This window comes from Paenibacillus sp. N3.4 (assembly GCF_008017805.1).
Taxonomy (GTDB): domain Bacteria; phylum Bacillota; class Bacilli; order Paenibacillales; family NBRC-103111; genus Paenibacillus_E.
Map to the genome: position 1 here is coordinate 1 of NZ_VRTT01000004.1, position 57,671 is coordinate 57,671.

The window sequence follows — 57,671 nt, forward strand, 5'->3', positions numbered from 1 at the left end:
GGTGCGGAGGAGAAAATTCCGATGTGCGGCGTTCCTCATCACGCGGCTGACAACTATATGTCTAGGTTAATTGAAAAAGGTTTTAAAGTAGCGATCTGCGAACAAGTGGAAGACCCCGCAGAAGCCAAAGGCGTGGTACGAAGAGAAATTGTTCGGATTGTGACACCGGGAACGGTTATGGACAGCAAGCTTCTAGGCGAAACCAGCAATAATTACATTGTTTCACTCGCGCATCGGGAGCAAGGCTACGCATTTACAGCCTGTGATATCTCTACCGGCGAGCTGTATACGACGCTGCTTCCAAACTCCTGGGAGCTTGTGATGGATGAATTGAATGTCTATGTCCCATCTGAGATTATTGCGGACAACAAGCTCCTTACGACCATTCGGGAAACCAATGCAACCTGGGGACGCAACACCGTCATTACCGAGTGGACGCAAGCGGACGACAAGCTCCTCGAAGAGCATTTTGCCGACGATGCGGCGCTTCACTCCTTATCCGCGCTGAACAGGCAAGGGGTAGCCTTAATGCTTGCTTATCTGAAAGATACGCAAAAAAGAGCCCTTACCCATGTGAAGCACATTCGGGTCTACGAACCGGATCAGTTCATGACGATGGATCCTTTCACGCGTAGAAATCTGGAACTGGTGGAAACAGTCCGAGAGCGCTCCAAAAAAGGTTCATTGCTCTGGCTGTTGGACAAAACCGTTACGGCGATGGGAGCTCGGATGCTCCGCCGTTGGATCGAAAAGCCGCTTATGAGCGTTACCCGCATTGAGGAGCGTCTGGAAGCCGTCAATCTGCTCTACAATCAGCTCATCGTTCGCGAAGATGTGAAGCAAGCCTTAAAGGAAGTTTACGATTTAGAGCGGTTGGTTGCTCGTATCTCCTACGGCAATGCGAATGCCCGCGATATGCTTGCCCTGAAGCATTCCTTGCAGCAGGTTCCCCTTCTTCAAGAGGTTTGCCACGCGTCTGGCTCGGAAACTCTCCGCAATCTGGTTAAGGGTATGGATACATGTGAAGACGTAAGATCGTGGATTGCCAGCGCGATTGAGGATGAGCCTCCGGTTTCGATTCGCGACGGTGGAATGATTCGCGAAGGCTACCAGCCTTATTTGGATCAGCTAAGGGAAGCAAGCAAGAACGGGAAGCAATGGATTGCTGAATTAGAGCGTCAAGAACGCGAAGCGACGGGCATTAAGTCGCTCAAGATCGGCTACAACAAAGTGTTTGGTTACTTTATCGAGGTGACCAAAGCGAATATGTCAGCCCTGCAAGAGGGGCGCTACGAGCGCAAGCAAACTTTGGCGAATGCCGAGCGTTATGTGACACCCGAACTGAAAGAGAAAGAAGCGCTCATTCTGGAAGCCCAGGACAAGATGGTTGATCTGGAGTATGAATTATTTACGGAGCTGCGCGACCGGATTTCTCAGCATATTTCTCGCCTGCAGAAGCTGGCTGAGGTGATAGCTGCTGCGGATGTCTATCAATCTTTGGCTGCAGTCAGCGCCGCACATCACTACCGCAAGCCGGAGATCGGCGAAGGCTTTGATCTCCATATCGAGGAAGGTCGACACCCTGTGGTGGAGGCGGTCATTCAAGATGGCTCTTTCATTGCCAATGAAACGAGTCTTGAACAAGAGCAAGGACGTATCCTGCTGATTACCGGGCCTAACATGGCTGGCAAAAGTACGTACATGCGACAAGTTGCCGTGATCTGCTTAATGGCGCAGATCGGCTGCTTCGTGCCGGCGAGAAGCGCGCGTATCCCTGTTACGGATCGAATTTTCACGCGGATCGGGGCTGCGGATGACTTGATAGGCGGTCAAAGCACGTTCATGGTCGAAATGATGGACATACAAGTCATGACCGAGAAAGCAACAAGCAAAAGCTTGGTCATCATCGATGAACTTGGTCGGGGGACATCAACAGGTGAAGGCATGGCGATTGCGCAAGCGGTCATTGAATTTCTACATGACCGGATTGGCTGCCGGACGCTCGTTTCGACGCATTTCCATGAGCTCGCCCATCTGGAGGACAGTCTTGCGCATCTGCGCAATCACTGCATGGCGGTCAAGGAAAGCGGCGGTCAAGTGACTTTCCTCCGCAAGCTGATCCGCGGGGCAGCGAGTACCAGCTATGGCATCTATTGCGCTGAGATTGCCGGGCTGCCCGAGACGATCATTCAGCGCTCCTATGAGCTGCTGAATGGGTTTGAAGTGCGGGCAGCCGGTCAGGCTCAAGCTGCCGCAGCCCTAGAACCTGCTGCCGATGAGTGGCGGGCGTCGGTGCCTGACGCTATGAAGACGGAAGCTCCGATTCAACAGCTGTCCCTCTTTGCCGATGACAGCTCGTCCAATGCTGCTGTCAAGAAGAAGCCTGACGGCAAATCTCAGCTCGTGCTCGACCAGCTGAAAGGAATTGACCTTATTAATATGACGCCGCTGCAGGCGCTTAATTTAGTCTACGAATGGAAGCAAAAGCTGCAGTAGCAACTGAAAGCGTTTCTGTCTTGCACTTATATCTAAGTTAAAGTTGGAAGTCATTTGATACCCTAAGGAGCGACGCTCATGAAACAGCTGTATACAATGAAAACAATGAAGGTTACGCTTGCGCTAGCGTCTGCACTTATGACGATTTTACCTGTTACTGCGATGGCGCAAGAAGATTTACAGACCCAGCAGGTTAGACAAATTATCGGCAAGCTGCATGTCAGCGGCGTAACCGAAGAGGCACTGGCTAACCAAAGCATTAAACAAATGATCGAAGGCTTGAAGGATCCGTATACCGTATTTTTCAGTAAAGAGGAGTATAGTCAATTTTTTAACTCTTTGGAAAATAATTATGTCGGTATGGGTGCTCGAATTGGCCTCGACGATAAAGGTGTCTATTTAACGGAAGTGTTTGCAGGCTCCCCCGCAGAAGCTGCCGGCCTGCAAAGGGACGACTATGTGCGTGCGATAGATGGCGTGCCAGCTTCAACAACCTCGATTGATGAGGTCAGAAATAAAATTATCGGCATAGAGGGAACGAAGACGAAAGTGACCGTATTGCGCGGAGATAAAGAAATAACCGTAGAGATTACTCGCGGCGCTGTCAATGTTCCCGAAGTGTACAGCAAAAGCTTTGTAAACGGGGTTGGATATATTCAAATCACGGAATTTTCCAGTGATGCCGATGATGAATTCGATGTGCAATTAGCTGCGCTGCAAGCAAAGGGACTAAAATCATTAATTTTGGATGTACGCAACAATCCCGGTGGTCTTTTGGATACCGCGCAAAATATTGCCAAGCATTTTGTCAAAGACGGCGTATTGATTCATACACGAGATCGCAATGGCGAAGATGATCCCGTTCTAATTAAGGGGGGATCTGAGTTATCCATCCCTGTATATATTCTAGCAAATGAAAATAGCGCCAGCGCTTCAGAAGTGTTGTCAGGCGCTTTGCAGGATTATAAAGTCGGGCAAGTGATTGGCGTACAAACGTATGGCAAAGGCAGTGTTCAGCAGGTATATCAATTAGATGGCGGCAGCGCGTTGAAAGTGACCATCGAAGAGTATTTGACTCCGAACAAGCGTAAAGTGAATAAAGTAGGCATTACACCTGATATCAAGGTGGAAGGGGCTGCTGCGCAATTAATTACAGCTCTTCATACAGCCGGTATTATGGATATTGATGTGGAAATCACGAAGCATAAAATTACGTATAACGGCGTTGAGATGGGCACTGTTCTGGGAGCTTTCCATGAAAATGGGAAGTTGTATGCATCTACCCGTGCGCTAGCAGCGCTCGTAGGAGCTAAGATTACTTGGAATGAAACGAACCGGACTGTTGAGCTTACTGACAGCAAAGGCACACATGCTATTCCTGTCGAGGCGGACAAGCTCATCATCGATAATGGGACTAGTTACGTCAATGTCAATCTTTTCGATGGTTATTTCCCTCAGTTGAAAGTGAATGATCAAGGAGAGAATATTTCCATTCGTGCTGTAAAGGGGAGCTGACTATGGGGAAAATTCAACTCTTAAGCGAACATATTGCGAACCAAATCGCTGCGGGAGAAGTGGTGGAACGCCCTTCTTCTGTCGTGAAGGAACTCGTTGAAAATTCGATTGATGCCGATAGCACACGGATCGATGTGACGATTGAAGAAGGAGGTCTTCAGCTTATTCGGGTATCCGATAACGGTTCCGGTATGGCTTTAGAAGACTGTGAATTAGCTTTTCAACGTCATGCTACAAGCAAAATTGCCACAACGAAAGATTTGTTTTCGATTCGGACACTGGGTTTCCGTGGCGAGGCGCTGCCTAGTATTGCGTCCGTATCAAGGCTCACGTGCGTCACCAGTTCTTCGGATGATGGTTTAGGCCGTAAAATATTCATCGAAGGCGGCACCATACGCACCGTGGAGGAAACAGCTGCTTCACGTGGCACGGATGTGTCTGTCAAGGATTTATTTTATAATACGCCGGCCCGACTGAAATACATGAAAACGATCCAAACGGAACTTGGGCATGTTTCTGATTTTATGTATAGACTTGCGCTTGCTCATCCAGGCATCGCATTTTCTTTGAAGCATAACGGCAATGTTCTCCTGCAATCACTCGGAAACGGCGATTTACTGCAAGTCATCGCCGCTATATATGGAACGGCAATAGGCAAGCAAATGATTCCAATCCAGGTGGAGAGCTTGGATTACACGATTTCCGGCTTTATGGCTAAGCCGGAAATGACTCGCGCGAATCGTGGCGGTATCTCGACCATTGTTAATGGTCGTTATGTTCGCAATTTCGCGCTGAATCAAGCTCTTATGCAGGGGTATCATACCCTGCTGCCGATTAATCGGTTTCCCGTTGCGGTGCTGCAAATTGGCATGGACCCAGCCTTGGTGGATGTGAATGTTCATCCTTCCAAGCTGGAGGTTCGATTCAGCAAGGAAGCGGAATTAACTTCCTTGATTGAGTCTGAAGTGAAGCGTATGTTGGGCAGGCAAGTTCTGATTCCACAAGGAGCCAAACCTACTGCGCCGAAAGGCGCTTATGTGCAGGAGCAATTAGAGCTTACGCGAGCTATTGAGCCAGTTGGCAAATCTGCGACGCTTCAACCCATGCCGCCGATAAAATCAATGGACATCGAGCGTGAGCAGCCGTTTAGCTCGAAAGTTAAGCAAGAGTCTGAATCTTTGGATGTGCCTGTTTTACCGCATATTAAAGAAGCAGTCTCACCATACCAACCCGTAACGGCTTATGAGAAAACGCCTGTCTTACGCTCTCCGCTTATAGAGCCGCGGATCAACGTTTCTGGATCCGATTCTTCCATTCGGACCAGAGGGACTTCACCTAATCAAGGGTACTCTTCCGGAGGGGCAAACCCGCGAAGCGTTTCGATCCAACAGCAGCGTCGAACGAATGAGGCTTTTATGGAACTACTGCCTTCCAATGCGGATAGTGAAGCTGGAAAGCTGCCGGTTTTTCCAAGGCTTGACCCCATCGGACAGATGCATGGCACTTATTTGGTCGCGCAAAATGAAGAAGGGCTATACTTAATTGACCAGCATGCTGCGCATGAGCGAATTAATTATGAGTATTTTTATGAGCGTTTTGGCAATCCTGCTGAGGCAAGCCAAGAATTACTCGTTCCCATTACCTTGGAGTTTACACCTTCCGAAGCAGGTGTTATTGAAGAGAAGCTATCTTTGTTTGAACAAGCAGGTGTGTTTATGGAATCCTTCGGCGGTCATACCTTCTTGGTTCGTGCGCATCCTCACTGGTTTCCTGACGGTGAAGAGAAAGAGATTGTTGAAGAAATGTGCGAGTGGGTACTGAGTGAGAAGAAAGCGGTAGATGTTGCTAAATTGCGAGAAAAAGCCGCAATCATGTGCTCCTGTAAAGCTTCCATCAAAGCGAATCACAGCCTGAGTGTGCTCGAAATGGAGACGCTCATTGATAGGCTCTCGGGCTGCCGCAATCCATACACCTGTCCGCATGGCAGACCTATTGTCGTTAGTTTTACAACGTATGAGCTTGAAAAAATGTTTAAGCGAGTGATGTAACCCCGTGTTAGTGACAACTTCTTATAATCCTTCTGGGGAATTGCTGGACAAAGCGGTACGGCTAGCTGGAGCGTATAACGGCCGTGTAGTTCCCCGAAGGAAGTATTCTTTGGAGCATCTTAGGAAAAATTATGAGGATAATCGGCTTCTGCTTGTGACAAGAGATGAGATCAGGTACTATGAAGATGACCATGCCGCGTATTTTTTCCATCCCAGTATGGCCCTTGTCCGTGTCAAACGCATGCAGCGTGGCGAATCTGACTTATTAATTGAGGCTTCCGGTACTGTGCCAGGTGATGTGATTGTTGACTGCACCGCAGGTTTGGCCTCGGATTCGATTGTCTTTTCTTATGCCGTTGGTTCTCTAGGAAGCGTAACTGCACTAGAGAGTGAACCGATACCCGCCATGCTGATTCATGAAGGTCTGGCCTTGTATGAATCCGAAATTGCTGAGCTTAACGATGCTATGAGGCGTATCAAGGTTAGGAAGACTGACCATCTGACTTACTTGCAGCAGCTTGAATCACAAAGTGTGGATGTCGTCTATTTCGATCCGATGTTCCGCAGCCCCATTGAGGAATCTCAAGCGATCTCTCTTCTTAGGCGAAATGCGAATGATGAAGCTGTCAGCTTGGCATCCATCGCTGAAGCGAGACGAATTGCGCGCAAAAGTATCGTTCTAAAAGAGAACAGAGATAGTCATGAATTTGCCAGGCTCGGTTTTGAGCACGTATTACGATCAACGACCAAAACAACGTATGGAGTGATTCGACTGTGTTAGCCCCATCAGCCAAGCCGAAATTACTCGTGCTTCTTGGTCCCACAGCAGTAGGCAAGACCAAGCTAAGCTTGGAGATTGCCCAAAAATATGGCTGCGAAATTATTTCCGGAGATTCTATGCAAGTGTATCGAGGCATGAATATCGGAACAGCCAAAGCGAGCGAAGCTGAGCAGCAGCTTGTTCCGCATCATTTAATTGATATTCATGAACCTTCTTATGCTTTCTCGGCAGCTGAATTCCAAGAGCGCGTAAAAAGCTTGATTATGGACATTCACTCCCGTGGGAAGCTGCCTTTTATCGTTGGTGGAACAGGGCTTTATATTGAGTCCGTATGTTACAACTACCAGTTTACCGATGTCAGTATGGATGAAGCCTTCCGGCTAGAACAAGAGGCGTTCGCCAACCTACAGGGTGAAGAAGCGCTGCATCAGAGGCTGCGAGATATTGATCCTGAAAGCGCTGATCGGCTTCATGCGAACGACCGCAGGCGTGTCATACGCGCCCTTGAGATTTATCATATGTCCGGTGAAACGATGTCTGCCCATTTGGCCGCCCAGAAAAAAGAGTCGCCTTACGAACTATGTATCGTCGGATTGACGATGGACCGTGCCTTACTCTATCAACGGATCGAAGAGCGAATCGATGCGATGATGGAAGAAGGTTTGGTAGAAGAGGTAAGAAATCTTCTTGCCGCCGGTTGTCCGAAGCAGGCTATATCCATGCAAGCGCTCGGATACAAAGAAATCGTCAGCTACTTGGAGGGCGAGTTAAGTTTGGAGGGTGCGGTGACGCTGTTGAAGCGTGATACCCGCCGATATGCCAAGCGACAGTTGTCCTGGTTTCGGCATATGAAAGACATTCATTGGGTGGATGTGACGGAATCAGCAAATTTTTCTGCCCATTTCCAAATTATTAATGATATACTAGCAGGAAAGTTTGTTCATAAAATTGAATATAATTAACAATTATCACCAACACAAAATAGCGCCATACGGCGAGAGTTTCATTCCATTAAGGGGGACCAACTGATGAACAAATCCATTAATATCCAGGACAATTTTCTTAACCAACTGCGCAAAGAAAGCATTCCCGTTACCGTATACTTAACTAATGGGTTTCAAATCAGAGGCCTAATCCGTGCTTTTGATAACTTCACAATCATCATTGACAGTGAAGGGCGTCAACAAATGGTGTACAAACATGCCATTTCTACGTTTACTCCGCAAAGAGCGGTTTCTTTGATGGCTGCTGCCGAAGCTTCGGAATAATCCGATCTCTGGCATCATTTGCAACTTTTTAATGGGATGCACCGTCTAACCGAATAGAAACTTGTAGGAGCAACCTTGTGTTTGAGGTTGTTCTTTTGTTGGTTAAGAGATAGAGAATTGAACAACGAGGGAGTCGGTGGATTTGGCGAAACCAACAAGTACACAATCAACGAAACAAACAACAAAGAAACCGAGTGATGGCAGCAAAGGTTCTAAGAAAAAGGGATTTAATTTTCGCAAAGTGTTTATAGGTACCATCATTGCCGGGATCTTAGCCATTATTTGTGCCATGGCGATTTATATTGTTGTAATTATGAGCGGTTTTAAAATTTTGGACAGTAATATTGATAAAATTAATGCATCTACGGAATCCACGCTTATTTATGCGCAAGAAGAAGGCAAAGATAAGAATGGAAAAGATTTACCAGCTACAGAAATTGCGAAAATTTATAAAGGTGAAAACCGCGAAAGCGTGGATATCAAAGATATTCCTAAACGTTTGCAGCAAGCTTTCGTTGCCACAGAGGATCGTCGGTTCTATGAACACTCCGGTGTGGACTTATGGTCCATCGGACGTGCCCTCGTGAAAGATATTATTCATATGAGCGCAGTCGAGGGCGGCAGTACCATTACGCAGCAGCTTGCTAAGAACGTATTCTTAAGTTCAGAGAAAACGGCGTTCCGCAAAGGAACCGAGATGTCGATCGCGTTTGCTTTGGATGAACGGTACAGTAAAGAGGATATTCTTCAAAGATATTTAAATCGTATTTTCTTTGGCAGCAACGCTTATGGCATTAAAGCAGCAGCAAAGGTGTACTTCGGTAAATCTAATCTGAATGATTTGAAGCTGTGGGAGATGGCTACTTTAGCTGCTTTGCCCAAAGCGCCTTCCAGGTACTCACCAATAGCCAATCCGGACTTGTCCAAGGACCGTCGTGGTGTGGTCTTAAAGCTGATGGCCGATCAAGGCTACATTACAGAAGCAGAACGGGTTGAAGCTGCAGCTGTGGATTATGTAGCGCCAGCTTCTGTTAGTCAAGGCACAAAGGATTATGCGTCTTATGTCGATTATGTTGTTAATGAAGCAGAGGACGTGTACGGTATAGGTGAAGATGAATTGTTGACTAAAGGATATCGGATCTATACGGCGATGAATCGAGATGCTCAAAAAATAATGGAGCAGACGTATGCCACTCCGAGCTTTTCCAAAATGATGCAGCAGATGGACAAAAAATTCAAAGCGCCATGGTCATTATCGATAACAAGACTGGGGGCTTAATGGCCATGATTGGCGGTCGCGATTACCAATCCAAAGGATTTAGTCGTGTATATTCCAAAAGACAGCCCGGTTCTTCGTTCAAGCCTATCGCGGCTTACGGACCTGCACTGGAGAGCGGCAATTATACACCTTATTCCATCATGGACGATTCTCAAACAAGTTTTGGGAATGGTACGTATTCGCCTCGAAACTATGATCGTACAACGCACGGTCAGGTGCCGATGTTTGAAGCGGTCAAGAAATCGTACAATTTAGCTCCCGTTTGGTTGTTGGATCAAATTGGTGTCAGAACCGGTATCAAGTTTGCTAGTAAACTTGGCATTACTTTGAACGAAACCAAAGATGTTAACTTAGCTATCGCTTTGGGAGGACTTACAGACGGTGTTTCACCGCTGCAAATGGCTTCTGCTTATACGGCTTTCGCCAATCAGGGTATTCAAAATAAATCGCACGCCATTCTTCGCATTACGGATGCGCAAAATAAAGAAATCGCTGTATACAAGCCTGAGAAGAAGCAGGTTATACAACCCAAAACGGCCTACTACATGACATTGCTGCTTCAGGGCGTTGTGGAGCCAGGCGGGACAGGTACGAAAGCGAAGTTCAATCGTCCTGTGGCGGGTAAAACAGGAACAACAGGACTGGATATTAAGGGAATTGAAAAATATGACCGTGATGTGTGGTTCGTTGGATATACACCAGAATGGACGGCTGCTGTCTGGGAAGGCTTTGACAAGGTCGATGCCAAACATTATGTGACAATTGGCAGCGGCAGTCCATCTTTAATCTTTAAAGAAGTGATGTCGAAGGCTCTGGATGGCAGACCTGCCGCCAATTTTGCAAAACCGGATGGTGTAGCAGAACCTACTGCACCACCAACAGGGATTAGCGATTTGACAGCGACCTATACACCCGAAACGAAATCTGTCAAACTAAACTGGTCATCGCTTGGAGACAAAGTCAATTATCAGCTGTTCCGCAAAGGAACGAAAGACAGCGAACCAAGAATGCTTGTTCAATCCGTAATAACCGAAGTCAACGATACATCGGTAAGCAGCGGGGAAACTTATCAATATTATGTGGTGCCGATCCAAACGGATTCGAATACACCGGGTGCCAAATCAAATCAGGTTTCGGTTGATATTCCCAAGGATGATGCGCTTCTGGATGGTTCCAAAGTATCTCCTTCACCATCACCTTTGGTTTCTCCGTCTGCATCGCCAGGCAATGGGAAAGATCAACAATCGCCGTCACCATCACCGGGTACGAAACCTACGTCGTCCCCTACGAGCAGCAGCAAGCCTGGCAGCGGTATAGGGGAAAGTCCAAGTCCTAGCTCCAGTCCTAGCCCAAATCCATCCCCTACAACATCAGCAAAACCTGTGGACGGATCGGGAGAGAAACCAAAAGATGGCAGCCAAGATCCGGGCCAAATCATAGCACCAGGAACCATACAGAAACTGCAGTAAGTCAGAATGCTTACAGAGTCTCATGCCTGTCTGTAGATAAGCGAGTACACCAAGACGCTAACCACAGACAGGCCTACATAATTCATCAATCACGTACATGTATCACATCCATTCTCGCTTAAAGCGGAACAACTAACGGAGGAATAAACAATGACTTTGAACTTTAAATCAACGAAAATGCTCCCAGCAGCACTAATTGCACTGACTTTACTTGTTTCTGCTTGCGGCAATAAGCCAACTGAAACCGCAGGCACGGCTACACCCAAAACGGGTGCTGCAGCAAGCTCATCTGCTGTTGTAACACCAACCGCTTCTCCTAATGCTCCGAAACAATGGAGCAAAGCGCCGGATATGATCATCGATCCAGCCAAAACCTATCAAGCGGAGATGGTAACTTCCAAAGGGACGTTCACCATTGATCTTTTTGCCAATGAAGCTCCCAAGACGGTCAACAACTTCGTCTTTTTATCCAAAGAAGGGTTTTATAATAATGTAACGTTCCATCGAATTATTAAATCGTTCATGGTTCAAACGGGAGATCCGCTTGGTACCGGAAGAGGCGGTCCAGGGTATAAGTTTGCGGACGAGTTAAAAACATCACATAAGTATGAGCCCGGTATTGTAGCGATGGCTAACTCCGGACCGAACACCAACGGCAGCCAATTTTTTATCTGCTCCGGAGATGACGCCGCTTCACTCAATAAAAACCCGAACTATACGATATTCGGTAAAGTGACGAAAGAAGGAATGGCCACCATTGCTAAAATTGCGGATACACCAGTTGCCAATGATCCTAATTCGGGTGAAGCCAGTAAACCAAAAGAAACTGTGACGATCACATCTATAACTATTAAAGAAAAGTAAAATGGACAGGATCGGCATCTGATCGGTAAAAGCTGGAACGGATAAAGCCAAATAGGAGAGGATACGGAATGAAACAACCCTGCTTATTGTTTCATGGCTTTACGGGAGGTCCTTATGAAGTGGAGCCTCTTGCCCGTTATTTACGTGACCGTGATCAGCTATGTGATGTACCCAAATTGCCTTGGAACGGTGAAATGCATCATCAATTGAAATCTTCACATTGGGAGGATTGGGTACGGGCAGCTGAGCGGCAAGCGGAACGAATGGCCCTGCAATATGGCACCTTCGATTTAGTCGGATTTTCCATGGGTGGACTGTTAGCCGCTTATCTGGCTGTGCGTTATCCCGTTCGCAAACTCGTTTTGCTGAATACGGCAGTCATTTATGTAAGTCCTGGCAGGCTGATGGAGGTAATCCGGGATGAGTGGAAACAACAAGGAAAGTTAAGTTTATTGAAAGCCAAGTCAACGCCCATAAGCGCAACTTGGCAGTTCACTCGCCTGGTTCGTCATCTGAAGCCAGAACTTAGTCAGGTACGGATACCAACTTTTATCGCTCAATCCGAGAGGGATCAGGTGATTCATCCTCAGAGTGCAAGATATATCTACAGTAAGTTAAAAGGGCAGCGTGAGCTTCATTGGCATCCGAAGTCCAATCATTTGATTTGTCTTGGAGACGAGGCTTCTACTCTGTTTCGTCAAGTCAGCGCATTCTTAGAGAAGGAGTAGTCGGAGGAATGACAGCAAAGCCGAGTATGAACAAAGGGCAGCGATTAACGCTATCTAAATTTCCAAAGAAAGATCGTCGCTCTGCGGGTTCGAAAGCTAATGGATTTAAACGTCTATGTCTAAGAATCTTACGGATTGTCGCATCCCTTCTCCTTCTTGTTCTTGTTTGGATCGTTTACATTCAATGGAAAGTTCAAATTGCGCCCGATCAACCGCTTCCTAAGCAGGTCGATGTCGGGATTGTATTGGGCGCTTCCTTAAGGCAGGATATTCCAAGCCCAGGTCTCCAGGAACGGCTTGATCTTGCCGTAGATTTGTACAAACAAGGAAAATTCAAGCAGGTAATTGTGTCCGGGGGGTTAGATCACAATGGATCAAAGCTTACGGAGGCAGAAGGCATGCGGAATTATTTGGTCCAAAAAGGCGTGCCGCAAACGAGCATCCTACTAGAACCCAAATCGACAAGTACCTATGAGAATTTAGTTTACAGCAAGCAAATTATGGACGAGCATGGCCTTGTCAGCGCAATCATAATGACCCATCAATTTCATGGTTCGCGCTCACTGGATATAGCTGAAACCATCGGGTTGAAAGATCCCATCGTCTCATCGACGAAATCCGAGGTCTTATTTATGCCTTATCACGAAGGTAGAGAGACATTAGCGTATACGAAATGGTACTGGACGAAGCTGCTGCTGAAAGTTGGTATTGAAGCAACTTAAAAAGCATGACCTTAAGGGAGGAATCCTCAAGAGGTCATGCTTTTTTGTTAGCAATCGTTCGTTTATCCGTTCACAATTGTGCCGCCATTTACATGCAAGATTTGTCCAGCCATGTAAGAAGAATCATCACTGGCAAGAAATACGTAGCTGGCTGCGAGCTCAGCAGGCTGCCCAGCGCGCTTCATCGGTGTGGTTGAACCAAATACAGCAACTTCCTCAGCGGTAAAAGTAGAAGGGATGAGAGGCGTCCAGATGGGTCCTGGGGCGACACCGTTGACACGTATGCCGCGGGCATTCAGCTGGAGAGATAAAGAGCGGGTGAAAGTGACGATCGCGCCCTTCGTAGCTGAATAATCCAAGAGCTGCTCATGGCCTTGATAAGCGGTTATGGAGGCGGTATTAATGATAGCACTGCCTGATTTCAGGTGTGGGAGCGCAGCTTTGGTCAAATGGAATAAGGAGAATATATTCGTCCGGAATGTTCGTTCGAGCTGTTCCGTTGTAATGTTCTCGATGCTTGGCTGTGGATGCTGCTCCCCGGCATTATTGACTAGAATATCCAGTTTGCCAAATTGGCTGACGGCTTGCTCAATCACTTGTTTGCAGAAATTTTCATCCCCTATATCTCCGGCGACATGCAAGCATTTGCGTCCCGTTTGCTCGACGTGGCGGTGTGTCTCCTCGGCATCCGTATGCTCGTTTAAATAAACGAGGACGACATCAGCGCCTTCTTTCGCAAAAGCAATGGCAACGGCTCTGCCGATTCCACTGTCACCTCCGGTGATCAAGGCGACTTTATCTTTTAATTTACCGGCGGCTTTGTACGAAGCTTGCTCAAAGAAAGGGGGAGGATTCATTTGCTTTTCAATGCCTGGCTGTTGATTTTGATGCTGTGCGGGGAAAGAAGGTTTCTTTTCTGTAGCTGTTGCCATAAGTGGTGCTCCTTTCATCCTAACGCAATATGGTATTAGGATGATGCAAACAACTACAAATCATACTTAATTCTGTAATGATAGCCATAGCATGTTGTATATCCCAACTTTCCATAAAGCGCAACAGCTGCTGCATTGGATGTAATAACTTGCAAATATTGCTGGGTGGCGCCCTGTTTCATACTCCATGAAGTCATAGCATGCATAAGCATATAGCCGAGTCCTTTGCCCCGATGCTCCTCATGGACAACGACATTGACAAAGCCAGACCATTGTTTCTCTACGATGGCCGTACCAAGAGCAATCATTTTTCCATGTTGGGAAAGCGTAAAGAAACCTTTGGATATGGGCATACGTTCAAATAAATGAAGATAGAAGCTTCTGCGTTCTTCAGGAAACTGTTCCAGCCGAAGAAAAGCATCCAGCCATTCTTCGGCTGCCTCGGGTGTCCATTCGATCTGAATGTCCGTATTCTCTCTTTTCGCTAAGCTGATTGCAGTACGATCCACAACTTCTTGACTATCCGCTGTCATCAATAAGCAAGGTGTCTCTAGCGCATAGCCTGCCGCAGAGAGTTGTTCATCCAGATTTTCGGGAGAGGCTGCACTTACTTGAATAACAGCAGGCAAACCTCTTTTCTGATAGTATAGTTCGATTTGTGCAAGCCAATCAGCATCCTTCGGAAAATCACCAATAGCCAGCACGCTATTCGCTCGTCTGGTAACCCCTTGTGAAGAACGCAAGAGCCAATTGTCGACGTAATCTACAGACTCAGCGGGCCAAGTATGAGCTGCGATGGTATCAAGGGTAATGAATAATGGAGAAGCTTCGCTCATTGAATGCGCTCCTTTAGAAAGTTATCGTAGGTCATAATTGATAAATATACATTTTTATGAATAAAAATACAATATAGTAAAGTGGAAATAAAGGAATAGATATTGTAAGCTAGAAACCAATAGAAGGAATGTATAGCCAAGCGGAAAGTCGGTGCCTTTTCAATGGATATGAAGATACGCAAAGCGCGTGCTGAAGATTATGAGGCAGTGAATGCCATTATCCGTATGGGTCAGGAAGAGCACGCTGATGCTTTGCCTGATCGTTTTGCCCGCTTGGACCATGTTGTGGCTATGGGCTGGTATCGCAGTTTTTCGGATCAAATCAATAAAGTCATTTTGGTAGCCGAAATCCAGGAGTCGGTCGTTGGTGTAGCCATGCTGGAAATGAAGAAAAGTCCTGCGTTTGAGGCATTAGTCAATCGCTCGTATGCTTATTTGAACGAGCTGGCGGTAGCTTCGGATTTCCAAAGGAAGGGAATAGGAACGAAGCTATATGAAGCATCCAAGGAATGGGCTGAAGAGAGGAAGGCATCTTCGCTCGAGTTGAACGTGTGGGAATTTAATGAACGGGCCGTGGCCTTCTATCATTCTTTAGGCATGAACACGATAAATCGAACCATGAATGTGAATTTAAACGAGTAACAAGGAGCGAACAAACCATGCTGTTTATAGATAATGAAGGCATTACGGATCCTCGGATTAATTTGGCGATTGAAGAGTATGCTTTGAGACAATTACCTGATGAGGAAAGCTATCTGCTTTTTTATATGAACGAACCTTCTATCATTATTGGCAAAAATCAAAATACAATCGAAGAAATTAATGCTGAGTATGTCAAAACGCAAAATCATCTGCACGTGGTTCGTCGATTATCAGGCGGCGGAGCCGTGTATCATGACTTAGGCAATTTGAATTTCAGTTTCATTACGAAGGATGACGGGAATTCCTTTCACAATTTTCAAAAGTTTACGGAGCCGGTTGTTGAAGCTCTTCGGCAGCTAGGTGTAGAAGCGGCTCTATCCGGACGCAATGATATTCAGGTCGGAGAACGCAAAATTTCTGGCAATGCTCAGTTCGCTACAAAAGGAAGAATGTTCAGTCATGGAACTCTATTGTTTAACTCCGAAATTGAACATGTGGTCTCTGCCCTGCAAGTGAAAGCGGATAAAATTCAGTCTAAAGGCATTAAATCCATTCGCAGCCGCGTAGCTAATATTGTTGAATTTCTTGATGAATCCCTTACGATTGAGGAATTTCGCCAAAAATTGCTGGTTTCTATTTTTGGTACTGAACTATCCAAAGTTCCACAATACAAGCTTACGAAAGAAGATTGGGATCATATCTATCAACTTTCGAAAGAAAGATATCAAAACTGGGATTGGAATTATGGCAAATCACCTAAAAGTACGATTCAAAATTCCAGACGTTTCGAAGGTGTTGGAACAATTGACGTACGTTTAAATATCGAAGAGGGGCATATCCGTCAACTTAAAATCTATGGTGATTTCTTCGGGGCAAGTGACGTTGCGGAGCTCGAGGACAAGTTGATTGGACTACGTTATGAAGAGAAAACGTTGCGAGAAAGATTGGCAGACATTGAAATGAAACGTTATTTTGGCACCATAGACTTGGAAGATCTGATTAGCCTGCTGATGACTTAATCAAACCTAATGGAGGAATTATCTATGATATTAGAAGTAGCCATCCTTCCCGTTATTGCTGGTAAGAAAGAGGAATTTGAAGCTGCGTTTCGTCAAGCCTCGTCCATCATTTCCTCTATGAAGGGTTATATTTCTCATGAGTTGCAAACGTGCGTCGAGGATAATCATAAATACCTCCTATTGGTTCGATGGGAGACGCTTGAGGATCACACTGTGGGCTTCCGAGGCTCGAAGGAGTATCAAGCATGGAAGCAACTGCTTCATCACTTCTATGATCCATTCCCTGTTGTTGAACATTACGAATTAACACAAGCTTACAGCTCGTAAGGGTGCCGCAATAAGAATTGCTGGTTGGCAACCAAGCAGATTGAGCTATGTCTTTAACGGAATGCGGCTTAACGGTCTAAATCGGTTGGAACGAGCGTAGGATGGATTGATATACTAATCATCCTATGATTGAGGTGATCCTCATGAGTGGCCGAAGCTTGCCCTCCAGACAAATCAACATCGTGTTGCGGCAACCTGAGCCTGGGATGCATAGGCGTGCCGCTGACGGAAACGGCGACCCCCTGCACGCCTCGCCACTGGCTGAAGCAGAGCCGCATGTAACAGGGAAGAGGTCGCCTCAGGATGGCCCCCTTTCCGACATTTTCAAAGAGTTAAATCAAATGATTGGCCTCGATAATGTTAAAGAACTGGTGCATGAAATTTATGCGCTTTTGCAAATTTCGCAATACCGCGCAGAGGCTGGTCTTATGAGTAGTGCGCATGTGTATCATATGATTTTCAAAGGTAGCCCTGGCACCGGGAAAACAACGGTTGCCAGACTCATGGGACGTATGTTTCATGCCATGGGGGTATTGAGTAAAGGACATTTTATCGAGGTAGAGCGAGCTGATCTGGTCGGTGAATACATTGGTCATACCGCGCTTAAAACGCGTGAACTGATGAAGAAAGCGATGGGGGGCATTCTATTTATTGATGAAGCCTACAGTTTAGCCCGCGGGGGAGATAAAGATTTTGGTAAAGAGTCGATAGACGCTCTCGTCAAGGGCATGGAGGACAAGAAAAATGACTTTATCTTAATTCTCGCAGGGTACAGTGAAGAGATGGAACAATTTCTTTCCACGAACCCTGGGTTGCCGTCTAGGTTTCCAATCCAAGTTGATTTTGAAGATTACCCGATTGATCAACTGCTGCAAATAACGGAGTTAATGGCGAAAGAAAGGGAATATTTGCTAATCCCACAAGCAATTGTGAAGCTGAGGCAGCATTTAACGGAAGAGAAGGCAGCGACGTGGAGAGCATTCAGCAATGCGAGATATGTCAGGAATATTCTTGAAAAGGCGATGCGTCATCAAGCGGTACGGCTGCTCAGTCAATACGTAAACACACCATCTAAACTTGAGTTGATGTCAATTAGGCCCGAAGATATGAAATTTAAATGAATATGATTTTCAGTGAACATTAAGATTGGATTTATAGTTTATTCATAAGAGCCTCCTATACTTGGTTTATATAACAAGATAAAGGGAGGCTAGATTTGATGGGATTAGCTACCGGAACCATAAAAAAAGAACAATTAAACATTATTTACATCGTTCGCGCACTTGCCATTCTCGGCGTTATTTTTGTACATGTCACTTCGATTCCGATCGGAGAGATCGTAGATAAAAGCTCTTCGATGTTCTTTTATTTTAATTTTCTCAATGTCTTCAACAAATTCGGAACGCCGACATTTATTTTCTTAAGCGCCCTTGTCCTATTTTACAGCTATTATGATCGACCTTTGAATGGAAAATTGATCGCTCGTTTTTATCAGCGGCGCCTCTTATATATTCTGACACCCTATCTGATATTCTCATTGCTATACTACGTGATCCAGATGTATTATTCATTCGGAGAAACGTGGGAACAGTTTTTTCAGCATGCGTCCTTATCTAATTTTTTCCAAATGGTTCTTTACGGGAAATCATTTTATCATCTTTATTTTGTTTTCATTAGCGCACAGTTTTACATTCTGTTTCCTGCGCTATTATGGTTTTTAAAGAAATATCCTCGGGTAACCAAACATCTGATCTGGATCGGATTTGTGATGCAATGGGCATTTGTCCTGTATAACCATTACAGCTTGCATTACGAGGATAAAGGGCAGTTGGGAATCAGTTATATTTCCTACTACTTTATGGGTGCATTTTGCGGAATTTATTATCATACATTTAAAGATTGGATTACTGTTACGTGGAGCAATCTGTTTTCCAAAAAAGCGTTCTTTTGGATTCCGCTTTGGATCGTATGGATCGCTTCGAGCTTCGGAGATGTCAATCTATGGTATCAAACCCGTGTAAATGATTTCAGCGCCAATTCATTAATTTACGAGGGTTACTGGTTCTTTCATACGTTTACTTCACCGCTGATTTTGCTTCAAATAGCGAGCTTCTTGTACCGGAAGTTAAATACAAAGCTCATCAACACGATCATAAATCTTGGCGTCGCTTCATTCGGAGTCTACATTGTACACGCTGCTGTTCTTTTTTATTATTTTAGATTACCTGTCAGTTACACACCGGCAGCCTACTATCTATACATTGCTGTAGGTTATGCCTTCACCCTGCTTCTCTCATGGGGGATTGTGGGATTAGCTCAGAAATATGTAAAAGGCGCATGGATGCTCTTCGGGTCCAAGCCTAAAAAAGCACCTTACATTTGAAAATAGTGGAAAATAATACCGCGATAATGAAGGGCTGTCCTGTAAGGTCTAAAAAGATCTTATGGGATAGCCTCTTTTTTTCTCGTGAATAAAAGAATTGACAGATTAGCTGAAGTGAGTAAAATAGACATAGTGATTGCTGATAATGATTATCAATATTACTTTGGGAAAACGTGGGTTTTATTATAAATAGGGATTGGTGATGTATGCGTAAAGTAATTCTTATCGGTTGGGTCGTTCTTCTTATGGTTCTTTCAATTCCCTTGGCGGTATCTGCGAAGGCAGAGGATGATCTCAAAAAGGCAGATGATGGCATTGTTCAGGCTATAGGGGCTGCTGAGAGTGGAAAGAGTGACGAGGCCTCTAAATTGTTTGATGCATTCCAAATAAATTGGTTGAATTATGAAGAAGGTGTGAAAACACGTTCTCTCGCCGCATATCAAAAGATCGAACAAGCGATGGGTGAAGTTTCCTTTCAAGCTATCAAACAACCCGTTGATCAACAAAAACTAGTTGCAGGTTTGAAAGAGCTTCATGATTTAAATCAAAAATTTATTGAAGGCAAGCTGGAAGCTTTCGGCCAAGTTGCCAAAAGCAATGAGAATGTGACTGTTGCCTCTTTGGTGACCCTGTTGGAACATGCGAAGGAGCAGCTGAAAAAGAACGATGTTCAAGGTGCAACTGCGAGTATCCAAACGCTGCGCAGTTCCTGGCTGCAAATCGAAGGCATTGTATTAACGCAATCTTCATCTGTATACACCTCTATGGAAAGAGACATGGTTACCGCATATGCCCAGTTGACCGCTTCTCCTGCTCAAACGAGCGAAGCAGCCGTCACGATTGCTCGTATGCATACTTCCTTAGAGCCTTTAGCCGCTAAAACGAGCTATACGATGTTAGATGCTACGACCATTTTGCTGAGAGAAGGACTTGAGGCACTTCTCGTTGTCATTGCCTTGCTAGGTTTTCTAAATAAGTCAGGGCATAGTGACAAGAAACAGTGGATTTGGTTCGGAGTTCTCGCCGGTTTACTTCTCAGCATTGCAATGGGAATCGTTGTGCAGCAATTATTTTCAACAAGTGCGTTTGGTAACAATAATTTCCTGATTGCCGGTTGTACAGGAATTTTCGCAGCAGTCATGCTGCTTTATATGAGCTATTGGCTGCATAGTAAGTCTAGTGTATCCAACTGGCAAAAGTACATACGCGATCAAAGCGTGAAAGCACTAGCTACAGGAAGTTTAGTCTCACTAAGCGTTTTGGCCTTCCTAGCCGTGTTTCGGGAAGGAACCGAAACTGTTCTTTTCATGATTGGTATGGCTTCTTCCATTTCGATCTCATCGTTGGTCGGAGGGATTGTCATTGGTGTCGTCATCCTTGTTATTGTTGCTTTGCTGATTTTAAAAGTTGGATTGCGCATTCCGATGCGTCCATTTTTCCTAGTTTCCAGTTTCTTTGTTTTCTACCTGTGCTTTAAATTTGCTGGAATGGGTGTTCACGGCCTTCAGTTAGCGGGCTATTTGCCTGCAACAACAGCGTCATGGCTGCCTAGTTGGGATTTTATCGCTTTATATCCTACGCTCGAAAGCGCAATACCACAATTTGTGTTATTGATTTGTGCTTTATCTGCGGTCCTGTGGGATCGTCGTAAAACCATACAATTAAGAAATACGGCCCTATCAAAATAAATAGAAAAATAGCGGAGGGGACTAACCCATGAAAAAAGGTCAACAACTTATTATATTAGCAACAGCTGCTACACTCGCACTTGCGGGTTGCGGCAAAGCAGAAACGACTGAAGTCAAGAAGGTGCCTTTTAAAGACGGCGCAGCGGCAATGATCAAAACGGTTGATGATTTGAAGGGGCAATTGGATCAGAAAAAGATCAAAGATCCGAAGAAACAATCTTCTACACTTGAGGATCAATGGGTGAGCTATGAAGATGAAGTGAAACCGAAATTTCCAGAGTTATATTTCAAGGTTGAAAAGTATTTGACTCCACTTGAAGCAGGACTGAAACAAGACAAGTTGGATTATCCAACGCTTGCTACTTTGAACGACGGTTTGAAAGCTGCCCTGGCGGAATTAAACTCGTCCTTCACGGAAAACAAAGGTGCTGTAAATAAGGACGTTATTACAGCTTCAAAAGAGCTTCAAGATGCAGCGAACGCCTACAATAAATACGTACAAGATCAAGGTAAACTACTAGTTACATTGTTAGAGCAACTGAACACGGCAGTGAAAAGCGGTGATTTGAAAAAAGCACAGGAAGCTTATGGTCAAGCTCGGATGCCTTATGAGAGAATTGAGCCTATTATAGAGACATTCAAGGATCTTGATGGCGTTATGGATGCCCGCGTAGATGATTTCAAAAACGAAAAGGATCCTAATTTTACAGGATTCCATCGCATCGAGTATTTACTTTTTGTTAGCAAAAATGTAAAAGATGCTGAACCTTTCGCAGCTCGCCTTCTTGAAGATGGTAAGAAAATGCAGCAAGCGATTGCCGCAACAACGATAGAACCGACTGACTTTATTGCCGGTGTAGGTGAATTGATGGAGGAAGCACAATCCAAAAAAATTACAGGCGAAGAAGAACGTTGGAGTGGAGCGACTGTTCCAGTTATTCGAGCTAATGTTGAGGGTGCAAAAGCTATTTATGATCTTGTTCAAGCAGAAGTGAAAAAGAGGGATGCTGCTTTAGATGAAAAAATCACTAAAAGCTTGGCAGCCGTTACAGAAACAATGAATACATTATCACCGATTGGTGCGTCATGGACTGACTTCAGTAAACTTGAAAAAGCCAAACAAGTCGATTTGAAAAATAAATTGGAAGCACTGGCTGAACCTCTGGTAAAAATGCCAGGAACCTTAAGTAAATAAACGGTAGGAAGGGGCAAACATGCCATGGGAGATAAAATGAACCGTCGCGCGTTCCTGGGGATGACAGCAGCAGGTGCCGCGGGAATCGTACTTGGCGATTTGATGGGGAAGGCACAATCTAGTCCGGCTGATAAGGGGACCCTAGCGGGTTCTGCGGCGGCGGCGACCATGGATGAGACGATTTCATTTTATGGCGCCCATCAAAGCGGTGTTGTAACCCCAGCCCAAAATTTTGCCAATGTCGCTGCTTTTGATGTCACGACATCCGATGTCAAGGAACTGAAGGAATTATTACAGACATGGACGGAAATGGCCGCGTTGCTTATGGCAGGAAAACCACTTGCGGCTGAACCGCAAGACGGTAAATTTCCACCTACCGATACAGGCGAGCAAATAGGATTGGAAACAGGCAAGCTTACGCTGACTTTTGCGGTAGGCGCGACCTTGTTTGAGAAGGACGGAGCGGATCGTTTTGGTCTTCGCTCTCGTAAACCGGCAGGGCTTACGGAGATGCCTATTTTCCATAAAGATTCCCTTCAGGAACAATTAACGCATGGCGATATCATCATTCAAGCCTGTGCAGACGATCCCATGATTTGCTTTCATGCGATTCGCAATTTGGCTAAAGCGGCCCGGGGTGCTGCGCATCTACGTTGGCAGCAAACGGGGCAGCTTGGTGTGAAGTCGGAAGGTACGAAGCGGAACTTATTCGGTTTCAAGGATGGCACGAATAATCCGGCATTGAACGATGAAAAGTTTATGAATAACAACGTTTGGATTAAAGCTGGGGATGGTGCGGACTGGATGGCCGGAGGCAGTTATATGGTCGTACGACGCATTCAAATGCGAATAGAAACATGGGATCAACAACCCTACTCCGATCAAGAAACCATTATGGGGCGACAAAAGGTATCTGGAGCACCGATTGATGGACGAAGTGAATTCGATCAACCTAATTTCGCGAATGATCTCAAGGGTGAATCGACGGCGTTAGATGCCCATATACGACTCTCGAATCCGCGTATGGGAGAGAGCTCAGAAAATGAACGTATTTTGCGCCGCGGCTATAATTTCATGGAAAATTTGGATAGTGTAGGACGGATGAATGCAGGGCTGCTGTTTGTTTGTTTCAATCGCAACATTCAAACACAGTTTGAATCCATTCAAAAAAGATTGACGAATCCCAAGTTTCCTGATCGCCTGCTTTCTTATATGAATACAACAGGTGGAGGCTACTTTGCTGTTCTGCCAGGTGTTACTGCCAAAGGGTCTTACTTAGGTCAAAGTTTATTTGCCTAAAATAGTGAAAAAGACGGAAGACCATCTGTTGGTCTTCTTTTTTTGTTTTTTGAAAGAGGAACATCGTTATAAATGAATTTTCCTGCGCAGCAAATTGACTTTCCTATGTATTTCCTACACAATAATGAAGGACTATACCCCTTAGCTGGGTGTGTTGGATCGTATCCTGTGCGATGTAAAGGAGAAATATATGAAAACAACTTCACATATGGTTGAAAAAGAAATAGATGACCGGGCTGTTCTTGTCAGTCTAATCACACAAAAGCAGAAAAAGAATGAAAAGTTGGCTGAGTACTCACTGGAGGAGCTAGTAAAGCTGGCAGAAACAGCAGGAGTGCTTGTTTTGGAGACGATGGTTCAAAACAAAGAGGCTAAGGACACCAAATGGTTTATTGGTAAGGGGAAAGTGGAAGAGCTGAGATTGCGACTTGAGGAGCTTGGTGGGAATACAGCAATCTTCGATCAAGAGCTATCCGGTGCCCAAGTAAGGAACTTGGAAGCTGCTTTAGATGTGAAAATTATTGACCGTACGCAGCTGATCTTAGATATCTTTGCGCAACGCGCCAAAACACGTGAAGGTATTATTCAAGTCGAGTTAGCACAGCTTAGTTACTTACTTCCGAGATTATCGGGCCAAGGGAAAAACTTGTCTCGTCTCGGTGGAGGTATCGGAACAAGGGGGCCCGGTGAGTCGAAGCTCGAAACAGATCGCCGACATATCCGTGGGCGCATTGACGAATTGAAGGCCCAGCTCGAAGAAGTCGTTCGTCATCGGACATTGCACCGTGAACGCAGGAAGAAGAGCGGTGTTTTCCAAGTCGCCTTAGTCGGATACACGAATGCCGGAAAGTCCACTTTATTGAAACAATTGACGCAAGCAGACGTCTATATTGAGAACCAGTTATTTGCGACATTGGACCCTACATCACGCACAATGGAGTTACCGAGCGGCAAGGAAATTGTCCTGACAGACACGGTAGGTTTTATTCAAAATTTGCCACATGACCTGGTCGCCTCGTTCCGTGCGACGTTGGAGGAAGCCAATGAGGCCGATTTGATTTTACATGTCGTGGACAGCTCCACGGATATGCGTAATGAGCAGATGCGCGTGGTGGCTGAGGTCCTGGAAGAATTGGGCGCACATCAGAAGGAACAATTAACGATATTTAACAAAGTGGATCTTTGTTCGGAACTGGATCGTGAGATGCTTACAACCGAAGGGGAATTTTTGAAAATCAGCGCATTTAATCCTGAAGATTTGGAGCGTTTGCGCATCACAATTCAAGAAAAACTCATGGGTGACAGCAAAACATTCCGTATTCCGGCAGAGAAGGGTGATATTATTTCCCTGATGTATCGAATCGGGGATGTCCTTGAAACGGAAGTTGATGAGGGAGATATGATTTTCAAGGTTCGTGTTAATAAAGATGACTATGTGAAAATGGCGTATCAGTTGGTTGCTTATGATCAAGATCCGGCTCCAGTTCGGGAAGACGTTGATGGTAACGAGGGAGAGACTTATTAATTATGCAATTCGGGGATAAAGTCATGAAGATTATGGAAAGCGCAGAGAATCAAGTGGAAAGCGCGTTCCGCCATATTGAGAAAACGATTGATCTTAATCAATGGAAAGTCATTCAAGCTTTTCAAACGCACCGCGTAAGTGACTATCACTTCGCTTCATCTACAGGCTATGGATACAATGATCGCGGCAGAGAGGTGCTTGACCTTGTTTATGCGGATGCGCTGGGCGCTGAAGCTGCGCTTGTGCGACCTCATTTTGTATCCGGTACGCATACCATCGGCACGGCATTATTCGGTGTCCTGCGACCGGGTGAGCATCTTTTATACATAACCGGCAAGCCTTATGATACGCTGCATAAAGTGATTGGCAAGCCAGGCGATGGGATGGGCTCGCTACAGGACTTTGGTATTGGGTATAGCGAGGTTGCTTTAACCGAAGAGGGGACACCCGATTGGTCAGCTATCACAGCGGCCATCCAGCCTAACACAAAGGTGATAGGCATTCAACGCTCGCGCGGCTATTCGTGGCGGCCATCTTTCACTGTTGAGCAAATCGGCGAAATGGTTCGATTCGTCAAAGAAATAAACCCGTCACTTATTGTCTTCGTCGATAACTGCTATGGCGAGTTCACCGAGACACAAGAGCCGACGGAGGTTGGCGTCGATCTCATGGCTGGCTCACTGATCAAAAACCCCGGCGGCGGCATCGCCCCATCCGGCGGCTATATCGCAGGCCGGCGCAACCTGGTAGAGCTCGCCGCCTATAGATTGACCGCCCCCGGTATTGGAGGCGAGGTCGGAGCCATGCTCGGCGCGACGCGAGCCATGTTTCAAGGGCTTTTCCTTGCCCCTCATTTGGTGGGACAAGCTGTTAAGGGCTCGGTCTTCGCAGCTGCTGTATTCGAAGAGCTGGGCTTCGAGAGCCATCCGCGTTGGCAGACGCCGCGAACGGATCTTATTCAAGCAATCCGCTTCACGTCCGCGGAGCACTTAATTACCTTCGTGCAAGGCATCCAGAAGGCTTCTGCCGTCGATTCACATGTGGTGCCGGAGCCATGGGATATGCCAGGCTATGAGCATCCAGTTATTATGGCGGCCGGTACATTCATTCAAGGCGGCAGCTTGGAGCTGTCAGCAGATGCGCCGATACGTGAGCCATACATTGCGTATATGCAGGGTGGATTGACGTATTCACACTGTAAGTTAGGTGTGCTCACGGCCATTCAACACATGGAAGATGCCGGTTTGTTAGGACAAAATTAGACTGTAAACAAACCTGACACATCTTGACACATTTTGTTACTTGGGTACAATAGTACTGAGGTACTTACTGGACCAGGAGTGATTAGCATGAGTGATGATATACGTAGGAATATGGCATTATTCCCAATAGGGATCGTTATGAAATTGACTGATTTAACCGCGCGACAAATTCGCTATTATGAACAACATGAACTCATTATACCAGCCAGAACAGCAGGGAATCAGCGCCTTTATTCGTTTAATGACGTAGAGCGATTGCTCGAGATTAAAGATCTAATTGAAAAAGGTGTGAACATTGCTGGGATTAAGCAAGTTCTAATCCCTGTCGATAAAGATTCAGAGGACGCAACGATTCTGAATGAACACACCGAAGTGAAGCGGAAAGAATTAACCGACTCCCAACTGCACAAGATGCTGAAGCAGCAGTTGATTGGCGGGGCCAAACGTCCGGATCAGGTATCTCTGATTCAAGGGCAGCTTTCCCGTTTTTATAAATAAGATTAGGCAAGCGTTTGTTAATTGAGAGGAGAATGCACACGTGAGTTACACTAATAGCTTTACCAAAGAAGACATCACTCGCATTGCGAAAGAAGAGAACGTTCGTTTCATCCGTTTGCAGTTTACTGATCTATTGGGTAGTGTGAAGAACGTTGAAATTCCTTACAGCCAACTTGAAAAAGCACTCGACAATAAGATGATGTTCGATGGTTCTTCCATTGAAGGTTATGTTCGTATTGAAGAATCCGATATGTACCTTTACCCTGATTTGAACACTTGGGTCATTTTCCCATGGGTGACAGGCGGTAAAGTCGCTCGTTTGATTTGCGATATTTATTTGCCGGATGGCAAGCCCTTCCCTGGAGATCCGCGTCGTATCTTGAAGAATGCATTGAAACAAGCTGAAGAGATGGGTTACACAGCTATGAATGTGGGACCAGAACCGGAATTTTTCCTCTTCAAAACGGATGAGAAGGGCAACCCGACATCTGAATTGAATGACCAAGGTGGATATTTCGATTTGGCTCCTATGGATTTAGGGGAAAATTGTCGTCGTGACATCGTTCTGACACTTGAAGAAATGGGTTTCGAAATCGAAGCTTCCCATCACGAAGTGGCGCCAGGACAGCATGAAATTGATTTTAAATATGCCGATGCGATTAAAGCGGCTGACCAAATCCAAACATTTAAGCTTGTTGTCAAAACCATCGCCAGACAGCATGGACTTCACGCGTCTTTCATGCCAAAACCTTTGTTTGGTATGAATGGTTCCGGTATGCACTGTCATCAGTCCCTTTTCAAAGATGATGTGAATGTTTTTTATGAAGAAAACGATAAGTTAGGTTTGAGTAACGTAGCCAGACATTATATGGCAGGTGTACTTCGTCACGCACGTTCATTCGCTGCGATTACGAACCCTACTGTTAATTCCTATAAACGTCTTGTGCCTGGTTATGAAGCACCTTGCTACGTGGCATGGTCCGCTAGTAACCGCAGCCCAATGATTCGTATTCCTGCTTCACGTGGATTAAGCACTCGCGTTGAAGTTCGTAACCCGGATCCGGCTGCGAACCCTTACCTAGCTCTTGCAGTCATGCTTGCAGCAGGACTAGATGGCATTAAGAATAAAATGCAGCTTCCTCCGCCAACCGATCGGAACATTTACGTGATGACGGAAGAAGAAAGAGAAAACCAAGGCATTCCTAGCTTGCCTGCGAACTTGAAACAAGCTTTGGATGAGATGCTTCGTGATGATGTGGTTTGCGATGTTCTAGGCGAACACGCTTTGGCTCACTTCTATGAGCTTAAAGAAATCGAATGGGATATGTATAGAACACAGGTTCACCAATGGGAAAGAGATCAATATTTAATTCTATACTAGAAGTTAGCCCCCTTGACGCCTAGGCGTTGAGGGGTTTTTCAATTGTGGACGAATAATGCCTAAAAATAAAAGCAAACATCAGACAACTGGGATAAAATGCAAGCCACCTTCTCATACTAACGATGAGAGACGATGGAGGTGAACGAAATGCCCAAAAATGACGCCGATCCAAAGCATGACCGCGAAGATAACCGAGCTGATAAGAAAGATAATCAGCAGAATAACGCGAACTTCACTGAAGAAGCTCAAACACTAACAAATAATAAGGCCGACGATTACGTACCCAGTTTAAATGGTATTCCGAAAAATCAAGTTTAAATAACTTCAGGGCTGCTCTTCATCGTCGCTAAATGATGGAGAGCAGCCCTTTAAGTTAAGATGAAAACAGATTCATAGTTATCCCCAGTGAACTATTTATACTAATATTAAACATTTTTGTAAATTAAGCCGTCTGTTACATTGATGCTTTTGCTTTGATGAGTACAAAACTAGATGAAAATAAGAAGGTCATTTATAACTTAAATTGACCTTCATTCTGGAGTCTTATTGTTCAATTAAACTGTTAAGTGGAACGCTTTGCTCATTCTCAGGTTGATCGAGTGGATAGATTCTTGCCATTTCATTTTGTTCATCCACGTTTTGGATATAGATAGGTACTCCTTGATAGATCACATTAGCCATAACTGGTGAGGCGGCGATCTCTTGTGCTCGTTGATTATTGATAGTTAACAACCTCCGTGATTATTTTTGTGTAACAATAGTTATTATTACTCAAAAACTACCCTGTTAATCCGTCGTTAATTTGGTTTAGGCGGTGTAAGGAAACATAAAGCATTGGGATCAAAACCAGATGAGGCAGGTTTAAATACACCGAAGCTATTTCGTGTGTTGCCTCAACCGTTAATGACACCCACTCGACTAACTGCGCAATTCTGAAAGATGACTATATTTAATGGACAATACGATGAACTTATTCACGCGAAAAAGGGTTGTCGCATGAAGTTCATCGTATTATTTTATTGCTAGAGTTATGTTAAGTTAATGCGCCTTGTTATTATACAGAGTGAGCCTTCGATTCTTTTTGAGTGAAGTACACAATTTTTATTCCAATACAAACCAGTGCCAACCCAATAAATAGGAAACCACTCCAAATCGTTCCTTGGATACCTGCACCGGAAATAAACCACCCACCAACGACCGAGCCGATTGTCACGCCAAGATTAATAAAGGAAATATACAATCCAGTAGCGAATTCAGGAGCTTCTCTAGCCTCTGATGTTAACCAAATCTGTGTTACTATGAGTCCGCTGGTGTGAGCTGCCCCCCACAAAATAATAATGATAAAGATAGGTAAAAAAGCGGACCCTGCCAGGTAAAGCAGTAAAAAAGAAATGGCTAGAGCAATCGGATGTAAAACAGTCGTTTTCACCATATTTATTCCAATGAGTCTCCCGGCGATCAAGTTGCCAGCCACACCTCCAACCCCGAAAACGACAAGCATGATACTTATGACATTCCCACTCATACCCATCACTTGACCCAAATATTCGGCAGAATAGCTGTAGACCGAAAACATAGCGGCAAAAATAAAAGTAGAGGCACCTATATTTATCCAGAGGGGTACTTTACGCAATATACCGAGTTGTTCCCTGTAAGATAACTTCTCGGTATTCGTGGTTTTCGGTAGCATGATGGCGATCCCGATACCAGCAGCAGTATTTACAATGGCACAAAATATAAAAGAGGCCTCAAATGAGAACTGACCAGCGAGATAAGCGGTAATTGGAACACCGAGTACCATTCCCATGCTAGTCCCAATAAATGCTTTGGCGGAAGCTTGAGTGGCTTTCTCTTTAGGGTAAAGTGAAACGGCTGAAACAAAGGCTAAGGAAAAATAGACGGGATGGAATAATGCCGGGATGATGCGTAGCGCCATCAGCATATAAAATTGCGGTGTGTAAGCAGACAATAAACTGCTTCCAGCAAAAATAAATAAAGACATAATCATTACGTTTTTACGGTTAAATCTAGTTAGAAGCAACGCCATAAAGGGACCCAACAGTGCAATAACAAGCGCAAATACTCCGACGAGCATTCCAGCCTGCGACGTACTTACATTGTAACGTTCAACTATCATCGGGAGTATTCCGACAACGCCAAACTCAATGGTATATACACCGAATAAGCCCAGAGCAATAAAGAATATAGGGCTTAATGCTATTGTCTTAGTTCGTATTTGAGACAAAGTAACCACTCCTTAATTGATTACACAGAGAGCCCTGGCCAGTTTAAACCGGACAAGGCTCATGTGTTTGTACGCTATTTCTTAATACTCTTATAAACAGCTTCACAAAGGTCAACTGTAAACTGACCCGCCATGCCTTCCAATGCGGTATTGGTAAATGCTACGACGCTGAGCCGCTGCACAGGATCAACGAACCAAGAATGACCATAAGTTCCGCCCATGCGCCAGGTTCCGGGGGATTCCGGAGTGTTCGCTGCTATAGGATCCTTGAGCACCGTAATACCTAGACCGAAGCCTCTTCCCGGCCAATAGGCCATGGGCAGATCACCAATCTGGTTGGTCGTCATCTCACGAAACAAATACTCCGGCAGAAGAGGTGCCCCCCCCTTACGTAATGTTTCCAGCAATTGCAATAAGTCCCCGGCGCTGCCGACCATGCCGGCTCCTCCTGAGTGATAAGCCGTGTCGTCAAGTGCCCGACCAGGGGTTAGCTGGAAGCCCGCCGTACCCTCCAAAAAGGCAATTCTGTCGAGCTCACGGAGAGGCCGCGGCTCTGGTACATCATTCGCATAGGCAGTGGCCAGTCGTTCTGGGTCGCCTGCAATAAAACCGGTATCACTCATGCCAAGCGGCTTTGTCACCAGCGAATGTACGGCCTCACTGAGCGATGTATCCGTAACCTTGGCAATAACGGCTCCCAGCACATCTGTCGCGATGGAATATTTCCACTCGGTGCCTGGTGTATAGAGGAGCGGAACAGTGGCTAGACGACGCAGGTTCTCTTCTAACGTGATACCGGGCTGATCCATACCATCCGATACACCGGCTCGCTGATAGGAACCATTCTCTTCTTGAAAGAAACGGTAAGTCAAACCCGCGGTATGTGTCATTAAGTGACGAATCGTCATTGTAGCGTGCTCACCATTTTGCAATTGTGGCTTAAACTCTGGAAGCCAACGATCAACGCGGTCGTCCAGCTTTAGCTGGCCTTTTGCAACAAGTACTAAGGCAGCCGTTGAAACGATAGGCTTGGAAACAGAGGCAAGCCGGAACAAGGAATCCTCTCGCATGGGCTTGTTCAACTCACGGTCAGCATGACCAGCGGCACGGCTATAAATCATTGCCCCATCTATGGCCACTTGAATGACAGCACCGACCAACCGCTTGTCGGCAAGCGTTTGATCGATGACTTCATCGATTCGATCAGGCAAACTTGCTGGATTTATATTATTTGAATACAATGTACTCATCCTTTCCGAATAGTTAAAGCCTTGATTGCTTTACTATTGTAAGTTTATTATATAAAATTAGTTATGTAGATTACATAAGGCAACCAAGTTATATCATCCTTTTTACGATGAAAATAAAGTTAATGGATAAGGAAGACCTTAAGATTAAAGGAGTCGATTTCAATGGATCATGTGGATAAGCAAATTCTGTTCCACCTTCAAAACCAAGCACGAATTTCTATGACGGAACTAGGAAAGCTTGTCGGTTTATCACAACCCGCAGTAACGGAAAGAGTAAGGCGTATGGAGGAGAAAGGGATTATTAGCGAGTATCGGACCATGATTTCCCCTGAAAAAATTGGAAAACATGCCGCTGCCTACATGCTGTTTCATTCAAGGGATTGTCACGCTTTCCTTGATTTCTGCCGCTCAACTCCAGATGTCGTCGAATGTTACCGCATAAGTGGCGAACATAACTACTTATTGAAAGTAATGTCCGATTCTACACGAGCCCTTGAAGAGTTCGGAAATCAGTGCGATAAATATGGAACCTACACAATTCTCATCGTAATGTCTTCGCCTATCGATCATAAATATCTGATACCCTCGCTTGAAGAAGGAAGTTTAAACTTGCTAAGGGGCAATTAAATAAAAAATGCAGCAAAAGGTATGAACCTCATGCTGCAAATAAGTTGAATCCTTTTTTAGTTTACCATGCGAATGCTACAGTGATAATGACCAATAGGATGAAAAGAACTAGAATTGCTGCTGCATTGTTGCCACCATAACCATAACCTGCTCCTCCAACTTCAGCTCCCATATTCAAGCACTCCTTTACAATAAAAGTGTTATTACAAATTTATCATACGCATGGGTGTGCTCTAGTGATTGGACGCAAACAGCACTTTAGGCCCATTTTTATAAAGGGTGTTAATGAAATTCCGATTAACATTATATGAATTATGTGTTATTGTTTATGTGTGAGGCAACAGTCCAAAGGAGTGAGTCATATACCTATTACAACATTTAAAGCGACAGCACATTTACAAGAAGGTGTGGTTGTCAAAGTCCGTTCCCGAAATTTTGAGTTTACGATTGATGAACCGAAAAGTTTGGGGGGGACAGATACGGGAATGAATCCAGTTGAAGCCCTGCTTGGTTCATTAGGGGCATGTCAGTCAATTGTAGCGAGAGTGTATGCCAATAAGTTTAATGTTCGTCTCGATGATTTTTGGGTGGAGGTAGAAGGAGACTTGGATCTGGACGGATTCTTTAAAAGATCAGATGTTCGTCCTGGTTATTCGGACATTCGATATACCTTTCATATCAAAACCGATTCACCTAAAGAGCAAGTAGAGGCTTTCGTGCAGTTTTTGGAACAAACATGCCCAGTCGGAGATACAATCTCTAATTTAGTTAATCTTAAATTAAGCGGCATCATCATCGAAAATTAATTTCACAGAAGGAAAAATGTAGCACCCAACTAGGGTGCTTTTTATTTTGTTTTTTGGAGTAGATGTTTACAAAAGAAGTTGCAATGAACATAAATATTAGAATATGAAAGGAGTTTTACTTTTATTGGGAGTTCTACGGAACATATTCCGCCTTCAAGCGTTATAAAGTTATAATAAACGAATGGAGTGATCGAAACGGAAACATTTGGAAGAGGTTGTCTATATATTATTCTTGGTGTTGTCATTGTTATGATCTTAGCATTCCTAACAAGCAGTACCATTAACATTCCGTGGTTTATTTTTATCCCTCTTGTTATTTTTGCTTTTTGGTTAGCCAGTAAAAAAAATAAATGAAGGCAGAGGCGATATTGCAGCATAAAGCAGTTAACGGAGAGTGTCCGAAAAACTGCTTTTTGGTATGTTATTCCCCAATGACTAAAACCTATTTTATTCTGATTGATGGAGAGTGGTGGAAGCCGTTCTGAAAATAATATATAATAGTCGCGGAATGTCTATTGACCATTGGTTAAATGAATTGTTATAGAAGGAGAGTGTGACTGATATGGATAATTTTCATTTTCTTTTAGAAAAGTATGCAGAGCTTGTAGTCAAAGTAGGCGTTAACCTGGGAAAAGGCCAGGATTTAATGATTGAATCGCCATTGGAATCATTGGAATTAACTCGACTTATTGTAAAAAAGGCTTATGAAGCAGGAGCTAATTTCGTTCAGGTACATTGGCAAGACGATGTAATAACACGCAGCAGGTTCGAATATGCGAGTGAGGAAGCCCTTGATTATTATCCGGAATGGTATACAAATATGTTGGAGCGTTTTGTTGAAAATGGTGGCGCCTTATTGAATATTAAAGTACCCGATCCTGACTTATACAAAGGGATTGACGCAGGATACATATCTAGGGCGTCCAAAGCGGCAGCCACGGCAAGAAAGAAGTACCAACAATATGTCAGAACAAGCACCTTCAGCTGGTGCCTGATCAAAGCGCCTACCGAGGCATGGGCGTCGAAAGTTTATGCAGACTTACCCGAAAATCAGCGTGTAGAAGCAATGTGGGAAGCTATTTTCCGGATGAATCGCATTTATGAGGAAGATCCGGTTGCAGCGTGGCGAGTTCATATTGAGCAGTTGAAACGCGTACGTAAGGTATTGAATGAGAAGAAATATAAGTCGCTGCAATATCGGGCTGAAGGTACAGATCTGCAAGTTGAGCTTCCTGAGAACCATATATGGCTTGGAGGAGATAAAGCAAACGGGAAGGGTATTCGTTTCGTGGCCAATATGCCTACCGAGGAAGTATTTACGATGCCTAAGCGATCTGGCGTGAACGGGACTGTAGCGAGCACGAAGCCGCTGAATGTGAATGGCGCTTTGGTTGATCGTTTTTCCTTCAGATTTGAAGAAGGGAAAGTTGTTGATTATCAGGCGGAAGTAGGTTACGAACATCTGACAAGGCTGCTGGAAATGGATGAGGGCAGTCGATACTTAGGTGAAGTTGCCCTTGTCCCGAATGATTCGCCCATCTCGAATGTTAATCGCATATTCTATAATACAGGCATTGATGAAAATGCGTCCTGTCATCTTGCTTTAGGAAGCTGTTATCCGATTAATATTCAGGACGGGGCTTCGTTGTCGAATGAGGAATTGAAGGAACGCGGGGGCAATACGAGCTTAATTCATGTTGATTTTATGATCGGAACCGAAGATCTTGAGATTGACGGGATCCTAAGTGATGGAACGGTAGAACCGATATTTCGCGCAGGAAATTGGGCTTTGGAATTTTAATTGCGAACAAAGAAGAACCGAAGGGACAATGTCCTTTGCGGTTCTTCTTTGTATTGAAAGTTATTTCATTATGTAAGAAAAGGGCATTTACATATCTCGGAATAAACCGATTACACGACCAAGAATGGTGACATGCTTCAATAGGATTGGCTGTAGAGCCGTATTCTCAGGCTGTAAGCGGATATGATCCTTCTCTTTATAAAATCTTTTCACCGTTGCTTCATCATCTTCGGTCATAGCTACGACAATATCGCCATTGTTTGCTGTTTGCTGTTGTTTGACAATAACATAATCACCATTATGGATACCTGCATCAATCATACTGTCTCCCATAACACTTAGCATGAACACATTGCTGTCTCCGACCATGCTGACAGGTAGAGGAAAGTAATCTTCGATATTTTCAGTAGCTGTAATAGGTACACCTGCAGTTACTTTACCGACTAGTGGAACGCGCGCGACGGAAACAGCAAAATGAGTTTCCGCGCCATCCAAGCCAAGAATTTCTATGGCACGCGGCTTAGTAGGGTCTCGACGAATGAGTCCTTTCTTCTCAAGACGCTCTAAATGCCCGTGAACGGTGGAACTGGAAGCTAACCCCACCGCTTCACCGATTTCTCTAACGGAAGGAGGGTAGCCCTTATCTTTCACTTCATTCTTTATGAATTCTAAGATAGCTTGCTGACGCTGCGATATCTTACTCAATAGTTATCACTCCAATACTGGTAATCATTAGTCAAAGTATAACATAGAACCCGAGTTCGTACAAACATGAGTTCGAGAAATGGATTGACTCAAACGTATGTTCGTGTTATTCTGAAAACAGAACAAATGTTTGGGAGATGATTATACATGTATATCGCTTATTCAAATACCAGCACTTCACACACACCTCAGAGATCTGCTAGCACATCCAAAGGGATGCTAACGTTTAATCTAACTAAAGCTGTTATTCGTTTTGTTATTGCAGCGGCTATTCTCGGTACTGTGTTTTCTTTTGGTGCTATGGTTCAAGCGTATGCAGGTGAAGGAGCGACAGCCTCGTCTATCAACGTGTCTCCTTCGAGTTCTTCTATAAACATTAAGACACATGAGCAAATTGTTATCCAACAAGGGGACACACTTTGGGATATAGCTTCCTCACATAAAAACAGGAACGAGGACATACGTTCTTATATACTTAAATTAAAGTCACTCAATCATATGACGAACAGCGCATTACAAGAAGGCCAAGTTTTATTACTTCCTTAATTACGTATTTTAACATTCGCATATATGTATGAACGAGGCCTGGGAACTCCCCTATGCCTCTTTTTCGTGCAACCTTGACAATCCCTTTGGGGGATGGCAAAGTAGTAATCATATTGAATTTTAACAGGGAGGACCATAAATATGAGTGAAGGCATGGATCAACATATTGAGCGTATTAATGAGCTTGCGCGTAAAGCCAAAACAATTGGCTTAACCGATGAGGAAATTGATGAACGCAACGAGCTTAGAAAGAAATATATTCAAGCATTTCGAGGCAATCTGAAAGTTCAACTTGATGCAATCAAGTTTACGGACGAGGAATAATTGCTTCTTTAAATAGAATCGACATTCAGAAGGGGAAATGAATGATGGCGTTGAAAGCTGTACTTTTTGATTTGGATGATACTCTATTATGGGATGATCGCAGTGTGAAAGAAGCATTCGAAGCCACTTGTGCTGAAGCTGCCAAACATGTTGAAGTAAATCCGGAGGAATTGGAAGCATCAGTTCGTAAGGAAGCGCGTGCGTTGTATGAAACTTTCGAACCATTTCCATTTACGAAAATGATTGGAATTAATCCTTTTGAAGGTCTGTGGGCGAATTTTACTGAAGGAGAGAACGAGAACTTCCGTAAACTTGAGAAATTAGCACCCGAATACCGAACAGAATCTTGGTCACGCGGGTTGCAGGCACTTGGGATCGAAGATCGTGAGCTTGGTTATAAATTAGGCGAACTCTTTGCTGCTGAACGACGCAAACGTCCCTATGTATATGAAGAAACGTTCCGAGTCTTGGATACATTGAAGGGTCATTATCAATTATTGCTCTTAACGAACGGTTCTCCTGATTTACAAAAGGAGAAATTAGCGGGTGTTCCGAATATTGCTCCTTATTTTGATCATATTGTGATCTCGGGCGAATTCGGTGAGGGCAAACCAGCCGTATCCATTTTCAACCATGCACTAGGCCTACTTGGCATAGAAGCTACTGAAGGAATTATGGTTGGAGATAAATTGACGACAGATATTCTTGGCTCGGGTAAGGTAGGTATGCGTAATATTTGGATCAATCATCATGGTCTCCAGAGTGGAGATGAAATTGTACCTGCCTATGAGGTTACACGTCTTCAAGAAATTTTGCCGATTATTCATAACGGATAGATCTAGAAAAGCAAAGCCCAACGGCTGTTCAGGACGCTAGTCCTGATGCCGATGGGCTTTTGTTTAAATAAGATAAAAGTTATGCTTTGATAAATTCCGGATCATCGATGTTGTAAGCTACCCAACCATCTTTCTCAATGAAGAGACGAACGGCTACGATTTCGCGATTATCCATCAGTGTGAAGAAATGGTTCGTATTCTCAGGAACGGAAATGACATCGCCTGGTTCAAGTTCGACATCAAAATAACCGACTTCACCTTCGGACTTAATAATGAAAATGCCTTTACCGGATACGATTCCGCGAATTTCATCTTCGGTGTGCGTATGAACTTGCTCGAATTTCTTAAGCAGCTCTTCAATGTTAGGCGTTGCATCGGAAAGTGCGATGACATCCCAAATTTCATAACCGCGTCTTGCCGCTAAATCTTTAATCTCATCCTCATACGTGCTGATGATTTGTGCTTTCTCTTCATCATTAAGAATAAATTTCTCGCGCAGAGCTTCAGGAAGCTTCGTTGGATCCCAGTGTTCGTAAACGACATTTTGACTATCCAAGAAGGCTTTGACCTGCTCTTCACCTTCAATACGCTCATTAGTACTGCGAATTCGTATTTGTGCCATGCTACATCCCTCTTTCTAAGTAAATATACATGTATTATAGTTGAAAGAAGAGCGCCTGTCGATGGATATGAATAAGTTTTTCCGATAAATCCCATAGGAAATAATGATAATTCAAAATCTTTTCATAGAAGGCGGATTCTGTTACACTAAATCTTAACATAATTTGTCGATTTTTTTATTAGATTGCTTCATGCCAAGTTGAGAGGGAGTCAAATCATGACCAAGATACCAATAACAGAGCAGCTTAAGAAAAAAATTATGATCCTCGACGGTGCCATGGGTACTATGATTCAGCAAGAGAATCTAACAGCTGATGATTTCGGCAGCGATGATTTGGACGGTTGTAATGAAATTCTCGTTTTAACGCGACCGGATGTTATTAGTAAGATTCATGAGCAATATTTCGCGGCAGGGGCCGATATGATAGAAACGAATACATTTGGCTCGACCAGTGTCGTTTTGGCCGAGTATGACTTGCAGGACCGCCATCGCGAATTGAATCTTGCCGCAGTTAAGTTGGCTGTTGATGCAGCAAATAAATTTTCAACTCCGGAATGGCCGCGTTATGTCATTGGTGCTATGGGACCAACGACCAAAACATTGTCTGTCACAGGAGGAGTCACCTTCCAACAGCTTGAGGATAGTTATTATGAACAAGCTCTGGCGCTTGTAGAAGGTGGCGTTGATGCCCTTTTATTAGAAACCTCACAGGATACACTTAATGTAAAAGCAGGGAGTATCGGTATTCGTAGAGCTTATGAAGCGCTGGGTATCCAGCTGCCTATCATGATTTCTGGAACAATTGAACCGATGGGTACTACGCTGGCAGGACAAAATATTGAGTCTTTCTACATTTCCCTCGAGCACTTGAAACCTATTTCAATAGGACTCAACTGTGCGACAGGACCTGAGTTCATGCGGGATCATATTCGTACGCTTTCAGGCATTGCCGAGACAGCCATCAGTTGTTATCCGAATGCTGGACTGCCGGATGAAAATGGGCATTATCATGAATCACCGGAATCATTGGCTAAGAAAATGGCTGGTTTTGCTGAACAAGGTTGGTTAAATATTGCAGGTGGCTGCTGTGGAACGACACCAGACCATATTCGTGCCATGGCTGAGACGCTTGGGCAGTATAAACCTAGAACGGAATACGGTTCACATCCGCCTGCGGTCTCAGGAATTGAAACGGTATATATTGAGCCGGAAAACCGTCCCATCATGGTTGGTGAGCGGACGAATATTTCCGGATCACGGAAATTCAAACGCCTGATTAAAGAGGGCAAATTTGAAGAAGGTTCTGAAATTGCCCGTAATCAAGTGAAAAACGGGGCTCACGTAATTGACATCAATTTGCAGGATACAGATATCGACGAAGCATACGCCGTTGAAGAGTTTATGCAAGAAGTTGTAAAAAAAGTGAAAGTGCCATTGATGATTGACTCCACGTACGATCATATCATCGAACTCGGGCTGAAATATTCGCAAGGGAAGGCTATCATTAACTCCATTAACTTGGAGGATGGTGAAACGAAATTTGAAGGGATTTTGCCGCTCATTCATCGTTATGGTGCGGCCGTTGTCTGTATCCTGATCGATGAACGTGGTCAAGCCGTTTCCCGTGAAGCGAAGCTTGAAGTGGCTACGCGTTCCTATGAGCTTTTGACTCAGAAGTATGGCATGAATCCGGAGGATATTATTTTTGATCCGAACATGTTCCCAGTCGGTTCAGGGGATCCCCAGTATATCGGTTCTGCGGTAGAGACTCTTGAAGGCATTAAGATGATCAAAGAAAAGTTTCCAGCGGCCAAAACGATTTTGGGTTTAAGTAATATTTCGTTCGGTTTGCCTGATGCTGGCCGCGAAGTGCTGAACTCGGTTTATTTGTACCATTGCACAAAGGCTGGGCTTGATTACGCGATTGTAAATACTGAAAAGCTGGAGCGTTATGCTTCCATTCCAGATACAGAACGACAATTAGCGGAAGATCTTATTTACAATACGAATGATCAAACCTTAGCTGATTTCGTAGCGCATTTCCGTGAGAAAAAGGTGGAGAAGAAGGAGAAGATTTCGAACCTCAGCCTGGAAGAAAGGCTTGGTTCTTATGTGGTAGAAGGCACGAAGGAAGGCTTGATACCCGATCTTGAGATTGCGCTGCAAACTTATTCCCCACTTGAAGTGATTAATGGACCTCTTATGAGGGGGATGGAAGAAGTAGGTCGTTTGTTCAATGGAAATGAACTGATTGTTGCTGAGGTTCTTCAAAGCGCTGAGGTTATGAAAGCTTCGGTTAATTACCTTGAGCCATTCATGGAGAAGTCGGAAACGGCTGTTAAAGGGAAGATTATCCTGGCAACAGTGAAAGGTGACGTTCATGACATCGGGAAAAATCTGGTCGAAATTATTCTTTCGAACAACGGCTATAAAATCGTCAACTTAGGCATCAAAGTACCGCCCGAACAAATTATTGAAGCATTCCGCAGAGAACAGGCAGATGTGATCGGTTTATCTGGGTTGCTCGTGAAATCTGCGCAGCAGATGGTCATTACAGCGCAGGATTTACGAACCGCAGGTGTAGATGTGCCAATTATGGTTGGCGGCGCGGCGTTAACCCGCAAATTCACAAAGACACGTATCCAACCTGAGTACGAAGGTGTCGTCCTTTATGCGAAGGATGCGATGGACGGTCTGGATATTGCGAACCGACTGAGTGACCCTGAGCAGCGGAAACGCCTCATTCAGGAACTTAGAGAAAGCTTAGAATCTGATGTGATGGAAACCGGTAAAAAGGAAGAGACAATGCCTAAATTAACTCGCGTGAGTTCATCTGCAGTTTCTAAGGATTTGCCTGTGCAAGTACCTCAGGATGTAGACCGTCATGTTATGCGAGATTATCCGATTAGCCATCTGATGCCATATGTCAACATGCAAATGCTGCTTGGTCATCATCTTGGCTTAAAAGGCAAGGTTGAGCAGCTTCTGGGCGATAAAGATCCAAAAGCGCTCCAACTCAAAGATACTGTGGACACTATCCTGCACGCGGCGCAAAAAGATGGGATCATTAAAGCGCACGGGGTGTATCGTTTCTTCCCTGCCCAATCCAGCGGCAACGATGTAATTGTATATGATCCACAGGATCCTAGTAAGGTTTTAGAAACGTTCTCCTTCCCGCGGCAGGACAAAGAGCCCTATCTTTGTTTAGCTGACTTCCTGAAATCCGTAGAAAGCGGAGAGATGGATTATGTAGGCTTCCTACTCGTCACCGCGGGGCATGATATTAATGATCTGGCCAAAGAATGGCGTGATAAAGGAGATTACTTGAAATCCCATGCCTTGCAAGCGACTGCGCTTGAAGTAGCAGAAGGTTTTGCCGAAAGAATCCATCACATTATGCGCGATGTATGGGGAATCGCCGACAGAACGGATATGACGATGCAGGAACGATTCGGGGCCAAATATATCGGACAACGCTTCTCCTTTGGGTATCCGGCATGTCCAAGTCTGGATGACCAAGCGAAGCTGTTCAACTTGCTTAGACCTGAGGATATCGGTGTTGAACTGACAGAGTCGTTCATGATGGAACCGGAAGCTTCGGTTTCCGCGATGGTATTCGCTCATAAGGAAGCACGCTATTTTAACGTTGGTTAAGGATTTGAAGATGGAAGCGAGGCAGCATGTCGAACATTCCTGTTCAACAGCTTCCTCGCTTTTTTTGTGTATTTGGCTTTAATTGACTTCTGGCATAAATTGCATTAGCATTTTGAGCGAAGAGATTGTATCTGAGAATGAGAATTACCCATAGATGGGAGTATAGAAAGTGGACATATATTTTTTAGGTACGGGAGCAGGAATGCCGTCCAAACAGCGTAATGTGACTTCGATTGCTTTAAACCTTTTGGACGAGAGAGGAACTTATTGGCTGTTTGATTGTGGAGAGGGCACTCAGCAACAGATTTTGAATTCGCCTGTTAAGTTAGGCCGAACAGAAAAACTATTTATCACACATTTGCATGGAGATCATTTGTATGGCCTGCCTGGGTTGCTTACAAGTCGTTCTTATTTAGGCGGTGATACGCCGTTAACTTTGTATGGGCCTGTTGGTCTGAAGAGCTTTGTAGACACGGCACTAGCTGTCAGCGGCGCGCATTTGACTTATACACTGCAAATTGTAGAGATCGAAGATGAAGGCTTATTGTTTGAAGATGAGACCTTTCGAGTTGAAACAGCGCGTCTAGAGCATCGAATCGAATGTTTTGGCTATAGAGTAATTGAAAAGGATCAACCTGGGAAACTGATGCAGGAAAAATTATTCGAGATTGGCGTACCAGCGGGGCCTGTTTATGGCAAGCTCAAGCTAGGGGAAACGGTACAATTGGCGGATGGCCGCATCCTTCATGGCCCTGATTTCGTTGGAGCCCCTATACCTGGGCGTATTGTTGTGATTTTGGGCGATACACGCTACTGCAGCGGTGCCAAACACTTGGCTCAGGGAGCCGATGTATTAGTGCATGAGGCAACGTTTGGCATGGACAAGCAGGAGCTTGCGTATTCTTTCGATCATGCAACGTCACATGACGCGGCTCGCACAGCAGAGGAATCACAAGCGAATTTATTGATTCTAACGCATATCAGCTCTCGTTATCAGGGCGAAGCGATTAATGTTCTGCTGCAGGAAGCTCAGGCTATTCATCCCAATACCTATATCGCCAAAGATTTCTGGAGCATCGAAGTTCCGCGCAAAGCGTAAAATCAGACAATAGGGAAGGCAAGCGCGTTGTCCGAAAGTAGTGAAACGAAGGAATCGCTCATACACTAACCAAAAGATTGCCAATCCGAGGTGAAGGTATGGGGATTACGCTTGCGGAAGTGCTGCTTTCAATATTCATGTCGACGGTATTTTATATCCTGTTGAGAGAAATGATACATGCTTTCAAAGACCAGGATAAGGGAATTGACAGCTGATTCGTATTTTAAAAGTTTTTTTGTTTAAAATGAGCCTGCACCTGCCGCTTAACGGCAGAGTGATCAGGCTTATTTTAGTTGTCACAACGTAAATTTTAGTTTCGAATTTTTGTAATATTACAAAATCTTAATAACGCGAAAACGAACGCTTAATAAACCTCTGTTAACCTTGAGTTAGTAGACTCCAGTAGAAAGGCGTGAGGAAGATGAATGGTATCCTTCTGAATACGGCTCCCCAGCATGCTAAGTTGACTGTTAAGCTTGCGAGCAGCGAACAAGAAATTGAACAGGCTATGCGGCTGAGGTATCAAGTGTTTGTAGAGGAAGAGAAGAACATGCGTATGTTAAATGAGGATGGTCTTGAAAGAGATGCCTATGATGCGTACTGTGATCATCTGATCGTGAAGGATATGGATACCGATCAAATTATTGGGACTTACCGCCTGCTTCCTGGAGACCGTGCTTTGAGCGGAATCGGATTTTACTCAGAAACGGAATTTGATTTAACAGCTATTACGGAATTAAAAAAGGAAACATTGGAGCTGGGACGCAGCTGCATCGCTCCCGAATACCGCGGCAGCAAAGCCATCCAGATGTTATGGGAAGGCATAGCCAGCTATATCACGGAGCATAATTTTACACATTTGATTGGCTGTGCGAGCGTTCATATGCAATCACTTGAAGACTTGAACCTCATTTATTCCATGCTTCGTCAAAAGCAAGTCATTACGGATCGTTTCGGCATACAGCCATTGTCTACACATCGTATTCCAGGTCTTTCCTTATTGGATATCGATGCCAATGATAAAGAACTGTTTCGCAAGCTGCCTCCTCTTATGAAGGGTTACCAATGGCTGGGAGCTGAAATCGGCGGAGATCCGGCTTATGATGAGTTGTTTGGAACCGTCGATTTCTTCATTATTTTGCAAAAAGACCGTGTGACACGTCGTTATAAACGTCATTTCCTGACTACATCGTAGGAAAAGGAGGATCTTGACTTGTACGAATGGATTGCCCAACTAACCTCAAACGAGCGAACTTTTCAAAGATGGACGGCGATTCTCAATCTTTTTCCGAGCCACTTGATGATTTTTTTAGGCCACATTATGGCTCTGATTTTATACGGATTAGCAAGGAAAGGTATGAGACATCGTGTTGAACGAAATATGAGAGACTTACTTGGAGATCTATCAAGGTTACGATTCAAGGTGCTTTCTTTAACCTATTTTCAAAATGTTGTGTTCACCTTGTATGAAATTTTATTCCGATCGCATCGTTTGGAGCGAATTCAAGCCAAAACTTTTGAAATCGATGGAGAAGAGTATTTGGAAGAAGCGCAGCGGAGCGCGGATGGAAAAGGCTTTATCGTCTATACGCCACATGTGGGCAATTTTTTCTACTATTATTGGTATTTGGCTCAAAGATATGATTGTTTAACGGTTGCTTCGGCAGGTAGTCCTGAGCTAAAGCCGCTTTATATGAAATTTGCTGCGTTGGGGTGCAAAGGTCTCGACTATGATAGTGTCCCGCCTTTAGAACTCTATCGTACGTTGAAAAAGCATGTGTTGGGTGGGGGCGTTATTTTCATTCTGGGTGATTTCTGGCGACCGAACTTCCCACTTTCCAGATTGTTCGGCCGAGTAACCAGAACTCCTGAGGGAGCGTCCATGTTAGCTATTGAACAGGAAGTGCCGATTGTACCATTCTATGGATATCGCGTAGCAGGTTTTAAACACAAATTAACTTTTGAAGCACCAATCTATCTATACGAAAAATTTGACCGATCTGTGCGCTCGGCTCGTTCTGAGGCTAACTTACTGTTAAATGCCTTTATGGAACGAATTATTCATAAGCACCCTTCGGCGTGGTTTTACTGGTTTAATGCCCATGAGAGATGGGAGAATTACTCATTTGATGAAGATGAACGAGAGTTCACGGACGATAGTATGGATTTGATTTCAGAAACAGCCAGTTAACCGCATAAAGATAAAAAGGATAGGTGATCGATAGATGGACACAGGAAGCCACTTATTATTCGGTGTCACGCTAGCAGGATTGGCTTGTTTGGAGCCGACCGTCGTTCAGGAGCCTGCGTTGGCCCATGCTATACTGGCGGGGACGCTCATCGGTTCTCATGCACCTGATTTTGATACACTAGCTCGTTTTCGCGGTTACGCCAACTATGTTCGCGTTCATCGGGGTATCACGCATTCAATTCCAGCTTTGTTCATTTGGCCTTTGGTTCTAAGCTTACCCTTAGCGGCAATGTTTGGCGTATGGGATCATCTGATAAGTCTTTACTTATGGACATTCGCAGCTGTCGTGTTTCATGTTTTCCTCGACTTATTTAATGTCTATGGCGTTCAGTGCTTCCGTCCTTTTTCCCCGAAATGGTTCCATCTGGACACCCTCTGTCTCTATGAACCGTTCTTATTTGGTCTTCATACACTAGGCGTTCTGGTGTGGCTGTTTGTTTGGCAAGGAGGTGGGGGCAGTCATATTGGCGAGATGTTCGCACTCATATATGGGGCAACCTTCTTCTACATCGCAATTCGTTCCTCGCAACGAAACCAATACGTAAAGCTTGTGAAACAAGAACTGCAAATTGAAGATGGCATCTGTCATCTCATTCCAGGCCTAAGTTGGTTTCATTGGCAGTTTGTGCTTGAAGGGGATAAGGGATTTTACCTCGGGGACATTCGAAATGGACGTGTTCTCATCCAAGAAGAGTACGCCAAAACAGATTACAATAAAAATGGTACACACCCGATCGTGCAAGCCACGCTTGGTACAGACGGTGTCCGTGCTTTCCTGCATTTCGCGCAGCGCATTCATGTATGCTGGAAAGAGAAGAACGACGGCTACGAAGTGCAGTGGCGCGATGTTCGCTTCTGGCACAAACGAAAGCTGCCATTCGGGGTCAATGTATTGTTGGACCGAGATATGAATGTCGTCAGCGCTACGCTGGGATGGGATAAAAAGGCGTGGGACCCGCCATATGTGTGAAATCGTTAAGCCTTGCTCGTCATTGGAGCAGGGCTTTTTCTTTCGATTTTGAAACAATTTGGACCCTGTTTGTCATTTTTTATATAGGTAATTGATCCTCTAACGTCGAAAATATGGTACAATAGTACTAGATATTGGTAAATTCGGACTATGAAATTAGTGAAGTAGGGGTAACACGTTATGAAAATTAGAAAATCACGTGAAGAGGGATTTACACTCATAGAGGTCTTAGCCGCGACGGTCATCTTATCGATAGTCTCGATGGCCATGATGGCGTTTTTTATAAACGCAATGTCCTATAACAAAGGGAATCAGAACAAGACGGTCATGGTGAATTTGGCGCGGAACGCTTTGTTTTATATGGAGAAACAGAATTTTAACGATTTAAATGCGTATTTTACGGAATCTACCTCCATCCAACCTGCAATAGATTTGAATGCATCGAAATGCACCTTCCATGCAGGAGCACTTACCTGTTCACCTGAAGATAAAACGTTATCCAGTATGACCGGACTTTGGAATGTGTTGAATACAGAAGTGAACGGAAAAAACTATGTAGCAACAATCATTTATCAGAAAGATCTTATAGAAAAGGATACATCAGGAAAGTTTAAGTATTTGATTCCGATTAAGGTAACCGTAAGAGATGCCAGCGCACCAAACGGTAGTAATCGTAACCAAGCTAATGTGGAGGGTTATATCTTAGATGAATCAATTCGTTAGAAGAATGAGGGATCAAAACGGTTTTACTTTAATTGAACTCATTGCCTCATTATCTTTGCTTTCTCTGGTCATGGGAACAATTTATGCGGTTATCACTTTTGGATTTACGTCCTATAACAAAGTGACTGTCGAGAATGCGCTTAGAGATGAAGCTGATATCATTATGTCATCTGTCATGACCGAACTTTACACCTTAGGTCCTTCGACGATCAAAAGCATACCGAATCAGGAAGGCATTGAACTTATCAGACAGCCGTTGGATAGCAAAATTACAGAGACAACAAAGAGTCAAATCATAATTAATCGAGAAAGCGGCAGTCAGAAAGATATTCTACTTATAGGAGGCAATCCTTTAGATCCAACGGGGCAACGCGCGATTCATATAGATGCCAACCTCACCGGATCAACTATACGCTTAGAATGTGGCGGTATCCAAGACTGTCATAGCGGTCTTATTGTCATTAATCTTCAACTTGCTCAAGATGACAAAAAAGGAATATCACATACCTTGAATATGCAAAGTCGATTTGGATTTTAATAGGGGGAACAGAGGTTGATGAAAGTTTTGAAGGAAGAACGCGGTGCAGCATTGCTTCTTGTTCTCTTTATTATACTTGTATTTGCAATGTTGGGGTTAGCTGTCATGAGCGCAAGTATTGGCGGGGCAGTGCGAAGTGAAACGAAGCAAAAAGATGTGCAAAGCTTACATTTGGCGGATAAGGCGTTGAATGAAGCTGTCGCCATGATCCAAGGGATGTTGCAAGCCAAGATGGGATCAACCTCGAGCAATTACCGGATCAATTGGAAGATATTAAAAAGCAGATACAAGAACATGAAGTTAGCAGTGGGTATAAGGACCACAACAACAACACACCTATAATCAAAACCACGGTTGAATATGACAAGAATGACCCTCGTCACTTTGTAAAAGTAAAAGTAGAAGCAACAATTGACGGTGTTACACGTAAATTATCACAAGAAGTAGTTGTAAACTCTTATCCGGATGTGCTTAATTACGCCGCTGGTTCTGAAGGCAATCTGATCATTAACGGTTCACCTTATTTTATTGGCGGAGGATTGTATGCAGGGAATGAACTCCGAATCAAAAATCAAGCTGAGTATCAATATAAATCAAGAGATAAAAGGGAAGCAACTATATTTCCTAGTTTAGTAGGAACGGCTTTTGTACAATCTCTAAATAAGATTAAATATTGTGAGGGTGATAATTGCAACGGTTCAAATTATACGTCTGTTAGGGAAGCTAGCGGAGATAGCGAGAAAAAAGATGTGAAATCGATCATTGGAGATACCAGTTCAACTCAAATAAAAAATGAGAAAGAATTTCTTGGCATTAATATGACTGAGTCGTTTATTGACAAATTGAATGAGGCTATTAGCGGTAAGGAGCAAGAACGGGCAAGTATGAAAAATATATTTAAAGAAAATGGAAGCGGTATTCGTGAATTAATGAAATATGTAGAAGCATCTAATAAGCTTATTTTGAGTCCCGTTCCACCCATCGAAAATAGTGTTCAATCAGCCGATGAAACTTCCTATTTGAAGGATTTAAAAACGTATAAAGATAAAATAAATTCTTCTCTAGAACTAGAAAATGAATCTATTTTACACCGTGGGAATTTTAATTTAGATAATGTTGATTTTACTCAACTTTCTTACACTAGAGCAGATAGCGAAACGGGAAAAATGTTAAGAAAGTCGTTAGGTGGCGGTTACTATCATAGTAATTGGTTTATTATTGATGGAGATCTGAACATCCTTAATAACACATCAGACTTTGTAAATGTTCGTGCTAACATATTGGTTACCGGCAATGTGAACATAAGTGGAAATGTTAAAATGGATGCTACGATCTTTGCTCTTGGAGAAACAAATATTTTGGATGCAAATATTCAAGGGTTAGATGACAAAGAACTCGTTCTTATGAGTAAGGGCAAAATACTAATTACGAGGGTAAACACGAATGTTGATGGCTCCTTTAAAGCTATACCTTTGGATCCTGGAGATATTATTACGAATAGTCTGAATGGCAATCTAACAAGACTGGATGCATTTTTCTATACAGACTCAACAGCTGAGCTGTATGGAGTTGGCTCTATTTTTTGGATAAAGGGCGGTTTTTTTTCTAAAGGAGATTTAACCATTAATGCAGTTCGAGGTAGTGCCGAGGTATCTTCCGATGGAATGAAGATTGAGTCTGAGTTCCCACAAACGTCCATTCCAGGCAATCGTGCAAGATTTATCGTTTATTATAACAATGACATCTTCAATGATCAATCAGCTGCACTGCCTAGGGTAAAATCATATAACTTAATTCGCGGCAAGAAGATTATGAATAAATAGTTGGTAAACTTTAAAACAAATAACCAGGACTCCTCCTCCATAGATGAGGAATCCTGGGTTATTTTTATTAATACTTATTATTATAGATTGGCTCATCTACGATGATTTGAACAGAATCCTCAAGAGAATCCTTATACTTCACTTTAACTGAAGTGGTTCCCTTTTTTACACCAATGATTACGCCTGGTTCTGTGTCACTCATTTTTGCTATCGTTGTATCTTTAATCTCCCAGGCAAGCTGATCCTTTAGAACCGTTTTCCACTTAGATGGGATAACAACTAGCTGAGCAAAGGCATTATATGTGTTTGTGTTGCTACCGAGCATTAATCGGATCGGACGATCCGGTAAATATAGAGAAGTTAATTCTTGTTTGATTTCAAAAGATTTGGTGTCAGACTGACCGCCTACGAGTACTTTTACCTTTACTGTGCCTTTTTTCTTAGCTGTAAAAGTAATGTTTTGTGCATCTGTTGGTGTCAAGACGGCATCTCCATCAATGCCAGATTCCTCTATTGTTAACCATTGGAACCCGGTATGTGAGGCATTTGATCGAGTAATGATGGCTGTTAAGTTAATGGAATCATCTACGTTAATAGAGGTACTTAAACCATCTACACGTTCGATACGTACAGTTTGCACGGGATTAATCACGGTAATTAAGAAGCTGCTGGTATAGGTTCCGAGATTGTCGGTAGTAATTGTTACTTTACCTGTTACTGTACCAACTTCCTTCCCTACAAATTCATAATGGTAATCATCAATCGTTTTTCTGTGATCAACAGCATCGGCAGGATCGAGAATATCCCATTTGATAGATGTTGCTTTTTGATTGCTTGACTCGAAAGAAGCTAAGTATTCAAGTTTATTTCCAACCAAAAGCGTTGATTCGCCATTAAGACCTATCTTTCCGTTAGGTGTTATTATACTGATACCTGGCTGGATCACTGTAACTGTTGCTGTTGCTGATAAAGTAGGGTTATCAACGGATACAATGGTTATGGTTGCTGTACCGGCTGACTTGGCTTGAATATTGCCCTTATTATCTACGGTTACTACAGACGGGTTGCTTGAGCTCCAGTTGAAGTTTGAATTTATGGCACCTACAGGTGCAATGATTGGTGAAAGTTGGGCTTCTTTTCCAATATCAAGTGTAGTGTCATTGAGTTTTAAAGAGATAACGGTAACTGAAAAATTTGAAGTATATGGAATACCTTTGTCTGTGACTATGGTTACAGTGCCAGTTACAATACCTGCTTGTTTTCCTGTTAGAATTCTTCGCGAATCTCCATCGGTTATGAATTGAGCTTTTAGTTTATCTTCATCGGATACGTTCCAAGTGAATGTAACAGGGGTTTCATTCACCGTACTTAGTTCGGCTTGCAAGGTGATTGGAGATCCGCCAACAAATAACTTGGTAGGCCCGCTTATTAACATAACGGGTTGAATCACAGTCACTGTAGCAGAGCTTGATTTACTCGTTCCATCTGTTGATGTAGCCGTAATGACTGCTTCCCCAGGTGCAATTCCTCGCACATTCCCATTCGTATCTACTGTTGCCCATTCAGGATGATTAGAGACCCAAGTTAGCGTTTTATTGCTTGCATTAGCGGGCAAAATGACAGTGCTGATTGGAGCAGTCTCGCCAACTCTTATTTTAGCGTTGTCCAATTTCACTGAAGTAATAGGAACGGTGGTAACGGTAATGGAATATGACTTTGTATACGTATTTCCTTTATTTGTAACGATTGTTACTGAAACATTAACATTTCCTGCTTTAACTCCGGTTAATACTCTTTTGTAATCACCGTCTGTGACAAAGCTTGCTTTATCTTGATCAGGAGAAGCCCAAGTAATTGAAGTAGCAGTTTCATTAATTGTAGAGAAGAGGGCTTCCAAAGTAATCTTCTCCCCGATATTAACCGATGTAGGTCCACTAATTGCGAGTGAAGGACTTACAATAGTAATCGTTGCTGTACTGGACAAATTACTGTTATCTGATGATGTCACTGTAACTTTAGCTGTTCCCGCAGCGACACCGACAATCGTACTACTGTTAAGGGTAACTAGATCTGCTCGATCGGTACTCCAATTAAAGGTCGTGTAGTCTGCATTGGAAGGCTGGTAGGATGGAGTTAATGAGATACTTTCACCGACCCTAATCGTAGCATTTTGAATGCTTAAGGAAGTCAAAGGAATATAGACTGAAACCTTATAATCCTTCGTGTACGTTCTTCCTTTATCTGTTACCACGGTCGCTGTTACAGTAACTGCTCCTTTTTTTACACCTCTTAAAACGCCGGTTCGGTCATTATTTATTGTAAAAGCAGCTGTACTTGAATCAGAAGAACTCCAAGAAACAGATGTTACATTCTCATTTACCGTAACCAACGCAGCTTGTAATTGAATGGTTGAATTAACGGCAACTTCAGTTGGCCCTGTAATATTAAGACCTGGCTGGATGACGGAAACAATCGAAGTAGCAATCAGTCCGCTGCCATCTTTCGCTGTAGCCGTTACCTTAGCCGTTCCTGCTGAAATTCCTTTAATTTCACCGCTTGCTGTGACAGTTACGATACTCGTTGCATCCGAGGCCCATGTATAATCAGAGTCTTTCTGGAAAGATGCGTCTGCGGGAAGCGCTCTTGGTAAAAGTTTGGACGTGTCGTCTTTAGCTATTGTTTGATTGTCCAACGTTAAGAAGGTCAACTTGATGAATGCTGAGATGACTTTATTGGAAAAAAGAACATTTTGAGCATCAGCAGCCGTATAATCGGTATATCTTAAATTAGCGCTTGAGAGCGAATAGTCTCCACTTTTTGTTGGTTTTACAACAATGTTGAAGGTAGTCGGATCTGCAATAAACTGATTGCCTACCTGACGGTAAGGTATGTTTGTAATGTCTCCCTCGAGTGTAAATCCAGATGTTAACGTTCCTGTTTTGGTAAGATTCGTGAGATTGGTAGGCAGCGTAACTAAATCTAGATTAGCTGGGAAAGTTTCTTTGAAATGAAGCCCTGTAATCGTTAAGTCGCTCACGTTCGTTGCGGCATTAAAAGTTTTCGCAGTTGGTTTAATGGAATAACTTACTGTAACTGGATTATTTACTTCTATCTTCTCTGCCGAGATAGTTCTTTCGGGAGTTAAGCTTGTAGAAGTGATAACCTTTACCGCGACTTCTTTCGTTTCCATCGCTCCGCTTGCATCTTTAGTAGATACAGAAATAGTTAGGTCGCCGCCACTAGATGCAAGAGGGTTAGGAAATGTTTTTGTGACGGTATCGCCTTTATTAGTCTCTGTGTCAGGCAGCACCTTGACAACTTTGTCTGTACCGTTAATGTCTTTGTATTTGAATGTAACGGAAGAGGTAATTTTCTTATCATTCAGATCGAGATCATCCGGCTTAAAGCTGACAGAAATATCACTATTGGCAGAAATATAGTTCTTCAAAGTACTTGAGAACGCAACCGGTGAAATGATTTCCAAGGTAGGTTTATGATTGGAGCCAATAAAAGCACGGTACATTGTATTAACAAATAACTTTTGCTCCCAGTCAGGGAAGGAACTGTTTCTTTTTGTATCTACAAAATTGTGTCCTGTTCCAGAGTATGTGACATTACCTTTTGAATAGGTGTAATAATGATTCCAGCTATCCTCGACATCACGAGGACTACCATTGATGTTATACCAAGGTATAACTTTCGGATCATTCAGATCTAAGCGGAAGTACTGATCATGGGTTGTAGCTACTTGGGGTGTTATTTCACTGATAAAGAACGGGAATTCAGTTAGTAAGCCCTCATTTACTTTAACGGTGGAAGTAGATGTATTTGGCGCGCCAAGTCCCATGTTCGTTTTCGGTCCGATTTGCCCTGTGTCGGTTTGGAAGTAGTCTATCCAGGTTTGATTGCTTTGGAAAATGGTATCATGCGTGAACATGACCCCTTGACCTGTTGCAATAAACGATTTTACAGCCGCTGCCGCTGTATTGGATATATTTGCAGTAGCATTGTATGAATCATTAAACCCGAATATCAACATGTCATACTTGCTGTTTAATGTGCTGTATTCGGTCGAATTGAACGTATTAAAATCAATGACATTAATATTAATTTTATAGTCATCAGATAATAAATACGTTTGTTTCAAATTCGCTTCCAGAAGTAAACTGCTTGTTTTGTTCGCTGATTGTGAATTCGGTATAACTTGGAGAACGTTAATAGTTGGCGGTTGATCTTGGTAACGGAACACCCCTGAGGCTGCATCCTTTAACTTGCCTGTACTTGTTTGATCAACGAGTTCAAGTCTCCAATAATAAAGACCGGAGTAACCCTTAGGTAGTTTGAAGCTGATCGTATTATTGGTAAGTGACGTTACGGGAACCGTTTGTACTAACTGAGAGGCGTCAAATTTCAATACACTATCAATACCTAAATATAAATTAGCGACTAAATTACGCTGACCTAAATTTCGGACATTCGAAACATTGAAATTATAAGTTAGCGTATCACCCGCCTTGTACTTCTGATTTCTGTTGGCACTTAATGTATAGTCATAGGGTTTGCTAGTGATATTAAGTTGAGGCCGTACATTGGAAATTTCTAACAGGTTGGTCTTGGTGATAAATGCACTGATACTGGCTATATCCGCGTTCTCCACGAATATGACATTGCTTTTGGTTGATGTTTTAAAGGGATTAAACAAATTATTTAGATTGCCTGTCTTGCTCGTCCAAGTGCTTCCATTCAAATAACCTTGGTAAAGCGCTCCGCGTTTCAAGGTTGAGTCGCTATATACAACTACAGGAAGGCCCTTGGTTATGTATTTGTCTGTAATTTCTGTTGCTTTAAGTGGGGTAATATCATTTTCTTCAAGACGAGTGTCATGATTACTTCCCGTTTCTGAAGTTGGGTTAAACAAGCTTTTTCCGAAATAAATAGCATCATACTTTCCATCTAATTCATCTCGAAGTGCTACGAATGTCTTTATACTCATGGTTTCTAATTGAACTGCTGAGTTTGCTGCAATTTTCATAGAGGAAGATGATAGATCGGAGGCGATGGCAGTAGCATCTTTGTCCAAATCCTTAATTTCAAGAATCTTTAATGGCTTGGTGAAATCAAAATAAGAAACTTGAAACTTTCCTTCAGCAGACAGATTTGATAAGTTGGAAGTAAACGTTGTTGTCATGTTCGGCGAACTGATAAATTTTCCGTACGATTTGGATTTAAATGAAACTGTACCATCGTCTGTGTTGACAATCTTCTCGAATTTTTCTTGTAACGTTACGGTTGAAGCTGATGCAACTAGTGGGGTTGTACTACTGGCGCCAACGGTCACGTACTTGTTATTTGCTCTTGACTTCAAGGCAAAAGTTCCGTCAGATTGTTCAATGACATCAAAAAGTTCGCCGAACCAAGGGTTGGTGGCATTTGCAGTTAATGAACTATCGCCGCTTGTTCCCGCAGATATGTATTTTCCTGTAGCAACTGATTTCAATGCGACAGTTACCGTATCCCCTGCTGCGGCATGTACAATTCCCGGTGGTATGCCCATGAAACCGAATAAAGAAGCAACCATTGATGCGATCAGGATGAGACTGATCTTTTTTTGTTTTCTCCTTAACATCCTCTTTCCTCCCGAATTTTCAAATTCTATATGAGACTATTTTACTACTTTTTTAGCTTGAAAATATACACATTATGTACATGATATCGAAAAATATTTAGAAAAGGATTAGGGAATTAACAAAAAATATAACATTTAAGTGATCTTTTCGAAAGGAATCTACGTAATATAAGGAGAAATGATACAGGAATACAAGGGTAATTTGACGAAATTTCAAAGAATGATCGGAAACAATGAAATTATATACAAAATGTTTCCTTTTGTTGTATAATCAATTTTATTGAATTCGGAAGTGGGCAATTATACCTATAATTAATTTAGGTGAAAAGAACCATTTCGGCGTATAGAAACATGATTTGGAATTGGAGTTGACTCGGATGGCTCTGGTAAAAAAACGATTGGGCGATTTATTAGTAGAGAGTGCCATCATTTCTGAAGATCAGCTTCAGGAAGCGCTCAAAGAGCAAAGAAAAACGAAACAAAAGTTAGGTGATTTGCTCATCACCCAAGGCTATATTACCGAACAGCAGTTAATTGAAGTACTAGAATTTCAGTTAGGTATACCGCACGTTAGCTTATTCAAATATCAAATCGACCCGGAAATCACAAAAATCATTCCTGAAAGCATGGCTAGGCGCTATCAAGCAATTCCTCTTCAAAAAGAGGGGGGAAAGCTGATGGTGGCAATGGCCGACCCCCTCGATTACTTCGCGATTGAAGAAATGCGGATGAGTACCGGGTACCGGATTGAGCCTGCCATTACAAGCAGAGATGAGCTGCAACGGGCGATTGCTCGTCATTATGGGCTGCAAGATTCGATGAGTCAGATGATGACGGACTTACCGACTACGGAAGATATCAAAGAAACCGAAATTACAGATGAAGATTCGCCAGTTGTGCGACTAGTCAATCAAATGATTCAGCAAGCTGTTCAATTAAAAGTTTCAGATATTCACGTAGATCCAGGTGAAACTAATTTGCTGATTCGTTATCGAATCGATGGGCATTTGCGAACGGAAAGGATCATTCCCAAGCAGATGCAAGGCTTTATGACGGCAAGATTGAAAATTATGGCGAAATTAAACATTGCAGAACGTAGATTGCCGCAGGACGGCAGAATTAAAATGCAAATAGATTTCAAACATATTGATATTCGTGTATCTTCATTACCAACGATTCATGGAGAAAAAATTGTACTCCGTTTACTTGATTTATCTACTGGCGTTAAACCCATTGATCAATTAGGTTTGGGTGTACGCAATATGCATGTATTTCGAGATATGATTGAGCAGCCATATGGCATTTTGCTCATTACAGGTCCGACGGGAAGCGGGAAAACAACAACGCTTTACTCAGCGCTAAGTCATCTAAATCAGGAAAATGCGAATATTATCACCATTGAAGATCCAGTTGAGTATCAGTTGGAAGGCATTAATCAGGTACACGTGAATCCGACGATAGGTCTCAGCTTTGCTGCGGGACTGCGCTCTATTTTGCGTCAGGATCCAAACATCGTCATGGTAGGGGAAATACGGGATTCTGAAACAGCAGAAATAGCGATTCGTGCATCTTTAACAGGACATTTGGTTCTGTCGACCTTACATACGAACGATTCGGTGAGCACAATTACGCGTTTCAGGGACATGGGCATAGAACCTTATCTCATAGCCTCTTCACTTATTGGTGTGGTTGCTCAACGTCTTGTTCGAAGAATATGCCACGAATGCAAGATGACGTATGCGCCAACGGACCAAGAGATGATTTTTATGAGAAGCAGGGGCATTCATGTAGAGCAGCTTCATAAGGGAGCAGGGTGTGGCGCTTGTAACCGGACAGGTTACCGTGGTCGGGTTGCCATTCATGAAATATTGGTTGTTAACGATCACATGCGTGAATTAATCAGTGAAGCAGCATCGGTTCAAGACATGCGCGATGCCGCTTTGAAGCAAGGTTTGATTCAACTATTGGACGACGGCATTGATAAAGTGACCCAAGGAATTACGACATTACAAGAAGTCATAAGAGAAACCGTAGCTCATTAATAGGGAAGGAGGTGAGGTAGTGTCTGACTCGTTTGATAAAGTTATTAATCTGCTGAAGCAGGCTCACGAATCCAAGGCATCAGATTTGCATTTAACGGTCGGATCGCCACCCGTGTTACGTGTGCATGGAGCTTTGCAGCAATTGGGCAGCGAGTTGTTACAGGTACAGGATACGCAATCTATGGTTGAAGCTTTGTTAAGTGCGGAGCAAATGGAACGCTTTAATCAGGCAGGCGAGATCGACTTTTCGTATGAGCTTGAGGGATATTCCAGATATCGGATCAATGCATATCGTCAAAGAGGACGCGTAGGCATTGCAATTCGTACGATTCCAACGAAAATACCTTCGCTTGAGCTTTTACAACTGCCGGCAATTATCAGTACTTTAGCGCTTAAACCACAAGGGTTAGTCCTTGTAACAGGGCCTACGGGTAGTGGGAAATCTTCAACACTGGCAGCGATGATTGATTACATCAATCGGAAAGAGAAAAAGCATATCGTTACTCTGGAGGATCCCATAGAGTTTCTTCATACCCATGGTTCATCGGTCATTAATCAGAGAGAAGTCGGCAATGATACCAAAAGCTTTTCGAATGGTCTACGAGCAGCCCTTCGCCAAGATCCAGATGTCATTCTTGTCGGTGAGATGCGTGACTTGGAAACCATTTCGGCAGCCGTAACCGCAGCAGAAACCGGTCACCTGGTTTTCGCAACTTTACATACTACGGATGCACCGCAGACGATTGATCGTATTATTGACGCTTTTCCGGCTCATCAGCAAGGTCAAATTCGAGTTCAGCTCGCTTCGGTGTTGGTTGGCGTCGTCTCTCAAAGGCTTTTTCCAAAACCAGGCGGCCAAGGCCGAACGTGCGCTACCGAAATCATGATTAACACACCGGCTGTTGGCAACCTGATTCGTTCAGAAAAAATCCATCAAATTAAGAGTATCATGCAAACAGGTAAAAACTTAGGCATGCATACACTTGAGATGGCGATTAAAGAGCAGATGCAGCAAGGACTCATTGA

The 57,671-nt window shown here is 43.7% G+C and carries 51 protein-coding genes (1 of these 51 running past the window's edge); 42 read left to right on the forward strand and 9 right to left on the reverse strand.

What is annotated here, in order from left to right:
• The 11 genes from mutS to FU659_RS03600 form a co-directional block, all read left to right on the forward strand.
• On the forward strand, nucleotides 1-2,496 hold a 2,496-nt coding region (gene mutS, locus FU659_RS03550; RefSeq protein WP_147946292.1), incomplete at its 5' end, for a DNA mismatch repair protein MutS.
• 78 nt (nucleotides 2,497-2,574) lie between these two features.
• Nucleotides 2,575-4,011: a S41 family peptidase gene (locus tag FU659_RS03555; RefSeq protein ID WP_147946293.1), complete on the forward strand. Its 1,437-nt coding sequence runs from the start codon at nucleotides 2,575-2,577 to the stop codon at nucleotides 4,009-4,011.
• 2 nt (nucleotides 4,012-4,013) lie between these two features.
• Nucleotides 4,014-6,059 (forward strand): DNA mismatch repair endonuclease MutL, encoded by a 2,046-nt coding sequence (gene mutL, locus FU659_RS03560; RefSeq protein ID WP_147946294.1) that lies wholly within the window; start codon nucleotides 4,014-4,016, stop codon nucleotides 6,057-6,059.
• A gap of 10 nt (nucleotides 6,060-6,069) precedes the next feature.
• The gene (locus FU659_RS03565; RefSeq protein WP_315971267.1) at nucleotides 6,070-6,840 is read left to right on the forward strand and encodes a class I SAM-dependent methyltransferase; all 771 of its coding nucleotides are present in this window, start codon (nucleotides 6,070-6,072) and stop codon (nucleotides 6,838-6,840) included.
• Nucleotides 6,834-7,802 (forward strand): tRNA (adenosine(37)-N6)-dimethylallyltransferase MiaA, encoded by a 969-nt coding sequence (miaA, locus tag FU659_RS03570; protein ID WP_147946296.1) that lies wholly within the window; start codon nucleotides 6,834-6,836, stop codon nucleotides 7,800-7,802. Before FU659_RS03565 ends, miaA begins: the two co-directional genes overlap by 7 nt.
• Before the next feature lie 66 nt (nucleotides 7,803-7,868).
• On the forward strand, nucleotides 7,869-8,108 hold the full coding sequence (gene hfq / locus FU659_RS03575; protein ID WP_147946297.1) for an RNA chaperone Hfq: 240 nt from the start codon (nucleotides 7,869-7,871) through the stop codon (nucleotides 8,106-8,108).
• 142 nt (nucleotides 8,109-8,250) lie between these two features.
• Entirely contained in the window at nucleotides 8,251-9,387 is a 1,137-nt protein-coding gene (locus tag FU659_RS03580) for a transglycosylase domain-containing protein (RefSeq protein WP_147946298.1), read from the forward strand.
• Complete coding sequence (locus FU659_RS03585) at nucleotides 9,354-10,856, forward strand: transglycosylase domain-containing protein (RefSeq protein ID WP_147946299.1); 1,503 nt, start codon at nucleotides 9,354-9,356, stop codon at nucleotides 10,854-10,856. The genes FU659_RS03580 and FU659_RS03585 overlap by 34 nt, the downstream gene beginning before the upstream one ends.
• 150 nt (nucleotides 10,857-11,006) lie before the next feature.
• On the forward strand, nucleotides 11,007-11,720 hold the full coding sequence (locus FU659_RS03590; protein WP_261807589.1) for a peptidylprolyl isomerase: 714 nt from the start codon (nucleotides 11,007-11,009) through the stop codon (nucleotides 11,718-11,720).
• Nucleotides 11,721-11,788: 68 nt separating this feature from the next.
• The gene (locus FU659_RS03595) at nucleotides 11,789-12,448 is read left to right on the forward strand and encodes an alpha/beta hydrolase (RefSeq protein WP_147946300.1); all 660 of its coding nucleotides are present in this window, start codon (nucleotides 11,789-11,791) and stop codon (nucleotides 12,446-12,448) included.
• A gap of 8 nt (nucleotides 12,449-12,456) precedes the next feature.
• Nucleotides 12,457-13,170, forward strand: coding sequence for a YdcF family protein (locus tag FU659_RS03600; protein ID WP_261807590.1), 714 nt, complete (start codon nucleotides 12,457-12,459; stop codon nucleotides 13,168-13,170).
• 62 nt (nucleotides 13,171-13,232) lie between these two features.
• Here FU659_RS03600 and FU659_RS03605 read toward each other — a convergent pair whose 3' ends face one another.
• A complete protein-coding gene (locus tag FU659_RS03605) occupies nucleotides 13,233-14,102 on the reverse strand; it encodes an SDR family oxidoreductase (RefSeq protein ID WP_147946301.1) in 870 nt (289 codons plus the stop codon).
• 53 nt (nucleotides 14,103-14,155) lie between these two features.
• Nucleotides 14,156-14,938 (reverse strand): GNAT family N-acetyltransferase, encoded by a 783-nt coding sequence (locus FU659_RS03610; protein ID WP_147946302.1) that lies wholly within the window; start codon nucleotides 14,936-14,938, stop codon nucleotides 14,156-14,158.
• Between the two features lie 162 nt (nucleotides 14,939-15,100).
• Here FU659_RS03610 and FU659_RS03615 point away from each other — a divergent pair, with 162 nt between their 5' ends.
• The 13 genes from FU659_RS03615 (at nucleotide 15,101) to FU659_RS35095 (ending at nucleotide 28,475) form a co-directional block, all read left to right on the forward strand.
• Nucleotides 15,101-15,580 carry a GNAT family N-acetyltransferase gene (locus tag FU659_RS03615; protein WP_147946303.1) on the forward strand — a complete coding sequence of 160 codons (480 nt, stop codon included), beginning with the start codon at nucleotides 15,101-15,103 and terminating at the stop codon, nucleotides 15,578-15,580.
• Between the two features lie 17 nt (nucleotides 15,581-15,597).
• On the forward strand, nucleotides 15,598-16,599 hold the full coding sequence (lplA, locus tag FU659_RS03620; protein ID WP_147946304.1) for a lipoate--protein ligase: 1,002 nt from the start codon (nucleotides 15,598-15,600) through the stop codon (nucleotides 16,597-16,599).
• Nucleotides 16,600-16,623: 24 nt separating this feature from the next.
• Nucleotides 16,624-16,926, forward strand: coding sequence for an antibiotic biosynthesis monooxygenase family protein (locus FU659_RS03625; protein WP_147946305.1), 303 nt, complete (start codon nucleotides 16,624-16,626; stop codon nucleotides 16,924-16,926).
• Between the two features lie 125 nt (nucleotides 16,927-17,051).
• Nucleotides 17,052-18,047 (forward strand): AAA family ATPase, encoded by a 996-nt coding sequence (locus FU659_RS03630; RefSeq protein WP_147946306.1) that lies wholly within the window; start codon nucleotides 17,052-17,054, stop codon nucleotides 18,045-18,047.
• 98 nt (nucleotides 18,048-18,145) lie between these two features.
• Nucleotides 18,146-19,309, forward strand: coding sequence for an acyltransferase (locus FU659_RS03635; RefSeq protein WP_147946307.1), 1,164 nt, complete (start codon nucleotides 18,146-18,148; stop codon nucleotides 19,307-19,309).
• A gap of 206 nt (nucleotides 19,310-19,515) precedes the next feature.
• Nucleotides 19,516-20,997, forward strand: a complete 1,482-nt coding sequence (locus tag FU659_RS03640) for an FTR1 family iron permease (protein WP_147946308.1) — start codon at nucleotides 19,516-19,518, stop codon at nucleotides 20,995-20,997.
• 28 nt (nucleotides 20,998-21,025) lie between these two features.
• Complete coding sequence (locus FU659_RS03645) at nucleotides 21,026-22,192, forward strand: EfeM/EfeO family lipoprotein (RefSeq protein WP_147946309.1); 1,167 nt, start codon at nucleotides 21,026-21,028, stop codon at nucleotides 22,190-22,192.
• Nucleotides 22,193-22,216: 24 nt separating this feature from the next.
• Nucleotides 22,217-23,491, forward strand: coding sequence for an iron uptake transporter deferrochelatase/peroxidase subunit (gene efeB / locus FU659_RS03650; RefSeq protein WP_147946310.1), 1,275 nt, complete (start codon nucleotides 22,217-22,219; stop codon nucleotides 23,489-23,491).
• 190 nt (nucleotides 23,492-23,681) lie between these two features.
• A complete protein-coding gene (hflX, locus tag FU659_RS03655; protein ID WP_147946311.1) occupies nucleotides 23,682-25,016 on the forward strand; it encodes a GTPase HflX in 1,335 nt (444 codons plus the stop codon).
• 32 nt (nucleotides 25,017-25,048) lie between these two features.
• Entirely contained in the window at nucleotides 25,049-26,278 is a 1,230-nt protein-coding gene (locus tag FU659_RS03660) for a methionine gamma-lyase family protein (RefSeq protein WP_397355034.1), read from the forward strand.
• An 87-nt stretch (nucleotides 26,279-26,365) separates the two neighbouring features.
• The gene (locus FU659_RS03665; RefSeq protein WP_147946313.1) at nucleotides 26,366-26,776 is read left to right on the forward strand and encodes a MerR family transcriptional regulator; all 411 of its coding nucleotides are present in this window, start codon (nucleotides 26,366-26,368) and stop codon (nucleotides 26,774-26,776) included.
• A 40-nt stretch (nucleotides 26,777-26,816) separates the two neighbouring features.
• Nucleotides 26,817-28,157, forward strand: coding sequence for a type I glutamate--ammonia ligase (gene glnA / locus FU659_RS03670; RefSeq protein ID WP_147946314.1), 1,341 nt, complete (start codon nucleotides 26,817-26,819; stop codon nucleotides 28,155-28,157).
• A 147-nt stretch (nucleotides 28,158-28,304) separates the two neighbouring features.
• Nucleotides 28,305-28,475, forward strand: coding sequence for a hypothetical protein (locus tag FU659_RS35095; RefSeq protein ID WP_187273881.1), 171 nt, complete (start codon nucleotides 28,305-28,307; stop codon nucleotides 28,473-28,475).
• Between the two features lie 225 nt (nucleotides 28,476-28,700).
• Here the strand turns inward: FU659_RS35095 and FU659_RS03675 are convergent, their stop codons facing one another.
• The 3 genes from FU659_RS03675 to FU659_RS03685 all read right to left on the reverse strand — a co-directional run bounded on the left by FU659_RS03675 (nucleotide 28,701) and on the right by FU659_RS03685 (nucleotide 31,643).
• Nucleotides 28,701-28,880 carry a small acid-soluble spore protein H gene (locus FU659_RS03675; RefSeq protein ID WP_147946413.1) on the reverse strand — a complete coding sequence of 60 codons (180 nt, stop codon included), beginning with the start codon at nucleotides 28,878-28,880 and terminating at the stop codon, nucleotides 28,701-28,703.
• A gap of 331 nt (nucleotides 28,881-29,211) precedes the next feature.
• Nucleotides 29,212-30,402, reverse strand: a complete 1,191-nt coding sequence (locus tag FU659_RS03680; protein ID WP_261807592.1) for an MFS transporter — start codon at nucleotides 30,400-30,402, stop codon at nucleotides 29,212-29,214.
• 74 nt (nucleotides 30,403-30,476) lie between these two features.
• Complete coding sequence (locus FU659_RS03685) at nucleotides 30,477-31,643, reverse strand: serine hydrolase domain-containing protein (protein ID WP_261807593.1); 1,167 nt, start codon at nucleotides 31,641-31,643, stop codon at nucleotides 30,477-30,479.
• A 171-nt stretch (nucleotides 31,644-31,814) separates the two neighbouring features.
• Between FU659_RS03685 and FU659_RS03690 the strand changes: the two genes are divergently transcribed.
• Nucleotides 31,815-32,279 (forward strand): Lrp/AsnC family transcriptional regulator, encoded by a 465-nt coding sequence (locus tag FU659_RS03690; protein ID WP_147946316.1) that lies wholly within the window; start codon nucleotides 31,815-31,817, stop codon nucleotides 32,277-32,279.
• Nucleotides 32,280-32,340: 61 nt separating this feature from the next.
• Here the strand turns inward: FU659_RS03690 and FU659_RS03695 are convergent, their stop codons facing one another.
• Entirely contained in the window at nucleotides 32,341-32,451 is a 111-nt protein-coding gene (locus FU659_RS03695; RefSeq protein ID WP_147946317.1) for a sporulation protein YjcZ, read from the reverse strand.
• A 190-nt stretch (nucleotides 32,452-32,641) separates the two neighbouring features.
• On the opposite strand from FU659_RS03695, the gene FU659_RS03700 reads away from it, so the two are divergent.
• Entirely contained in the window at nucleotides 32,642-33,085 is a 444-nt protein-coding gene (locus tag FU659_RS03700; protein WP_147946415.1) for an OsmC family protein, read from the forward strand.
• A gap of 562 nt (nucleotides 33,086-33,647) precedes the next feature.
• On the forward strand, nucleotides 33,648-34,886 hold the full coding sequence (locus FU659_RS03705) for an aminopeptidase (RefSeq protein WP_147946318.1): 1,239 nt from the start codon (nucleotides 33,648-33,650) through the stop codon (nucleotides 34,884-34,886).
• A gap of 87 nt (nucleotides 34,887-34,973) precedes the next feature.
• On the opposite strand, the gene lexA is transcribed toward FU659_RS03705, so the two are convergent.
• Complete coding sequence (gene lexA / locus FU659_RS03710; RefSeq protein ID WP_147946319.1) at nucleotides 34,974-35,591, reverse strand: transcriptional repressor LexA; 618 nt, start codon at nucleotides 35,589-35,591, stop codon at nucleotides 34,974-34,976.
• A 147-nt stretch (nucleotides 35,592-35,738) separates the two neighbouring features.
• On the opposite strand from lexA, the gene FU659_RS36795 reads away from it, so the two are divergent.
• The 3 genes from FU659_RS36795 to FU659_RS03725 all read left to right on the forward strand — a co-directional run bounded on the left by FU659_RS36795 (nucleotide 35,739) and on the right by FU659_RS03725 (nucleotide 37,297).
• Nucleotides 35,739-36,137, forward strand: coding sequence for a LysM peptidoglycan-binding domain-containing protein (locus FU659_RS36795; RefSeq protein ID WP_261807594.1), 399 nt, complete (start codon nucleotides 35,739-35,741; stop codon nucleotides 36,135-36,137).
• Between the two features lie 141 nt (nucleotides 36,138-36,278).
• The gene (locus FU659_RS03720; RefSeq protein WP_261807595.1) at nucleotides 36,279-36,461 is read left to right on the forward strand and encodes a DUF896 domain-containing protein; all 183 of its coding nucleotides are present in this window, start codon (nucleotides 36,279-36,281) and stop codon (nucleotides 36,459-36,461) included.
• Nucleotides 36,462-36,505: 44 nt separating this feature from the next.
• Nucleotides 36,506-37,297 carry an HAD family hydrolase gene (locus tag FU659_RS03725; RefSeq protein ID WP_147946418.1) on the forward strand — a complete coding sequence of 264 codons (792 nt, stop codon included), beginning with the start codon at nucleotides 36,506-36,508 and terminating at the stop codon, nucleotides 37,295-37,297.
• Nucleotides 37,298-37,376: 79 nt separating this feature from the next.
• On the opposite strand, the gene FU659_RS03730 is transcribed toward FU659_RS03725, so the two are convergent.
• Nucleotides 37,377-37,919, reverse strand: a complete 543-nt coding sequence (locus tag FU659_RS03730; protein ID WP_147946320.1) for a 1,2-dihydroxy-3-keto-5-methylthiopentene dioxygenase — start codon at nucleotides 37,917-37,919, stop codon at nucleotides 37,377-37,379.
• Between the two features lie 216 nt (nucleotides 37,920-38,135).
• On the opposite strand from FU659_RS03730, the gene metH reads away from it, so the two are divergent.
• From metH to FU659_RS03775, 10 genes are all read left to right on the forward strand, one after another.
• Nucleotides 38,136-41,573: a methionine synthase gene (gene metH / locus FU659_RS03735; protein ID WP_147946321.1), complete on the forward strand. Its 3,438-nt coding sequence runs from the start codon at nucleotides 38,136-38,138 to the stop codon at nucleotides 41,571-41,573.
• Between the two features lie 169 nt (nucleotides 41,574-41,742).
• Nucleotides 41,743-42,672 carry a ribonuclease Z gene (gene rnz, locus FU659_RS03740; RefSeq protein WP_147946322.1) on the forward strand — a complete coding sequence of 310 codons (930 nt, stop codon included), beginning with the start codon at nucleotides 41,743-41,745 and terminating at the stop codon, nucleotides 42,670-42,672.
• Between the two features lie 77 nt (nucleotides 42,673-42,749).
• On the forward strand, nucleotides 42,750-42,887 hold the full coding sequence (locus FU659_RS36230) for a hypothetical protein (RefSeq protein ID WP_222708473.1): 138 nt from the start codon (nucleotides 42,750-42,752) through the stop codon (nucleotides 42,885-42,887).
• A 206-nt stretch (nucleotides 42,888-43,093) separates the two neighbouring features.
• Entirely contained in the window at nucleotides 43,094-43,867 is a 774-nt protein-coding gene (locus tag FU659_RS03745; protein ID WP_147946323.1) for a GNAT family N-acetyltransferase, read from the forward strand.
• A gap of 18 nt (nucleotides 43,868-43,885) precedes the next feature.
• Nucleotides 43,886-44,863, forward strand: a complete 978-nt coding sequence (locus FU659_RS03750) for a lysophospholipid acyltransferase family protein (protein WP_147946324.1) — start codon at nucleotides 43,886-43,888, stop codon at nucleotides 44,861-44,863.
• 34 nt (nucleotides 44,864-44,897) lie between these two features.
• Nucleotides 44,898-45,893 carry a metal-dependent hydrolase gene (locus FU659_RS03755; protein WP_147946325.1) on the forward strand — a complete coding sequence of 332 codons (996 nt, stop codon included), beginning with the start codon at nucleotides 44,898-44,900 and terminating at the stop codon, nucleotides 45,891-45,893.
• A gap of 180 nt (nucleotides 45,894-46,073) precedes the next feature.
• Entirely contained in the window at nucleotides 46,074-46,616 is a 543-nt protein-coding gene (locus FU659_RS03760) for a PulJ/GspJ family protein (protein WP_147946326.1), read from the forward strand.
• Nucleotides 46,600-47,154, forward strand: a complete 555-nt coding sequence (locus FU659_RS03765; protein WP_147946327.1) for a prepilin-type N-terminal cleavage/methylation domain-containing protein — start codon at nucleotides 46,600-46,602, stop codon at nucleotides 47,152-47,154. Before FU659_RS03760 ends, FU659_RS03765 begins: the two co-directional genes overlap by 17 nt.
• A gap of 15 nt (nucleotides 47,155-47,169) precedes the next feature.
• The gene (locus FU659_RS03770; RefSeq protein ID WP_147946328.1) at nucleotides 47,170-47,496 is read left to right on the forward strand and encodes a hypothetical protein; all 327 of its coding nucleotides are present in this window, start codon (nucleotides 47,170-47,172) and stop codon (nucleotides 47,494-47,496) included.
• A complete protein-coding gene (locus FU659_RS03775) occupies nucleotides 47,418-48,977 on the forward strand; it encodes a hypothetical protein (RefSeq protein WP_147946329.1) in 1,560 nt (519 codons plus the stop codon). Before FU659_RS03770 ends, FU659_RS03775 begins: the two co-directional genes overlap by 79 nt.
• 67 nt (nucleotides 48,978-49,044) lie before the next feature.
• On the opposite strand, the gene FU659_RS03780 is transcribed toward FU659_RS03775, so the two are convergent.
• Complete coding sequence (locus tag FU659_RS03780) at nucleotides 49,045-54,603, reverse strand: Ig-like domain-containing protein (RefSeq protein ID WP_147946330.1); 5,559 nt, start codon at nucleotides 54,601-54,603, stop codon at nucleotides 49,045-49,047.
• 377 nt (nucleotides 54,604-54,980) lie between these two features.
• On the opposite strand from FU659_RS03780, the gene FU659_RS03785 reads away from it, so the two are divergent.
• Both FU659_RS03785 and FU659_RS03790 read left to right on the forward strand, forming a co-directional pair.
• Entirely contained in the window at nucleotides 54,981-56,645 is a 1,665-nt protein-coding gene (locus FU659_RS03785; protein ID WP_147946331.1) for a GspE/PulE family protein, read from the forward strand.
• A gap of 19 nt (nucleotides 56,646-56,664) precedes the next feature.
• Nucleotides 56,665-57,671, forward strand: partial view of a type IV pilus twitching motility protein PilT gene (locus FU659_RS03790; RefSeq protein ID WP_147946332.1) — the 5' portion only. Its footprint extends 46 nt past the window's final position; only the first 1,007 of its 1,053 coding nucleotides appear in the window; its start codon is at nucleotides 56,665-56,667; its stop codon lies beyond the right edge, outside the window.

Coding starts and splice junctions, on each gene's coding strand:
- FU659_RS03595 (WP_147946300.1), top strand. CDS start 11,789: ATGAAACAACCCTGCTTATTGTTTCATGGCTTTACGGGAGGTCCTTAT.
- FU659_RS03660 (WP_397355034.1), top strand. CDS start 25,049: ATGGAAAGCGCAGAGAATCAAGTGGAAAGCGCGTTCCGCCATATTGAG.
- FU659_RS03665 (WP_147946313.1), top strand. CDS start 26,366: ATGAGTGATGATATACGTAGGAATATGGCATTATTCCCAATAGGGATC.
- FU659_RS03640 (WP_147946308.1), top strand. CDS start 19,516: ATGCGTAAAGTAATTCTTATCGGTTGGGTCGTTCTTCTTATGGTTCTT.
- FU659_RS03755 (WP_147946325.1), top strand. CDS start 44,898: ATGGACACAGGAAGCCACTTATTATTCGGTGTCACGCTAGCAGGATTG.
- FU659_RS03585 (WP_147946299.1), top strand. CDS start 9,354: ATGGTCATTATCGATAACAAGACTGGGGGCTTAATGGCCATGATTGGC.
- FU659_RS03590 (WP_261807589.1), top strand. CDS start 11,007: ATGACTTTGAACTTTAAATCAACGAAAATGCTCCCAGCAGCACTAATT.
- FU659_RS03630 (WP_147946306.1), top strand. CDS start 17,052: ATGATTGAGGTGATCCTCATGAGTGGCCGAAGCTTGCCCTCCAGACAA.
- hfq (WP_147946297.1), top strand. CDS start 7,869: ATGAACAAATCCATTAATATCCAGGACAATTTTCTTAACCAACTGCGC.
- FU659_RS03690 (WP_147946316.1), top strand. CDS start 31,815: ATGGATCATGTGGATAAGCAAATTCTGTTCCACCTTCAAAACCAAGCA.
- FU659_RS03610 (WP_147946302.1), bottom strand. CDS start 14,938: ATGAGCGAAGCTTCTCCATTATTCATTACCCTTGATACCATCGCAGCT.
- FU659_RS03645 (WP_147946309.1), top strand. CDS start 21,026: ATGAAAAAAGGTCAACAACTTATTATATTAGCAACAGCTGCTACACTC.
- FU659_RS03785 (WP_147946331.1), top strand. CDS start 54,981: ATGGCTCTGGTAAAAAAACGATTGGGCGATTTATTAGTAGAGAGTGCC.
- FU659_RS03730 (WP_147946320.1), bottom strand. CDS start 37,919: ATGGCACAAATACGAATTCGCAGTACTAATGAGCGTATTGAAGGTGAA.
- metH (WP_147946321.1), top strand. CDS start 38,136: ATGACCAAGATACCAATAACAGAGCAGCTTAAGAAAAAAATTATGATC.
- FU659_RS03695 (WP_147946317.1), bottom strand. CDS start 32,451: ATGGGAGCTGAAGTTGGAGGAGCAGGTTATGGTTATGGTGGCAACAAT.
- FU659_RS36795 (WP_261807594.1), top strand. CDS start 35,739: ATGTATATCGCTTATTCAAATACCAGCACTTCACACACACCTCAGAGA.
- FU659_RS03780 (WP_147946330.1), bottom strand. CDS start 54,603: ATGTTAAGGAGAAAACAAAAAAAGATCAGTCTCATCCTGATCGCATCA.
- FU659_RS03625 (WP_147946305.1), top strand. CDS start 16,624: ATGATATTAGAAGTAGCCATCCTTCCCGTTATTGCTGGTAAGAAAGAG.
- FU659_RS03555 (WP_147946293.1), top strand. CDS start 2,575: ATGAAACAGCTGTATACAATGAAAACAATGAAGGTTACGCTTGCGCTA.
- lplA (WP_147946304.1), top strand. CDS start 15,598: ATGCTGTTTATAGATAATGAAGGCATTACGGATCCTCGGATTAATTTG.
- FU659_RS03615 (WP_147946303.1), top strand. CDS start 15,101: ATGGATATGAAGATACGCAAAGCGCGTGCTGAAGATTATGAGGCAGTG.
- FU659_RS03760 (WP_147946326.1), top strand. CDS start 46,074: ATGAAAATTAGAAAATCACGTGAAGAGGGATTTACACTCATAGAGGTC.
- hflX (WP_147946311.1), top strand. CDS start 23,682: ATGAAAACAACTTCACATATGGTTGAAAAAGAAATAGATGACCGGGCT.
- FU659_RS03725 (WP_147946418.1), top strand. CDS start 36,506: ATGGCGTTGAAAGCTGTACTTTTTGATTTGGATGATACTCTATTATGG.
- FU659_RS03605 (WP_147946301.1), bottom strand. CDS start 14,102: ATGGCAACAGCTACAGAAAAGAAACCTTCTTTCCCCGCACAGCATCAA.
- mutL (WP_147946294.1), top strand. CDS start 4,014: ATGGGGAAAATTCAACTCTTAAGCGAACATATTGCGAACCAAATCGCT.
- efeB (WP_147946310.1), top strand. CDS start 22,217: ATGGGAGATAAAATGAACCGTCGCGCGTTCCTGGGGATGACAGCAGCA.
- FU659_RS35095 (WP_187273881.1), top strand. CDS start 28,305: ATGCCCAAAAATGACGCCGATCCAAAGCATGACCGCGAAGATAACCGA.
- FU659_RS03600 (WP_261807590.1), top strand. CDS start 12,457: ATGACAGCAAAGCCGAGTATGAACAAAGGGCAGCGATTAACGCTATCT.
- FU659_RS03705 (WP_147946318.1), top strand. CDS start 33,648: ATGGATAATTTTCATTTTCTTTTAGAAAAGTATGCAGAGCTTGTAGTC.
- FU659_RS03765 (WP_147946327.1), top strand. CDS start 46,600: ATGAATCAATTCGTTAGAAGAATGAGGGATCAAAACGGTTTTACTTTA.
- FU659_RS03635 (WP_147946307.1), top strand. CDS start 18,146: ATGGGATTAGCTACCGGAACCATAAAAAAAGAACAATTAAACATTATT.
- FU659_RS03720 (WP_261807595.1), top strand. CDS start 36,279: ATGAGTGAAGGCATGGATCAACATATTGAGCGTATTAATGAGCTTGCG.
- FU659_RS03745 (WP_147946323.1), top strand. CDS start 43,094: ATGAATGGTATCCTTCTGAATACGGCTCCCCAGCATGCTAAGTTGACT.